The organism is Macrococcus capreoli (assembly GCF_025628935.1).
GTDB lineage: Bacteria > Bacillota > Bacilli > Staphylococcales > Staphylococcaceae > Macrococcoides > Macrococcoides capreoli.
In genome coordinates this window covers 1-57671 of the sequence record NZ_JAOTIS010000004.1, presented here as the reverse complement: position 1 = coordinate 57671, position 57671 = coordinate 1, and the positions used below count along the sequence as shown (strand labels likewise).

The 57671-nt window shown below is 34.3% G+C and carries 57 protein-coding genes, 3 pseudogenes and 3 riboswitches (1 of these 63 running past the window's edge); of the genes and pseudogenes, 13 read left to right on the top strand and 47 right to left on the bottom strand.

Going from position 1 to position 57671, the window contains the following annotated elements; translation table 11 throughout:
- From OCL94_RS04150 to OCL94_RS04115, 8 genes are all read right to left on the bottom strand, one after another.
- A protein-coding gene (locus OCL94_RS04150; protein ID WP_262994894.1) for an acyltransferase family protein crosses the window boundary here: on the bottom strand, window positions 1-443 show its 5' end (the start). The gene continues 1318 nt to the left of window position 1, outside the view; the window shows 443 of its 1761 coding nt (coding positions 1-443); the start codon lies at window positions 441-443; the stop codon falls past the left edge of the window.
- Window positions 444-854: 411 nt separating this feature from the next.
- Complete coding sequence (locus tag OCL94_RS04145; protein ID WP_262994893.1) at window positions 855-1490, bottom strand: FMN-dependent NADH-azoreductase; 636 nt, start codon at window positions 1488-1490, stop codon at window positions 855-857.
- Window positions 1491-1658: 168 nt separating this feature from the next.
- Window positions 1659-2030: an iron chaperone gene (locus tag OCL94_RS04140; protein ID WP_262994891.1), complete on the bottom strand. Its 372-nt coding sequence runs from the start codon at window positions 2028-2030 to the stop codon at window positions 1659-1661.
- 20 nt (window positions 2031-2050) lie between these two features.
- Window positions 2051-2722: an ABC transporter ATP-binding protein gene (locus tag OCL94_RS04135; protein ID WP_262994889.1), complete on the bottom strand. Its 672-nt coding sequence runs from the start codon at window positions 2720-2722 to the stop codon at window positions 2051-2053.
- A complete protein-coding gene (locus OCL94_RS04130) occupies window positions 2719-3648 on the bottom strand; it encodes an ABC transporter permease (RefSeq protein ID WP_262994887.1) in 930 nt (309 codons plus the stop codon). Before OCL94_RS04130 ends, OCL94_RS04135 begins: the two co-directional genes overlap by 4 nt.
- Window positions 3645-4808 carry an ABC transporter permease gene (locus OCL94_RS04125; RefSeq protein ID WP_262994885.1) on the bottom strand — a complete coding sequence of 388 codons (1164 nt, stop codon included), beginning with the start codon at window positions 4806-4808 and terminating at the stop codon, window positions 3645-3647. Before OCL94_RS04125 ends, OCL94_RS04130 begins: the two co-directional genes overlap by 4 nt.
- 52 nt (window positions 4809-4860) lie before the next feature.
- On the bottom strand, window positions 4861-6339 hold the full coding sequence (locus tag OCL94_RS04120; protein WP_262994883.1) for a flagellar basal body-associated FliL family protein: 1479 nt from the start codon (window positions 6337-6339) through the stop codon (window positions 4861-4863).
- A gap of 194 nt (window positions 6340-6533) precedes the next feature.
- A complete protein-coding gene (locus OCL94_RS04115) occupies window positions 6534-7853 on the bottom strand; it encodes an MFS transporter (protein ID WP_262994882.1) in 1320 nt (439 codons plus the stop codon).
- A gap of 210 nt (window positions 7854-8063) precedes the next feature.
- Between OCL94_RS04115 and OCL94_RS04110 the strand changes: the two genes are divergently transcribed.
- A complete protein-coding gene (locus OCL94_RS04110; RefSeq protein ID WP_262994880.1) occupies window positions 8064-8459 on the top strand; it encodes a DoxX family protein in 396 nt (131 codons plus the stop codon).
- Window positions 8460-8641: 182 nt separating this feature from the next.
- Here the strand turns inward: OCL94_RS04110 and OCL94_RS04105 are convergent, their stop codons facing one another.
- From OCL94_RS04105 to OCL94_RS04070, 8 genes are all read right to left on the bottom strand, one after another.
- On the bottom strand, window positions 8642-9238 hold the full coding sequence (locus OCL94_RS04105) for a YdeI/OmpD-associated family protein (RefSeq protein ID WP_262994878.1): 597 nt from the start codon (window positions 9236-9238) through the stop codon (window positions 8642-8644).
- Between the two features lie 33 nt (window positions 9239-9271).
- On the bottom strand, window positions 9272-10036 hold the full coding sequence (gene modA / locus OCL94_RS04100; RefSeq protein WP_262994876.1) for a molybdate ABC transporter substrate-binding protein: 765 nt from the start codon (window positions 10034-10036) through the stop codon (window positions 9272-9274).
- 101 nt (window positions 10037-10137) lie between these two features.
- Window positions 10138-11661 carry an alkyl hydroperoxide reductase subunit F gene (gene ahpF, locus OCL94_RS04095; protein ID WP_262994874.1) on the bottom strand — a complete coding sequence of 508 codons (1524 nt, stop codon included), beginning with the start codon at window positions 11659-11661 and terminating at the stop codon, window positions 10138-10140.
- Between the two features lie 116 nt (window positions 11662-11777).
- The gene (gene ahpC / locus OCL94_RS04090; protein ID WP_262994872.1) at window positions 11778-12347 is read right to left on the bottom strand and encodes an alkyl hydroperoxide reductase subunit C; all 570 of its coding nucleotides are present in this window, start codon (window positions 12345-12347) and stop codon (window positions 11778-11780) included.
- A 141-nt stretch (window positions 12348-12488) separates the two neighbouring features.
- Window positions 12489-13823, bottom strand: coding sequence for a sodium-dependent transporter (locus OCL94_RS04085; protein ID WP_262994870.1), 1335 nt, complete (start codon window positions 13821-13823; stop codon window positions 12489-12491).
- A gap of 283 nt (window positions 13824-14106) precedes the next feature.
- Window positions 14107-14898, bottom strand: a complete 792-nt coding sequence (locus tag OCL94_RS04080; protein ID WP_262994868.1) for an energy-coupling factor transporter transmembrane component T family protein — start codon at window positions 14896-14898, stop codon at window positions 14107-14109.
- Window positions 14891-16294, bottom strand: coding sequence for an ABC transporter ATP-binding protein (locus OCL94_RS04075; RefSeq protein WP_262994866.1), 1404 nt, complete (start codon window positions 16292-16294; stop codon window positions 14891-14893). Before OCL94_RS04075 ends, OCL94_RS04080 begins: the two co-directional genes overlap by 8 nt.
- A 2-nt stretch (window positions 16295-16296) precedes the next feature.
- Complete coding sequence (locus OCL94_RS04070) at window positions 16297-16887, bottom strand: ECF transporter S component (protein WP_262994864.1); 591 nt, start codon at window positions 16885-16887, stop codon at window positions 16297-16299.
- Between the two features lie 69 nt (window positions 16888-16956).
- A riboswitch (TPP riboswitch) is annotated at window positions 16957-17061 on the bottom strand.
- Between the two features lie 162 nt (window positions 17062-17223).
- On the opposite strand from OCL94_RS04070, the gene OCL94_RS04065 reads away from it, so the two are divergent.
- The 3 genes from OCL94_RS04065 (at window position 17224) to OCL94_RS04055 (ending at window position 19285) form a co-directional block, all read left to right on the top strand.
- Complete coding sequence (locus OCL94_RS04065; RefSeq protein WP_262994862.1) at window positions 17224-17742, top strand: GNAT family N-acetyltransferase; 519 nt, start codon at window positions 17224-17226, stop codon at window positions 17740-17742.
- Between the two features lie 118 nt (window positions 17743-17860).
- The gene (locus tag OCL94_RS04060; protein WP_262994860.1) at window positions 17861-18697 is read left to right on the top strand and encodes a formate/nitrite transporter family protein; all 837 of its coding nucleotides are present in this window, start codon (window positions 17861-17863) and stop codon (window positions 18695-18697) included.
- A gap of 15 nt (window positions 18698-18712) precedes the next feature.
- Window positions 18713-19285, top strand: coding sequence for a metal ABC transporter solute-binding protein, Zn/Mn family (locus OCL94_RS04055; RefSeq protein WP_317618540.1), 573 nt, complete (start codon window positions 18713-18715; stop codon window positions 19283-19285).
- Window positions 19286-19308: 23 nt separating this feature from the next.
- Here the strand turns inward: OCL94_RS04055 and OCL94_RS04050 are convergent, their stop codons facing one another.
- Window positions 19309-19779 carry a GNAT family N-acetyltransferase gene (locus OCL94_RS04050; RefSeq protein WP_262994857.1) on the bottom strand — a complete coding sequence of 157 codons (471 nt, stop codon included), beginning with the start codon at window positions 19777-19779 and terminating at the stop codon, window positions 19309-19311.
- 131 nt (window positions 19780-19910) lie between these two features.
- A riboswitch (SAM riboswitch) is annotated at window positions 19911-20006 on the top strand.
- A gap of 82 nt (window positions 20007-20088) precedes the next feature.
- Here OCL94_RS04050 and OCL94_RS04045 point away from each other — a divergent pair.
- Window positions 20089-20949, top strand: coding sequence for a homoserine O-succinyltransferase (locus OCL94_RS04045; RefSeq protein ID WP_262994855.1), 861 nt, complete (start codon window positions 20089-20091; stop codon window positions 20947-20949).
- Window positions 20950-21008: 59 nt separating this feature from the next.
- On the opposite strand, the gene OCL94_RS04040 is transcribed toward OCL94_RS04045, so the two are convergent.
- Window positions 21009-22358 (bottom strand): sensor histidine kinase, encoded by a 1350-nt coding sequence (locus tag OCL94_RS04040; RefSeq protein WP_262994853.1) that lies wholly within the window; start codon window positions 22356-22358, stop codon window positions 21009-21011.
- Window positions 22351-23022 carry a response regulator transcription factor gene (locus tag OCL94_RS04035; RefSeq protein ID WP_262994851.1) on the bottom strand — a complete coding sequence of 224 codons (672 nt, stop codon included), beginning with the start codon at window positions 23020-23022 and terminating at the stop codon, window positions 22351-22353. The genes OCL94_RS04040 and OCL94_RS04035 overlap by 8 nt, the downstream gene beginning before the upstream one ends.
- Before the next feature lie 78 nt (window positions 23023-23100).
- On the opposite strand from OCL94_RS04035, the gene OCL94_RS04030 reads away from it, so the two are divergent.
- Window positions 23101-24129: an ABC transporter permease gene (locus OCL94_RS04030; protein ID WP_262994849.1), complete on the top strand. Its 1029-nt coding sequence runs from the start codon at window positions 23101-23103 to the stop codon at window positions 24127-24129.
- A gap of 1 nt (window position 24130) precedes the next feature.
- Window positions 24131-24802 carry an ABC transporter ATP-binding protein gene (locus OCL94_RS04025; protein ID WP_262994846.1) on the top strand — a complete coding sequence of 224 codons (672 nt, stop codon included), beginning with the start codon at window positions 24131-24133 and terminating at the stop codon, window positions 24800-24802.
- A gap of 63 nt (window positions 24803-24865) precedes the next feature.
- Here OCL94_RS04025 and OCL94_RS04020 read toward each other — a convergent pair whose 3' ends face one another.
- Together OCL94_RS04020 and OCL94_RS04015 are read right to left on the bottom strand one after the other, a co-directional pair.
- A complete protein-coding gene (locus OCL94_RS04020; protein WP_262994844.1) occupies window positions 24866-26008 on the bottom strand; it encodes an MFS transporter in 1143 nt (380 codons plus the stop codon).
- Between the two features lie 113 nt (window positions 26009-26121).
- Window positions 26122-26829 (bottom strand): DNA alkylation repair protein, encoded by a 708-nt coding sequence (locus OCL94_RS04015; protein ID WP_262995113.1) that lies wholly within the window; start codon window positions 26827-26829, stop codon window positions 26122-26124.
- Window positions 26830-27046: 217 nt separating this feature from the next.
- On the opposite strand from OCL94_RS04015, the gene OCL94_RS04010 reads away from it, so the two are divergent.
- From OCL94_RS04010 to OCL94_RS13280, 3 genes and pseudogenes are all read left to right on the top strand, one after another.
- Entirely contained in the window at window positions 27047-27940 is an 894-nt protein-coding gene (locus OCL94_RS04010; protein ID WP_262994842.1) for a TIGR01777 family oxidoreductase, read from the top strand.
- A complete protein-coding gene (locus tag OCL94_RS04005) occupies window positions 27930-28304 on the top strand; it encodes a YbgA family protein (protein WP_262994840.1) in 375 nt (124 codons plus the stop codon). The genes OCL94_RS04010 and OCL94_RS04005 overlap by 11 nt, the downstream gene beginning before the upstream one ends.
- A gap of 62 nt (window positions 28305-28366) precedes the next feature.
- Window positions 28367-28489 (top strand): annotated as a pseudogene (locus tag OCL94_RS13280) (hypothetical protein); the annotation flags it as partial.
- Window positions 28490-28519: 30 nt separating this feature from the next.
- Here OCL94_RS13280 and OCL94_RS04000 read toward each other — a convergent pair.
- From OCL94_RS04000 to OCL94_RS03925, 15 genes and pseudogenes are all read right to left on the bottom strand, one after another.
- On the bottom strand, window positions 28520-29212 hold the full coding sequence (locus OCL94_RS04000; protein ID WP_262994838.1) for an ABC transporter permease: 693 nt from the start codon (window positions 29210-29212) through the stop codon (window positions 28520-28522).
- 1 nt (window position 29213) lies between these two features.
- A complete protein-coding gene (locus OCL94_RS03995) occupies window positions 29214-30053 on the bottom strand; it encodes an ABC transporter ATP-binding protein (RefSeq protein ID WP_262994836.1) in 840 nt (279 codons plus the stop codon).
- 82 nt (window positions 30054-30135) lie between these two features.
- A complete protein-coding gene (locus OCL94_RS03990) occupies window positions 30136-31170 on the bottom strand; it encodes a LytTR family DNA-binding domain-containing protein (protein ID WP_262994834.1) in 1035 nt (344 codons plus the stop codon).
- Between the two features lie 165 nt (window positions 31171-31335).
- Window positions 31336-32229 (bottom strand): L-serine ammonia-lyase, iron-sulfur-dependent, subunit alpha, encoded by an 894-nt coding sequence (gene sdaAA, locus OCL94_RS03985; RefSeq protein WP_262994832.1) that lies wholly within the window; start codon window positions 32227-32229, stop codon window positions 31336-31338.
- A 24-nt stretch (window positions 32230-32253) separates the two neighbouring features.
- Window positions 32254-32931 carry an L-serine ammonia-lyase, iron-sulfur-dependent subunit beta gene (gene sdaAB, locus OCL94_RS03980; protein ID WP_262994830.1) on the bottom strand — a complete coding sequence of 226 codons (678 nt, stop codon included), beginning with the start codon at window positions 32929-32931 and terminating at the stop codon, window positions 32254-32256.
- Between the two features lie 492 nt (window positions 32932-33423).
- Window positions 33424-34803 carry an amino acid permease gene (locus OCL94_RS03975; protein WP_262994828.1) on the bottom strand — a complete coding sequence of 460 codons (1380 nt, stop codon included), beginning with the start codon at window positions 34801-34803 and terminating at the stop codon, window positions 33424-33426.
- A 200-nt stretch (window positions 34804-35003) separates the two neighbouring features.
- Entirely contained in the window at window positions 35004-35297 is a 294-nt protein-coding gene (locus OCL94_RS03970) for a HesB/YadR/YfhF family protein (protein WP_262994826.1), read from the bottom strand.
- Between the two features lie 80 nt (window positions 35298-35377).
- Window positions 35378-36995, bottom strand: a pseudogene (locus tag OCL94_RS13275) (peptide ABC transporter substrate-binding protein).
- Window positions 36996-37014: 19 nt separating this feature from the next.
- Window positions 37015-37899 (bottom strand): ABC transporter ATP-binding protein, encoded by an 885-nt coding sequence (locus OCL94_RS03955; protein ID WP_262994822.1) that lies wholly within the window; start codon window positions 37897-37899, stop codon window positions 37015-37017.
- A complete protein-coding gene (locus OCL94_RS03950) occupies window positions 37886-38197 on the bottom strand; it encodes an oligopeptide/dipeptide ABC transporter ATP-binding protein (protein WP_262995109.1) in 312 nt (103 codons plus the stop codon). The genes OCL94_RS03955 and OCL94_RS03950 overlap by 14 nt, the downstream gene beginning before the upstream one ends.
- A 39-nt stretch (window positions 38198-38236) precedes the next feature.
- Window positions 38237-38821: pseudogene (locus OCL94_RS03945) on the bottom strand (ABC transporter ATP-binding protein); the annotation flags it as partial.
- A 57-nt stretch (window positions 38822-38878) separates the two neighbouring features.
- Window positions 38879-39817, bottom strand: a complete 939-nt coding sequence (locus OCL94_RS03940) for an ABC transporter permease (protein ID WP_262994820.1) — start codon at window positions 39815-39817, stop codon at window positions 38879-38881.
- A complete protein-coding gene (locus tag OCL94_RS03935; RefSeq protein WP_317618539.1) occupies window positions 39818-40741 on the bottom strand; it encodes an ABC transporter permease in 924 nt (307 codons plus the stop codon). It lies immediately after the preceding gene.
- Window positions 40742-40875: 134 nt separating this feature from the next.
- Window positions 40876-40979, bottom strand: a riboswitch (SAM riboswitch).
- Between the two features lie 158 nt (window positions 40980-41137).
- Window positions 41138-42214, bottom strand: coding sequence for a butyrate kinase (gene buk / locus OCL94_RS03930; RefSeq protein ID WP_262994816.1), 1077 nt, complete (start codon window positions 42212-42214; stop codon window positions 41138-41140).
- A complete protein-coding gene (locus tag OCL94_RS03925) occupies window positions 42214-43041 on the bottom strand; it encodes a phosphate acyltransferase (protein WP_262994814.1) in 828 nt (275 codons plus the stop codon). Before OCL94_RS03925 ends, buk begins: the two co-directional genes overlap by 1 nt.
- A 349-nt stretch (window positions 43042-43390) precedes the next feature.
- On the opposite strand from OCL94_RS03925, the gene OCL94_RS03920 reads away from it, so the two are divergent.
- Complete coding sequence (locus OCL94_RS03920; protein ID WP_262994812.1) at window positions 43391-44692, top strand: PepSY-associated TM helix domain-containing protein; 1302 nt, start codon at window positions 43391-43393, stop codon at window positions 44690-44692.
- Between the two features lie 49 nt (window positions 44693-44741).
- On the opposite strand, the gene OCL94_RS03915 is transcribed toward OCL94_RS03920, so the two are convergent.
- From OCL94_RS03915 to OCL94_RS03905, 3 genes are all read right to left on the bottom strand, one after another.
- Entirely contained in the window at window positions 44742-45095 is a 354-nt protein-coding gene (locus OCL94_RS03915) for a DoxX family protein (protein ID WP_262994810.1), read from the bottom strand.
- Between the two features lie 13 nt (window positions 45096-45108).
- Window positions 45109-45597, bottom strand: coding sequence for a cupin domain-containing protein (locus OCL94_RS03910; RefSeq protein WP_262994808.1), 489 nt, complete (start codon window positions 45595-45597; stop codon window positions 45109-45111).
- A 255-nt stretch (window positions 45598-45852) separates the two neighbouring features.
- A complete protein-coding gene (locus OCL94_RS03905) occupies window positions 45853-47586 on the bottom strand; it encodes a pyruvate oxidase (protein WP_262994806.1) in 1734 nt (577 codons plus the stop codon).
- A gap of 187 nt (window positions 47587-47773) precedes the next feature.
- On the opposite strand from OCL94_RS03905, the gene OCL94_RS03900 reads away from it, so the two are divergent.
- The gene (locus tag OCL94_RS03900) at window positions 47774-48727 is read left to right on the top strand and encodes an NAD(P)-dependent oxidoreductase (protein WP_262994804.1); all 954 of its coding nucleotides are present in this window, start codon (window positions 47774-47776) and stop codon (window positions 48725-48727) included.
- A gap of 60 nt (window positions 48728-48787) precedes the next feature.
- Here OCL94_RS03900 and OCL94_RS03895 read toward each other — a convergent pair whose 3' ends face one another.
- The 3 genes from OCL94_RS03895 to OCL94_RS03885 form a co-directional block, all read right to left on the bottom strand.
- Entirely contained in the window at window positions 48788-49291 is a 504-nt protein-coding gene (locus tag OCL94_RS03895; protein WP_262994802.1) for an LURP-one-related/scramblase family protein, read from the bottom strand.
- An 87-nt stretch (window positions 49292-49378) separates the two neighbouring features.
- Window positions 49379-49948: an alpha/beta hydrolase gene (locus tag OCL94_RS03890; RefSeq protein WP_262994800.1), complete on the bottom strand. Its 570-nt coding sequence runs from the start codon at window positions 49946-49948 to the stop codon at window positions 49379-49381.
- 18 nt (window positions 49949-49966) lie between these two features.
- Complete coding sequence (locus tag OCL94_RS03885; protein ID WP_411268476.1) at window positions 49967-50926, bottom strand: ring-cleaving dioxygenase; 960 nt, start codon at window positions 50924-50926, stop codon at window positions 49967-49969.
- Window positions 50927-51104: 178 nt separating this feature from the next.
- Here OCL94_RS03885 and OCL94_RS03880 point away from each other — a divergent pair, with 178 nt between their 5' ends.
- Complete coding sequence (locus OCL94_RS03880; protein ID WP_262994795.1) at window positions 51105-52058, top strand: VOC family protein; 954 nt, start codon at window positions 51105-51107, stop codon at window positions 52056-52058.
- Between the two features lie 44 nt (window positions 52059-52102).
- Here OCL94_RS03880 and abc-f read toward each other — a convergent pair whose 3' ends face one another.
- The 5 genes from abc-f to OCL94_RS03855 form a co-directional block, all read right to left on the bottom strand.
- Window positions 52103-53704 (bottom strand): ribosomal protection-like ABC-F family protein, encoded by a 1602-nt coding sequence (gene abc-f / locus OCL94_RS03875; RefSeq protein ID WP_262994793.1) that lies wholly within the window; start codon window positions 53702-53704, stop codon window positions 52103-52105.
- A gap of 185 nt (window positions 53705-53889) precedes the next feature.
- On the bottom strand, window positions 53890-55236 hold the full coding sequence (gene brnQ / locus OCL94_RS03870) for a branched-chain amino acid transport system II carrier protein (RefSeq protein ID WP_262995108.1): 1347 nt from the start codon (window positions 55234-55236) through the stop codon (window positions 53890-53892).
- A gap of 192 nt (window positions 55237-55428) precedes the next feature.
- Window positions 55429-55980 carry a hypothetical protein gene (locus OCL94_RS03865; RefSeq protein WP_262994791.1) on the bottom strand — a complete coding sequence of 184 codons (552 nt, stop codon included), beginning with the start codon at window positions 55978-55980 and terminating at the stop codon, window positions 55429-55431.
- Window positions 55981-55988: 8 nt separating this feature from the next.
- Window positions 55989-56363, bottom strand: coding sequence for a hypothetical protein (locus OCL94_RS03860; RefSeq protein ID WP_262994789.1), 375 nt, complete (start codon window positions 56361-56363; stop codon window positions 55989-55991).
- Between the two features lie 39 nt (window positions 56364-56402).
- Entirely contained in the window at window positions 56403-57530 is a 1128-nt protein-coding gene (locus tag OCL94_RS03855; protein ID WP_262994787.1) for a class A beta-lactamase-related serine hydrolase, read from the bottom strand.
- Window positions 57531-57671: the final 141 nt, after the last annotated feature.

Genomic DNA, 57671 nt, shown 5'->3' with positions numbered 1-57671 from the left:
AACAAATAAAATTGCTCTTCAATTGCCAATGACCATAAATGCTTTAATGGTCGTGGCTCTAAACTTTGAAAATAGTCTAAACCATCAAATATATACCACCAGTTTGAAACATAAACCAATGCAGCATACATATCCTTTTTTACTTGGTAAAGTAATTCACGATCAAAGAAAATAATGTACTGAACAACAATAAACATCATAAAAAGTACAGGTGGTAATAAACGTTTAACACGTTTATACCAGAAATGAAATAAATTAATTGAACCGTTTGCTTCATATTCTTTTATCAACAATGTTGTAATTAAATACCCTGAAATAATAAAGAATGTATCTACACCTAAAAATCCACCTGGTAACCATTTTGGATTAAGGTGAAATATAATAATCGCTATGACTGCGATAGCTCTCATTCCATCTAACCCAGGAAAATATTGCCTTTTCATTAATATGCCCACCTTTTTTAACATAAACGTAACATAATTGTAATACTTTATTAATGATACAATCTTATCAAAAATATTACAACCCAATTATCGAATTTATAAATTGATGAATGTAATATCATTAGTTAGAATATCATTTTTACATTAAAAATCACAACTTATATCAGGCTTCTTCCTGATATAAGTTGTGATTCAAATTGCTCATATAGACATATTTAATTATTTGTTGTCTTTATCTTCTTTAACTTCTTTAACTGTACCTTTAATCGTTGTTTTCGTTTGATCTTTTACAGTACCTGAAATTGTACCTTTGTTCTCTTCAGCCATTTGAATAGCCTCCTTTTTATTTCTATACATCATATTATAACGTATATCAATAAAATTTGATAACGATAACTATTCTATCGTTACTTAAAACGTTAATGCTAACTTTTCTGCTTTTTCAATCGCTGCCGCTTTAATTGCGTCTGCTTGATCTGGTAATGCATTGTGTCCTTCAATAATTAATTCTTCAATACTTGGAATACCCATGAATCCAAGTATTGTTTGTAAATAACGGTTACCCATTTCATAATTTGCTGCTGGTCCTTCTGTATAGAATCCACCACGCGCTTGAACTAATAATGCTTTTTTATCTGTTAATAAACCAACTGGTCCATTTTCAGTATATTTAAATGATTTGCCTGCAATTGCAACTGTATCAATATAAGCTTTCACGACTGCCGGGAATGATAAATTCCACATTGGCGCAACAAATACATACTTATCAGCTGCTGCAAATTCATCACTTAATTCTTCAATACGCGCTACTTTTTGTTGTTCTGTTTCAGATAATGTTTCGAATGCTTCTCCTGAGCGCAATTTCCCCCAACCTGAGAATACTTCTTTATCTAATAAAGGAATAAATGTATCATATAAATCGATATGTTTCACATCATGTTCTGGATGTGCTGCTTTATAACTTTCAATAAATGCTTTTCCTGTTGCCATTGAGAATGAAATTGTTTCATCGTTCGGATGTGCTGTAATGTATAATACTTTAGTCATGTGTAATATCTCCTCTAAATTTAATTAAGTTTATTTTTTATACTCGATATAATTATTATAGTTCTATTTGTATAATAGTCAACTAAAATGTTTTATTTTTTATAACTAAAAAATAAAACGAGGAGGAATAAAAGATCCCCCTCTTAGCAACAGTTTAAATAGACAATACTACTTTCTCCAGAATGTATTGATATCTCGCTTATCTTCTATATTATACGTAATCATTTCATGCAATAATTCATATGGTATTTCCTGATGCCACTTCACTTTAAATAATCCTGCTGTTTGATCATACCCCGCTTCAGCGATTTTCTCTTTAAATAATGCCATTGTTTTATTTTCAGGTGCAATTGAGATATGCGCTTTTGCAGTACTAATTCCGAGAATAAATGTACCATGATCAGTATACATCGGCGTATTCCATTTAAATGCTCTTTCCAATTGCGGATATTGCGTTTCAATCCACTCAAATAAATCCTGTACTTTTCCTAAATGATTTACATCGTCAATTTTATCGAAAAACAAATCAAATTGATGCATCAGCTTCCTCCATCATCTGCTTAATTGCGTTGTAGTATATCTTCAAATGGCCAACCTTTTTCTATTAACACTTCTTTATAAAATGGGTCTTTGCCAATCAACTTTATTGTATCACCAATCGCTTCAACTTCATCTAAATGATGTGTTGTTAATATAATCAATTTATTCTGCTTTAATTCATTTATTAAACGGTGGATGTCGTATCTTGATTTCAAATCAATACCAACAGTCGGTTCATCCAGAATAATAATTTCAGGATTCCCTAGTAAACCGATTAACATATTTACTTTACGTTTCGTACCACCTGATAGCGATGCTACTCTCGCTTTATCTTCAAATAAGTTGAGCGACTTTTTATAGCTGTTGATGCGTTCAGTATCAATCGGATTTTTATAGAGTCCTCTAAAGAAATCAATATTTTCAGATACTGACATATGCTCGAATAATGCGATATCCTGTGGAATATATCCCAGCCTTTCCTTTAATGCTTTAGACGACAGTGACTCACCGAAATATCGAATTGCTCCTCCGTCCTGACGTTCTAGTTTCGCAATCATACGTAATAACGTCGATTTTCCTGCGCCATTTTCACCTAGCAATATCGTTACCGCATTCGCTTTAAATGTAGTATTCAGTTGATTGAATATTACTTTTTTACCATATCTTTTATTTAAATTTTCAACTTCAATCATAATAGTCCTCCCGTAACGATAGACATATACAATGCGATAAGTGCAATTGTAAAGGTCACAGTCATAAACAATCGATGACTTATTGTTCGTACGTTAAATAACAATACACTGAGCACCACTTCATAAATGAGTGTACACACGAAGCAAATTGTATAAAACTTTATACTCAAATGTTGTTGCATTAAATGTGCCATGATATAGAGTGTGAGCATAATGAAACACGTATGCACAGTAATATAAACGAAATGCATATATGTACGCATACGATTAAACATAAATAATCGATCTAGTGCCGCATCCTGCTTTAATCTTTGATGTAATATTATTTGTATTGCCGATACAAACAATATCATACTATAAATCATGCTTAAACTCATCGATGTGTCCTGATGCGTTCCTATCGCATATTGCTTTAATTTGCTCGTCGGTGTCAGCTCCTCATACTTTTGTTTAACTTGTTCTCTCTCTACTTTTTCGTGTTGGTTAATATGCTTTGTCACGATATAAGGAATTTGTTGTTCATATAACGTCTTACTCGTAATTTCCTGGGCAATAGCACCAACGAAATCATCTCGATAATAGAGTTGTATCGCATCTCTCATTGATTGATGTGCTAACTTATCTTCAAATCCTTTTGGAATAGAGAAAGTTAATACTGAAATGTTTGCTTTTATTTGATCCTCAATAAATGCATCTTCTTTATCCAGTTGTTGTACTGACACAAATTTATTTTGTGCTAACGCCTTAACTAGCTGCTTTGATGCATGAGATTCATCTAAATCCTGCACTGCTATTGGCATCTTAAAGACTGCATTCATCTTTTGTTCAATCCCATATAACGCTAGGAAAGTGAGCATCAATGTAAACATTAGGGCTACATAGGCTTTCCATTGTTTAAATACGACAAGGTATAGTATTGATTTCATCTTCTATACCTCCAGATTAAAGTAATGATTAATAACATAGTTAATGAAGCAACTGTTATATAAAAAGGCATTTCTGTCTTAATTAAATAATTATTCAATAATAATTCTACTAAATGATTAAATATATGATTGAATGGCTGATGATACAATAAACCACCCCATGCATCTTTAAAATAAACAGAAGGAATCGTAGCACCAGAAAATACAATGATTAATAAAGTAAGTATCATGTTCAACAATATATTCATCACTTTAGGCATGAATTCACATATTAATAAGCATATAAAAATAAGTAATAAGTAATAACCGATATTGAATATAAGCGGCACTGTATTATAACTTTCAAAATCTACGGCCATCCAATGATTTAATGCCCATAATCCTAATCCTGCAATAATACATGTATAGCATAAACTAATCACACCTCGAACGAGTGTCAGCTTTTCATAAGAATAATGAAACATGGCTAAACGCTCTTTTAATGCTTGTTCCTGATTCATCTTTAATATGCTAAATAAGGCTAAGAAGAATAAGTACAAACTAATAAAGTAAGCAGACAAGGTATAATACTGATAGCTGTCGTATAGCTTAACCGTATGCTCATCAAATGCACCTTTGCGATCTAAACCTGTAAATAGCATATCCGTCATCATAGTGAGCATTTCATCTTTCGTCGTTTCCGGATAAAGTGTTTTATACGCTTTTGCACCACCCATTGATAACATTAAACGACTGTAAACTGAATCAGTAAGTTGATAAATAATAATACTTTCCAGTGATTGTTGATCGTATGTGTAAACTGAAATCGGTAAGTTACCTTGCTGATAAAATACTTGAGTCATTCCTTTATCAAAGACAAAATAGCCATCGAGTTGATGTTGTTTTAGTTTCTGTCTCGCTGTGTTCTCGTCATAGTGCTTCAATTCAATATCTTTCCCCATGCTCTGACCATCACCGATTGCCTTCAATATCAATTGTGTTTCTTTTGACTGATCTAAATCTACTAATCCTATCGAGAACTTATCTTGTTTATTGTCATGCATATGCGTTAAAAATAACAACACACCGATGACTGAAATAAATAATAGCAATATATATACTAGCAAATACCACTTTTTCAATAGAAAAGAGTGATAAATGCTGAATAATTGACGCTTCACATTTATCACTCCCCGTTGTTTTCTTACATATATGCGCTCAATAAATATGAGGCTATTCTAAATCTTTGCTGACATCTTCAAATATTTTTCCAGCTTTTTCTGATATTTCTTTTTGTAAATCTTCAATTTCACTGTCAGACATCGTACTTAAATCTTTAGCACCTTCTGTTTTTACTTTAACATCCTGCTTAAGTTTCGTCACAGCGTCAATCATTAATTTGATTGGCTCGTTATCAACTTCCGTTGAAATTTCCATCTTTTGTTTTTGTTCATTGTTTCCGATATCTGTAACCATATCATTCGTATAATTTAATAAAGCTTCTTGTCCTACTAATTTAGTTAAATCAACTGTTCCTTTATCCGTACGTTTATCGCCATCAACTTTAGATTCATTGACAAATTTGATTTCTTTTTCGCCGTTGTCATTTACAGTAATTTTGTAGTCATCTTTATAGTTGTTATCTTTTTTATCTGATGAACCTGCAATAGCAAAAATATTTGGCTCTGTATCCGTAGAAGCTTTAATGTCTACTTTAACATTGTCATCAATTTTTGTTAATGCATCCAGTTTTACTTCACCTTTATCTTTTGAAAGGACTAAGTTACGTTTTAAGATCTTTTTACCATCAACGTAAATTGTAGAAACCACTTTAGGAAAGTCTGTTTCTTTTTGATCCTTCAGTTCTTTTAACGCTTTATCGATTTCTTTATCAAAGTCAGTACCTTTTGCTTGTTGTGTAATTAAGTCTTTTAGTTCTTTATCGCTCTTTGCTTGTTCAAGTACTGCAACAAGTATTTCTTTAACTTCTTTTGGCTGTAAAGTCATTGTTAATTTATCAAGATTTTTTTCTTCATCAAAGATTTTAACTTTTTCAGTATCTTTTTTAAACTGGTCATCTTTTAATTTTTCAGTAAGCGTTTCTGTATAACGATCAACAATTTTATTAATATCTTCTTGAGACACCTGTGCATTACCAAGAATATTATTTAAGTTTAATGAATCATTTGTCATCGTATCATCGGTCGGTGAACCTGTAATTTTATCAATTGTTTCAACGATTTTATTATTTGGAATACTTAATACGTTATTGAGTACTGGTGCAGAGATATACTGGTTCTTTTCATCTGCCTGCCAAGCAAATTCACCTAATTTGTTATCTGCAATAGTTGGTGTAATGCTTAAGTTAGACATTTTCTTTTTACTATCATGCGCCATGTTTAATACTAAATTAGAAGAATCGATTACTGATTTTGGTACACCTAATTGAGAAACTAATGTTTCTGGTACATCTGCTCCTAATTTTAAATTAACAGCGTAATTTTCATCCTTCATCTTCTCTTGAAATTTCGTTTCGTTCTCAAAACGCGTGCTTACATAATCCTGAACTGACTTAAATGACTCCTGCTCACTTAATAAGTAGGCGTTCTTTGGTGTATTCGTTAAGAAAAAGTAAGCTGCTGCTGCCCCACCACCAATTAATAAAACGAGTGCTGCAATAATTCCTATGAGCAATCCCTTCGATTTTTTCATATTTTATTCCTCCACGTTTTTGATTTTTATCTTCACTATTAATGATAACAAAACAATAATAATTACGAAATAGTTTTCACAAAAATAGCCATAATTATTATTATTTATGAAAATTAGTTTACTCAGCTTTGAAATTTTGTGAAAATTGTATGCAAAATCACTACTTTCACAATTATATTTTTTCATTCATCAACCTATTTATTACTCAAATTTTCACTGAGACGTATCACTTTGAAGTGCAATAAATAAGCGCCTAACGCCATTATAAATAATGATAATATTGCAATACGGCTTGCTAATGGTCCATATTCTTTTAATAGAAGTGTAATCGTGCCATAAATAAACGGACCAAATACTGCTGATAATTTGCCACTCATTGAGAATAACCCAAAGAACTGCCCTTCATGTTCAGCTGGAGATAATTCAATAATTAACGTTCTGGATATTACCCAAATCGATCCCATTGCTATCCCAAACAATATAGCACAAATATAAAAGGCCGCTTTCGGTAATGGAATGCTCGCAATGATTAAAGCTACCATGAGCACTAGCGCTACGTAATGTAAAGCTTTTAATGAACCGATATGTTTAGCGATATAACCAAAGATGAATGCACCAATGACACTAAACACTGTCGCAATCATGAATATTTTAATAAATTCAGTAGAAGTAAATCCAACGACAGTCGTTGCATACGGCTGCATCATACTGATCGCTGTTGCCAGCGCGTCATTTAAAAAGAAATACACAATTAAAAAGACATAAATAGCAGGTTCATTACGTGCCATTTTAAACGTATCCAGCACTTCTTTATATCCAGATGTTAGGCTGGATTGATAGTTCTGTTGATGTTGTTTCATTTGATTCTTATTCTTTTGCCCATCACTACCAAATATAAAGATAGGAATACTAAATATTAAAAATAAAATTGCTGTTGGTATGAACGTGTTCCCCGCATCTTTAGTTCCTACTAGCGCCATCACTGTAAGGACACCAAATAACGTCCCTAAATAACCAAGTGCAACACCAAAACCTGAAAGTACAGAGTGATCTTCTTTCGGCGCTAAACTACTCATCATCGCATCATAAAACACAAGACTTGAGTTATACATGAACTTCGCAATGGTAAATAAAATAATAATTAATAAAAAAGATACCGGAATACCCCATAACTGCTGTTTCATATCAGCATGATAAATATAGCCCATTAAAAATGTACAAAGAAAAACTACTAGAGTAAATATAATTACCCATTTCTTTTTCTTTTGTGTTCTATCAATATATACGCCGTATATTGGACTAAGCACGATTAATAACAATGCAGCAACACTTGCTGAATATGCTATCCATGTAGACGATACTTGTTCTGTTACCGGATTCGTTCCGAATTGTTCTGTAACGAATTGTGGGAAGAATAAAGTTACGATGTTCGCACTAAATATCGTATTACTAAAGTCATAGAGCGCCCAGCTAAAAATCGGTAATGATAATAATAGTCTCAAATCTTTTTTCATGATGGTCTCCTTAAAAAGTGATAATACATATAGTGTAACGATAGATTGTTCTCATAATATAAATTTTCTGTTTCATTATTGTAAAGCAGGCTAATGTACCCCAAAAGTGATTAATTTTAATTTAAGTATAAAAAATATATTTAATATAATTGACGGCGATTGATATATTATTTATACTAAACACATCTTAAATTTAAAGGAGTTATAAAAATGAATTTCAATCAATTAGGTACGCTATTATTAAGAATCACAGTAGGTCTTACTTTCTTCTTACATGGCTTAGCAAAATTTCAAGGTGGTATAGAAAACACTGTTGGATTTTTTGAATCACTCGGTTTTCCAGGTGTTTTAGCATATGTTGTTGCAATTATCGAGCTTGTTGGGGGTATCATGATGATATTAGGCATTAAAACAAAAATCATTGGATGGTTATTCGTTGCAGTGCTTGCTGTTGCAATAATAAAAGTTAAGCTCGCTGCTGGTTTCATGGGTAACGATAAGACGACTGGATATGAGTTTGATATTTTATTACTCGCTGCATCGTTATTCTTCGCTTTAGGTAATGATTCTATATATAGTATCGAACAAAAATTTATGAATAAATAAATATCTGAAAATAGGTGAATTTTCTGTAAATTGACCCTATAACATTTTAACACGACTTTCTCTTTATTATCATCTAAGAGCTATTCAAACGATTTTTGCAAAATAAAAAACGAGTTATACATCCATTATGTTATAAGAATGTATAACTCGTCTATTCATATAATCGGCGATATCCTTCACTACTATCTTTCAAGAATCCCTTTACCTTCATAAATTTTCTCAGCATATTTTTCTATACGATTACGACGTGTTTCGCTACGCTTCGCTTTATTGATTTCAATTACATAAGCGCGTTGACGTCCTGGCGTTAAATTATAAAAAGCTTCTCTCAATCTATCATTCTCTTTAAACGCTTCTTCTAACTCCACTGGAATTTCAAGTGGTCCATGTTCTTTTTTAGGTGGTTTTTTACCTGACTTTTCTACACGTATCGCTTCTTCTATGTAATAGCGAATCATTTCTTTCTTCTCTTCAATTTCTTCTACTGATGTGAAACGCAGCTGACGATCGACTTGCACATGTTCTGTTTGCTGTATCAACATATTGTATTTATCTTCAAGCATTACACCTTTATGAAATAATAAAGCGACATAATCTTTAAACCCATGCATTAACACTACATTTTTTCCTTTTAGTGTGTAGCACGGATGCATCCATTTATAATCTTCCTCTAAGTCAAATGATGTAATAATTGCTCTAAATAATTGATAGGCTTCTTTCCACTTCGAATCTTTTTGAAAGTATTGCTCCAGCTTTTGCTCAGTCGTTAATTCTGTCATTTGTTCTCCTCCATTTCGTCACATCAATGACTACTATGCATTGATATCAAATCCATATTTTTTATATATTTTTTTACATGCATCATTTTGTAAGTAATGATATAACGCATCTGTTTCTTTCTTATGCTTTGTACCTTTTATTTTTGCAATCGGATAAGTAATTGGATCATGTAACGCATCGTTTAGTGGAAGTTGATGTTGCACTTTGCTTGTTGCTTTAAGATCTGACGCATACACAAAGCCTGCTTCTGTATTCCCTGTCTCTACATACGTCAGTACTTGACGTACATCTTTCGTCAATACCATTTTCGGCTTTAAAGTTTCTTGTAAATTTAATTTTTTTAACGTCTGCGCTGCATATTTACCCGCTGGTACTACTTCAGGATTGCCAATAGCTATTTTTCTAATTGTGTTATCTTTTAGTGTTTCAGGGGATACGATAGCATCATTTGAAATGAGTACTAAATGATTTTTTAATAGTATGGTCGTGTCACTTTGATTAATGTCTTGATGTTTAATTAAATCGTCAACTTTATCCTGCGCTGCAGAAATGAATAAATCAACCGGTGCTCCTGATTTAATTTGTTGGGCAAGTGCACCTGACGCACCATAATTAAATTTGATATCAATATTTTTGTTTTTATTTTCATATGCTTTTTCTATTTCAGTTAACGCATTTTTTAGACTGGCTGCAGCTGAAACTGTAATGGTTATTTTTTCTTTTGCTGTTTGATTTTGTGATGTACCACATCCACTTAATAACATACACATCGATAGTAGGACCCATATCTTTTTCATAGAATTTCCCCCTTAATATGTATATATATTATCATAAAAAAAAGACTCGTTATGCATAATAACATAACAAGTCTAGATCATATTGATTTAAAGTAATAATTTTAGTTTCTAATTAAATAATCAAATGCACTCAATGCTGCTGTTGCACCAGACCCCATTGAAATAATGATTTGTTTATATGTTTGATCTGTACAGTCTCCTGCAGCAAAGATACCTGGTACATTTGTTGCACCGTTCTTATCGACAATAATTTCTCCTCGATTATTACGTGCAACGACATCACCAACAAATTCTGTGCTTGGTACTAAACCAATTTGTACAAATACACCTTCTAATTCAATCGTGTGTTCTTCATTTGTATTACGATCTACATAAGTTAAAGCTTTTAATGTTTCTTCACCTGTTAATTCTTTTGTTGCAGCAGATTTAATCACCTTTGTGTTACTTAACGATGCTAAACGATCTTGTAACACTTTATCTGCGCGTAATTCTTCACCAAATTCAAGTAACGTCACATGTTCAACAATACCTGCTAAATCAATTGCCGCTTCAACACCAGAGTTTCCTCCCCCAACAACTGCAACGCGTTTCCCTTCAAATAAAGGACCATCACAGTGCGGGCAATATGCTACACCTTTTGTTTGATATTCAGCTTCACCAGGGACATTCATGTTACGCCATTTCGCACCAGTTCCGATGATCAATGTTTTAGATGTTAATTTACCACCGTTTTCTAGCGTTACATGGACTAAATCATCTATTTTTTCTAATGATTCAACACGTACAGCACTCATCACATCGATATCATAACTGTTGATATGATCTTTCAAGTTTTGAGAGAATTCAGGACCTGTCGTTTCTTTTACCGTAATGAAGTTTTCGATACCTGCTGTATCATTCACTTGACCACCAATACGTTCAGCTACAATTCCTGTACGTAACCCTTTACGAGCTGCATAAATTGCTGCACTACCACTTGCTGGCCCTCCACCGATTACAAGTACATCGAATGTTTCTTTCGCATCGAACTCAGCAGCGTCAGCACCGCCACCTAATTTCGCAATGATTTCTTCTACTGTTGCTTTACCGCTACCAAATTCTGTACCGTCTAAGAACATAGTAGGAACAGCCATAATATCTTTAGATTCTTCTCTAAATGCTGCGCCATCAATCATTGTATGCGTAATATTTGGATTTAAGACTGCCATCATGTTTAATGCTTGTACAACATCTGGACATTTCGTACAAGTTAAGCTGATGAATGTTTCAAAGTTGAATGGTCCTTCTAACTTTTGAATTTGATCAATAACAGATTGTTCTACTTTCGGCGCACGACCACTCACTTGTAATAACGCTAATACGAGAGATGTAAATTCGTGACCTAAAGGCACACCCGCAAATGTGATACGCGCCGCCTCATTAGGACGAGCTAACGTAAAGCTCGGTGTACGTTTTAAAGTGCCTTCTGTTAATGTAATGCGTGCAGACATCGATTCAATCTGGTTTAATAATTCCATCATATCCTTGCTTGTCTTGTCTTCTCCAGCGCTTGCCGTGATAACGACATCGCCTTCCATTAACTCTAAATACTGAGCTAATTGTTGTTTCAATGTTTCATTTAACATTACATATTCTCCTTTAATTATCATTTTTCTGTTCTAATTATAATAGAGACCACAACGTAAAAGTACGTTGTGGCAGCCATTAAATATTAAATTAAACAATTACTTTAATTGATATATTAGATTTTACCTACTAAGTCTAATCCAGGCGTTAAAGTTTCGCCGCTTTCTTTCCATTTCGCAGGACAAACTTCACCATCATGAGATGCTACATATTGTGCAGCTTTAACTTTATCAACTAATACTGAAGCATCGCGACCGATACCATCATTATTGATTTCCATCGTTTGAACAACACCATCTGGATCGATTAAGAATGTCGCACGTTGTGCAAGACCTGCTGCTTCATCTAATACATCAAAGTTGTTCGCGATAACGTGAGATGGGTCACCAATCATTGTATATTGAATTTTACCAATCGCTTCTGAATGATCATGCCAAGCTTTATGTGTAAAGTGTGTGTCACATGATACAGAATATACATTAACACCTAAGCTTTGTAATGTTTCATATTGTTCTTGTAAATCTTCTAATTCAGTTGGACAAACGAAAGTGAAATCTGCTGGGTAGAAACATACGATGTTCCAGCTACCTTTCATTGATTCATTAGATACTTGAACAAATTTGTCCTCTTTAGGATCATAAGCGTTCGCTGTGAATGGTAAGATTTCTTTGTTAATTAAAGACATGTGTAAATTCCTCCTGAGAATAGTAATAAATTTTCTTTTCTAGATTAGAATAATTCTAATCTCTACATTGTTTATTATTACATGTGGAACTTTTTAAGTCAACTCACAACACTTGAAATCACTAATAAATCCTATCATGATTTATTTCATTATCATCGTAATAAATACAGTGATAATTACAATTGGAATGATGTATTTTAATAAAAATGACCATACTTTAAATAATCCTCTATATTTCTCGTCCATTAATTCTTCTCTCGCAACAGCTTTGTCTAGTCGATAACCCGTAAACAGCGCGAAACATAAAGCGCCAATCGGCAACATAATATTTGATACTAAATAATCCATGTTATCAAAGAATGTTCCAGCACCAAATTTCACTTCACTTAATACACCACTTGATAAAGCAGAAGGTATACATAAAATAAACAATAATATTGAAATTAAATATACACCTTGTTTTCTTTTACTTTCATTTTGCTTAATGTAGTTTGATACATTAATTTCAATTAAAGAAATAGACGATGTAATTGTCGCAAAAAAGAATAAGGATAAGAATATTAAATAAAATACACTGCCCATCGGTAACTGATCAAATACGTATGGTAACACGATAAACAACAATCCAGGGCCTTGTGCGTTATCGATGCCTAGCGATGCCGTCGCAGGAAATATAGCAAGTCCTGAAAGTATCGTCACTAATATATTCAATGCGACAACTGAAACACCTGACTGCACTAAATCTGTCTTTTTATCTAAATATGATGCATAGGTTAACATCCCTCCAAAACCGACGGATAATGAGAAGAATGATTGACCTAGCGCAAAGAGTACACCTTCTGAATTCATCGAGCCGAAGTCAGGCTTTAAGAAATAAATTACACCTGTCATCGCATGCGGTAATGTTAAAGAGCGAATGATTATCACAACAAATGCAACAAAGAGGAGCGGCATCATAATTTTAGAAGCTTTCTCTATACCACCTTGAATTCCTTTAGAAACAATATACGCTGTTAAAAAAATAAATAATGCAGCACCAAAAATAGCATACAATGGATTGCTAATAAGAGTACCAAACAATGCTTCATAGTGCTTCGTATGTTGTTTCGTTACAATCACATATATCGTTCTTATCATATACAGGAGAATCCAACCACCAATCACACTATAAAAACTTAACAATAAAAAGACGCCTACATTGCCTAAATGACCTATTAAATTAAAATATTTATTACCTGTCAACTTGCCAAATACTTCAGTACTATACGTTTTGCCGTGTCTACCAATAACAAATTCTGCAAGTAATAGTGGTAAACCGATAAACATTGTAAATATAATGAATAGAAATAAAAATGCAGCACCACCATTGTCGGCCATGACGTATGGGAATTTCCACATCGCACCTAACCCTATTGCCGAACCGGCACTTGCCAATATAAATCCAATTTTTGAACCCCAAGCTGATCTTTGTTCCATGTGAATTCCCTCATTTCTTAAGTTTATTTAAACAAAAAAAGAGGCCAGTGCATACGCACTGGCCATAAAAATAGACCGTCTGCATATGCAATCGGCCTCAAGTAACGCAAATGAAGCCGTCATAGATACTTATATCTATGACGAGCATAAATATAAGTTATGACAGCTGCCACCACATATTTAGTTTTGCACTTGTATGTACAAAAGACTTCATTTCCGTTACCTCACTTGTTTAATATTACTGATAATTCTAACATCGAATAGATTAATCGTCAAACACCTTTTATCTCGCATCTGTAATATGCGTAATCGGTAAATACATCGCACATATCAATGACAGCACGATAATACTAATCATAATCAATACTAACAGTATATCTCGATAACTAAAGGGAACGTGGTAATAATATGTTCTTTTCCCGTCATGAAAGCCCTTCTTTTCCATCGCAACTGCTAAACGATGCGCACGTCTAATATTTTGACTCATTAATGGTATTAATATATGTTTGAGTCGTTTAAGCCCACGATATTGTCTCGCATCAATTACGTGATATCGCATTTTTAGCGCATTTTTTAATTGAAAGTAAGACTCAAACATTAACGGTACCATTCGAATGGTCGCCATGAAAGCATATGCATATTTCGGTTTAATTTTGAAATGCTGCATTAAGCTATAAAATATTTTTACGACTTCACTTGTAAAGGCAATCGTCAGACCGAGGCAACCCAACGTCAACGTTCTTAACGAAAGATGTAAACCACGAAACAGACTCTCCTTAGAAATATGGATCATCCCCCATTCAAACAACATCGTCTTCCCCTCACCGTAAAAGACCATAAACAACGACGAAGTAATACTAAACAGAATCATGACACTAACAAACGCAGCAATTAATTTGAAGCGAACACCACTTAAACCGAACATAAAGATAAACATGAATAACGTTAAATATAACATCCAGTCAAAATTATGAATAAAGATAACAACCGCGAACAGTAGCACTCCTAATATCAATTTCGTGATAATATTCGCTTTATCCAGAAAGGTAGAATAAATTTTAAACTGTTCATACATGTTCACTTCTCCTCACTTCAACAAGATGACCATCTTGAATATTCAAAACGCGTGACGGGTATCGCATAATCAACTGCTCATCATGTGTCACCATAATTATGGACTGTCCTGATGCAACACGTGCTTTAAATAACGTAATCAACTCAAAAGTATTCTTACTATCTAAACCGAAAGTAGGCTCATCCAGTAATATAATATCTGCTTTCGTACTTAAAGCGGTCGCAACACTCAAACGACGTTTCTGGCCCATTGATAATTCATACGGATGACGATGACGTAAATGGTATAACTGTAACGTAGTTAATAATGCAATTGTTTCAGTTTCTGCAGTCGCTTCATCTAAAAATTGATAATTAAAATATATTTCATCATAAACAGTACTTTGAATAAATTGTAACTCTGGATTTTGATATACAAGATAGAGATGTTGAGCAGCGTCTTTAACTGTCTTAAGCACATTCCCGTTAAATGTAATTTCACCGTTATACGGAATGATTTGCATTATTGTATCGAATAATGTTGTCTTACCGGCACCATTATTCCCTGTTATGGCAACCCACTCATGATTTTTCACTTCTAAATGTTCGATTTGATAGAGTACACGCGCTTTACGTTTAACTTCCACTTGTGATAACGCCAACTTAAATACTTGCTTATATGGGTGATAGTGAAGTGGTTCGGGTGCCATTTGATACGCATTAGGATGCCACACACCATAGTCATTCAACAATTGTTCGTGTTCTTTTAATATGACTTCTGGTGAATCACTCGCGACAATTTCACCGGACTGATTCATCAATATAATTCGGTCGACATGTTCCCATATATACGATACTTTATGTTCGACGATTAACACGGTTTGATCTTGCCAAAGCTCAATCATTAATGACCACAAATTTTGAGTCGTCTCGTGATCAAGCATCGCTGTCGGTTCATCCAGGAATAAAGTATTAGCGTTTTGTAATAATGAACCAGCAATCGCAAGTTTTTGTTTCATCCCACCACTTAACTGGTTAATCATTTGGTGTTCATCTACATTTAAACCGACTTGTGTCAGAGCAGCACGAATTTTGCCATCCATCTCGGCACGTGGTACATTTTGATTTTCTAATATAAACGCTAATTCTTCATATACTTTCGGCATACAAAACTGGCTATCGGGATCTTGAAATATCACACTTGAATCATCATGAATTTGAAGTGTGTCATATTTCATCGGCAGTTCAACAAGTTGTGGTACGATACCACTTAATACATTCAATAATGTACTTTTACCTGAACCTGACGGACCAAGTAATAACACCTTTTCTTTATCTTGAATTTCCAGGTTTAATCCATCAAATATTTTGTCGTCTTCTCCGGGATATTTAAGACGTAAATTCGAAACTTTCAACATCGCTATAAACTATCGTAATCTGCCTGGCTTGTTGATCTAAATAGCTTTGTAACGCCTGTCTGATCAAGTGCCTTAACGATATAATAAGACAGTAACCCGGAAATGAGTACACCACTGATAAGACGGAAGATGATGTATAATAATACATTCCATCCTGCAACTTCTGACATATAGCCGTAGTAATATTCAATAGGTAAACTGATTATTGCAGCTGCCACACCGGCCAGAATACTTACCATTACTGTTCTCGAACGATATTTAAATAGCATAAACACAAGTTCGCATGCCAATCCTTGTAAAAATGCAAAGACGAAAGTTGGAATATCAAATTTACCCATGACAATTGTTTCACCTGCGCCTGCAGCAAATTCAGCCAGTAGTGCAATACCTGCTTTTGGTACAATTAAATAAGCAACCACTGCCGCCATGAACCAAACGCCGTATACAAGTTGTTCGAGATGTAAACCAAGTGGTTTTATAGCTTCATATGGCAACCACACGAAGTTATAAACGATTGCAAATAGTACTGCGACGAGTACTGTAACTAAAATATCCGATAACTTTAAACCATTACGACTTACTGAATCATTCATTTCCATTCCTCCATAAAAATACGCACCCTTCAATAAAGAAGACTGCGCAAGGAAAAATAGACATAACACCGTTATGACTATACACTTCCCTACGCTAGTATCATCTAGATCAGGTTCAAAGGGTCTAAAGCTACAGCTTTATCTCAGTTTTTACAAACTCCCCTAGTGCGTTTATTCAAATTTGTTATTTTTACACTACCTTTGAAAATATATTTTGTCAATAAGAAAAATTATTTACTACTAATTGTTATCCATCATAAACAAGTTAATAGTTGCGAATTACACCAATAACGTAGATAATATGTATAACAATAAACGAATAAAGCAGGAGATTATTTGAACTACATTAAGATAGAACGCGTAGATCCAGAGGATTTGCCATTACTTATACAAATTAGCAAGAAGACTTTCGATGATACTTTTAGACCGAACAATAAAGATGAAGTGATTGATAATTATTTAAACACCTCATTTACAAAAGAAATGATGTTGAACCAATTGAAAAATCCTCATTCTGAGTTTTATTTTGCGGTTGTAAATAACAAAGTGGCCGGCTATTTAAAGATAAATATTAAAGATGCTCAAACTGAAAATATGGGTGCAGATTCACTTGAAATTGAACGCATATATGTTGATCGTAATTACCATAAACAAGGTATTGGAAAATTGTTGTATGACAAAGCAATCGAACGTGCCCATTATTATCGTGTCCATAAAGTTTGGTTAGGGGTATGGGAACATAACCATAATGCCTTAGCATTTTATACTAAATTAGGTTTTAAACATACCGATTCACATGTATTCCAAATGGGTGATGAAGCTCAAACAGATTTTATCATGGAATACCCACTTTAGCATTTGTTAACATTTTCACAAATACCTCTATACACGCAAACCTTCAAAAGATATAATAGTCATGTATTTATATTGTTCTTAAAATTATTGTAAGAATAACACTATAGGAGGATTTACAATGACAATTGAAATTCCAGTAAAAACGATTGAAGACACGTATGCGTCTAAAAGCAACATTGAAAACATATTAAATCAAGTTGCAGCGAAAGAAGTGATGGCGGATCAAACACCGAGTCACTACATGTTAAAAGCAATTATGTCAGGATTTTTACTTGCTATCATGGCGGTATTACAACTTGCAGCAAAAACGCAATTCGCTCCAGCTGGCAATCCAGGTTTAATCAACTTAATCGGTGCGATTGCTTTCAGTATTGCACTCGTTATGATTGTATTAACAAACTCTGAGTTATTAACAAGTAACTTTATGTTCTTTACAGTTGCGTATTACTACAAAACAATTACGTTAAGCAAGATTATGAAAGTATTTACGCTATGTTTCCTGGGAAATATTATTGGTGGCTTTATTCTTTTCGGTATGATGACAGGAACGAAAGTAATGACACCAGAAATGGTAGCTGCATTAACAAAAACGGTAAATGCAAAAACAATCGATGCAAGCTGGCATGCAATATTAATTAAAGGTATATTCGCGAACTTCTTTATTAATATTGGTATTTATATTGCGATACAATGTAAAGAAGCTTTAGCAAAAGTATTCTTTATTGGCGTCGGTGTTGTCATCTTCGTATTTATGGCATACGAACACGTTGTATATAATGCTGGTTTATTCGCAGGAATGATGTTCTATAACATCGATGCATTATCATGGATTGACGTATTGAAAAATATTGTCTTTGCTTATATAGGTAACTATATCGGTGGTGGTATCTTTATCGGCTTAGTTTATGCATACGTAAACGGCAAAAGAGATGACGTTGTAAAATTAACAAAATAATAATGTTGAAATGATATGACTGAGCCGCAAATGATCTTTGCAGCTCAGTCATCCTTGTTTTCGTGCTCGAGTGAGCTGCAAACCTACCTTCCGGCTCAGTCACTCCTAATTGTTCACAACATCTCAAATGCCATACAGCAAGCGGATAAATCACACGCTAAACAATATCAAAAAAATACGCTTTCCTATACAGACCAACTTAGAGCTTTGAATGAAAAATATAAAGATAAGTTTAAAGATATCGAGCAATCAAAGCGACATTTAATTACGAGTGAAGGTGCTTTTAAATACTTTGCACGTGATTACGATATTCATCATGCATATATTTGGGAAATCAATACGGATAAACAAGGGACACCAGAACAAATGAAGCAGGCAGTAGATTATGTAAAGAAAAACAATGTTAAATCATTATTCGTTGAAACGAGTATTGATCAAAGAAGTATGAAATCATTAAGCGAAACTACACACGTCCCTATTCACGGTGATGTGTATACAGACTCGATTGGTAAGAAGGGCACAGATGGAGACAGCTATTATAAAATGATGGAACACAATATTAAAGTCATACATGATGGTATGAAATAAAAAAAGGATCGCAGATTTATATTCTAATCTGCGATCTTTTTTGTCATACAATATGCTGGATAGCGTTCACCTTCAATACGTTTACCTTGAATAAATCCTTGCTTTATATACATCTCTCTAGCACTATCATTCGGCACATCAACAAGTAACGTAATATATTCAATATGCGGAAAATATGTCTTTAAAAAATTCGGTAATGCAGTCAAAGCTTGTGTCGCATAACCTTTGCGTAAATATCTACAATCTGTTGAAAAAGATCTCACATAAATACTATTTGGCACATCAAATTCATGTTCAAATTCACTATGTTCATGTAGCACGAAAAATACAACCGGATTGCCTTCTTCATTTATACCGAATATAGCTGTGCGGTTTTGATCCACTTTTGCTATTTTAATATTTTCATCAGGACTTTTAACAAACTTCAGCTGGGATTCAGTTAACTCAAATTGAGTTAATAAACCTGGCGCTTGTGAATATTGTACGAGTTTCATTGCCTATCTCCCCTAATTTAATATAACTTATTATAAACTAAATATTGTCCCTAATAAATTAATACACCAAATTTATTTGACAATTCAAAAATCTTGTTTTAGAATATTCCATAATAATTACAACTCAATATCACTTATCCAGAGCGGTGGAGGGACTGGCCCTACGAAACCCAGCAACCTATTCAGTTAGGTGCTAATTCCAGCAGGTATCACCTGAAAGATGAGCATATGTGTCTACTTCTTTGAGGTAGGCTTATTTTTTTGCTCCTCTCAATTATTTTCAACACAAAATATTAGGAGGATTTATTTATGACAAACCACAATACTTTTGAAACAATACAGTCCACTACATTACCTTTCAAAGATGACCATCCACCTCGAATTTTAATCGTTAATCTCATGCCTAATCAATTTGAGACAGAATTACAGTTCAAACGTCAATTGAATGAAGCTACAATTGATTTCTTATATTTAAAAACGCATCAAACCAGCCCATCCAAAAGGCAATATGTCACACGACACTATATTTCTTTTGATGAAGCAAAACTTAATCAATATGATGGGTTAATCGTTACAGGCGCTCCAGTAGAACATTTGCCTTTCAATGCTGTTTATTATTACGATGAATTAAAATCCATACTCGAATGGTCAAAGCGACAGCATCATAAGCGCTTATTCATTTGCTGGGGGGCACAGTTCGCGCTGCATATAGAATATCAGCTTGAGAAGCAGCCTTTTAACAATCGTCAAAAATTATTTGGTGTATATGAATATGATGTATTAGAAAAACATTATTTAACGCAAGGCTTTCATACGTATCACGTGCCGCAATCTCGATATACATATGTTGATATACAGCATATTAAACAGAAAACAGATTTATCGATACTAAGCTCACATCCTATTTATGGCGTGGATTTGTTAGTTTCTAAAGATAATCAAGATGTATATATTAACGGCCATTTAGAGTATGCATCAAATACGTTACATACAGAATATATTCGCGATTGCCAAAAAGGCATCAACATTCATTTACCTGAACATTACTATACACACAATAACTCAAATAACTTAGTTATCCCAAGATGGCAAAACTTTGCGTCTCATTTCTTTAAACGTTGGATTTCATCTTTGCAACAACGAAACGTTGAGCAAATATACTATAAATAAAACTTGTATAAATTTGTGTGAGCAACACAATATCTGTGCTGCTCACCTCAATTATTTTTTCAAAGCGTTATACTAATCGTCGTTCCTTCTCCTAATGCACTCTCTATCGCAATATCAAATTGATGTACATCAAGAATCACTTTAACAATCGCCATTCCTAATCCATTTGATGTGACATTATCTTCATGGACATTCGATTTATAAAATCGTTCAAAAACCATCTGCTTTGTTTCCTCAGACATTCCGTAACCTTGATCCTGGATTACAAAAATTTTCTTTTGTTCTTCTTCTTTCAAATCAATATGAATATCACTATCATTTGGGCTATATTTAATTGCATTTGACAACAAGTTCGTGATCATTTGATAACATAAGTCACGTTCACCTTTCACCATGACATCTTCTAATTTCGTCGTTAAGAAGATATCTTTTTGATTAATGGCGTACATATTATCTCTAACCACTTCCTGAATCAGAAGTTTAAAGTTAAATTCCTGTTTCGTTAACGATATTTTATTCTGTTCAATTGACGCGAGTAATAGCAATTGTTTCGTCAAACCACTAAGACGTGTTGATTGATGTTCAATTTGATTGAGTAAACTTAAATCTTTCGTTTCTTTCAATTGCTTAATTTGTCCTAATAAATTCGTGATTGGCGATTGAATTTCATGACTGACATTCGCCACGAAACGTTTATTAACCTCTTCATGTTGCTTAATCTTATTACTCATATTATTCATTTCCTGGGCAAGCACCCCAATCTCATCATAACGCTTTACATCCGTCTGATAACCGCTTTGTTCTCCTATACGTTGTGCCGCTTCTTTCAGTTTAATAACTGGATGAACGATGTATTTAGAGGAAATAAACACAAACAAGATTGAGAACAATATCGTTAATAATAACAATACTGCTAAAAATGAACGAAACTCGCGCATACTCTCCCCGACATCCGGACGAATAAATACTTTGTAATCCTGATGATTTATTCGCATTACAGTACCTACTGTATTACGAGATTCATTATCAAAGAAACCCGTGATGAATAAATTGAAAGGTCGTTCTTTAATGCCGTGATATACTTCTGATTGATTCATATTTACTGCATTTAACTTAAGGTTGTCCACTCTAAAATTCGTACCGTAGCTTCGTTTCTGATGCTGCGGATCAAATACTATCACCTGAAAGTTTAAATGGGCTAACTGGTTAAAGAAATCATCCGGCGAAATATTGGGATGTTTTTCTATATAATCTTTCTGTGAGATTAATACTTTCGTAAGTCGTTCATCATTTTGCGCTTTTAATGTTGTATGATAATAAATATTTGAAATCACAAATGCAATGACTGCACTCACGAACATCACATGTAACGTTGCAACGATAAACCTTGAAGATAACTGTTTAAACATGTTGCACCTTGTATCCGACACCACGAACAGTCACAATTTCAATTTGTGCATCATATGTTTCCAATCGCTTTCTAATGCGTTTAATATGCACATCTACAGTACGTTCATCTCCTTCGAAATCAAGCCCCCAAATCGTATCAATGAGTTGCGCACGCGTTGCAATATTAGGATAATGTTTGATTAAGAAATATAACAGTTCGAACTCTTTACGAGGTAAATATAACGTGTCTTGACCAATATTCACCTCATATGTTTGTTGATTAAGCTCTAAATTACCAAATTGTATTGCTGAAATATCTTTGTTATAACGTTTTAAGATTGCATTTGTTCTAAATAATAATTCCTCAAATACAAAAGGCTTCGTTAAGTAATCATCACTACCCGCTTCGAAAGCAACACGTTTATCTCCTAAAGCATCGCGCGCCGTCAGCATAATCACTGGTATTTCATAACTCTCTTTAATCGTTTCACATAACTCAAAGCCATTCATACCCGGCATCATTATATCTACAACACATAAATCAATATTATTTTCTTCAAGTAAATACAACGCATGTTCACCATTTTTCGCTGCCAGCACATCGAAATGATGTTTTTGAAAGCCACTGACCACTTCATTTCTAATACTTTGTTCGTCATCCACGATTAGAATTTTATTTTTCATATTTTTCTCCTTAGTTCATATTCTGTTCATATTACAGTTCTAATATTGAGCTATCAACAAAACAGAAGGGTGATTAAAATGAATTTAGCACTAAAAGAAATGACTTACTACAAATTGAAATATGCATTGGTTGCAGCCATCATATTTCTTCTCGCATTTCTCGTATTATTTGTATCAAGTTTAGCACAAGGTTTAGGAAAAGATAATATTTCATTCATCGAACATATGAACGGCAAGTATTTCGTCGTTTCAGAAGATGCCGATAACAACTTACTCAATGCACCACTTCATCCAGATGACGTGAAAGTATTAAAGAACAATCAAATTCCACTCGTTCAAATGCAGCCGATTAAAGTGCAAAATAACGATAAGTTCTTACTGACAACAATATCAAACATTCATGCCTTACCGAAAAACGGTGAGATAGCTTTAGATTTGCATATGAGTAAAAACTATAAAGTGAATGATCAATTAAATGTAGTAGACAATAAAGAAGCATTAAAGATTGCACAATTTGATAAGTATCAAATGTATTCTCATATGTCAGTCGGACTTGTAAATCAAGATACTTATCAAAAGATAGTGCCTCAAAACGCGATTAATACAGCAATTCTAACTGAAGATATGTTAAAAGATGAAGTTAAAGTCAAAGATTTAAAAGCACAGTTAAAGCATTCAAAAATCATTACACCTGAAGATGCCATGAAAGCGATTCCGAGTTACGAAGCTGAACAAATGCCACTGAATTTAATGGTATTCTTCTTATTCTTAATTTCAGCGATTGTGATCACAGTGTTCTTCTATATCATCACGATTCAGAAGACAACGGAATACGGTATATTAAAAGCGATTGGTACAAGTCATAAAAAACTGATTGTTAAGTTAATCCAGGAAGTATTCATAATTGTAATGCTGAGTGTTGGGTTAGCGATTGCTGTCATTATGGCAATCAACAATTTCTTACCACCGACAATGCCGTTCTATTTAAATACAAACCTTATCTTTATATTAGCAGGACTATTCTTATTTGTAGCCTTTATCGGCGTGCTATTATCTATTATTAAAGTACTTAAAATTGATCCTATTGAAGCAATTGGAGGAGAATAACATGATACAAGTTACAGATTTAACAAAAACATTCAAACAAGGTGATACGGAAGTTACAGTATTAAATAACATCAATTTAGAAGTTAAACCTGGAGAAGTCGTATGTCTATACGGTCCTTCAGGGTCAGGAAAAAGTACGCTTCTTACAATTATTGGAGCATTATTGAAGCCAACAAGTGGTGATGTACGTATTAATAACCAATCCATTACTGCTTTAAATCAGCAACAACTGACGCAACTCCGTCTAAGTGAAATCGGCTTTATCTTTCAAGCCTCTCACTTAGTACCATTCTTAAAAGTAAAAGAACAATTAATGCATGTTGCTTTAGAAAATCAAATGGACAAAAAACAAGCTTCAGAGCGTGCTGAAACATTATTAAGTACATTCGGCCTATCTCATAGAACAAAACAATATCCGAAAAGTTTATCAGGTGGCGAAAAACAACGTGTAGCAATTGCACGTGCTTTTATGAATAAACCATCATTAATATTAGCAGATGAACCGACAGCTAGTCTTGACTTCGAACGTGCAGTTCAAGTCATTGAGGCGATTCAGGAGCGTGTCAAAGCGCAGCAAAGTGCATGTATCATCATTACACATGATGACCGTATCTTTAAATATGCAGATCACTTATATCGTTTAGAAGGTGGAAAAATGGTAAAAGAAAGATAGAAAAAACGAGTCGAAAAATAAAACTTCGACTCGTTTTTTCAGTTATCATCCAATTAACGCATACTATTGATGCGAAACCTTAAAAGAATATACTATTGAACATAACGCACCTACAATAAACACGCTACCGACACACATTAAAATTTCATAAGGTAAATGTTGCGCAATGATAAATCCTCCGATTGCTGCACCTAATGCCATTCCAAATTGAGTAGACGATGTACTAAACGTTTGATTGAAGCCTGCATTATGATTCGAAATTTGAATTAAACGCATTTGAGTCGGTGCATTCATTGACCATCCGACAAGTCCAAATAATATTACATTAATGCTTAACGTCCAAAAGTTAAATTGAGTAACTGTAAACATTAACATAACAACAATATAAATACTGAGTAAAGTAATCAACGACTGTTTGACGCCAAGCTTCTCTACAAGAATGCTACCTAAACCACTACCGATAATACCACTTACGCCAAACAGTAAATATAGGAAACTGATTGTACTCGCATTCATCCCAAGTGTACTGAGATAAGGTGTTAAATACATATAAAATGTACTTTGACCAACGAAGAATAAGAACGATTGCATATGAGTGAATAATATTCTATGATCTTTTAACGCCCCCCACTGACTAAAGAATGAAACTGACGTCTTTCCAGGAAGGTTCGGAAAATAAACAACAATAAAAATTAATATAATAACTGATAACACAGCTGCAAACAGAAAAATCATTTGCCATCCGAAATGTTCTGTAATTAATATACCGAGTGGTATACCTAGGACAAGCGAGCTACTTATACTCATCATAATGACACTGATCGCTTTCGTCTGGAAGCTTTTCGATACAACTTCCACACACATCGATAACCCCAATCCTATTAGCATCGATACACATACTGCGAGAATAATTCTTGAAGCAAGAAGCATGATGAAATTCACACTTAAAGCACTCATTAAGTTTCCTAAAATAAACAATACAATAAAACCCATTAATAATGGTTTCCTATTCATACTAGCAGTAGCTGACATAATAATTGGTCCTGCTATGGCAAAACATAATGCAAAGATTGTGATAAGATTACCGGCAACAGGAATAGAAACATCATAGTCACGTGCAATATAAGGTAATATGCCTGATACAACTAGTTCTGTAAGACCTGCGATGAAGGTTAACATCGCGAGTAATAATAAATTTTTATTCATCAATACCTCCAAAAAAATAGCACCTTCCGAATGGAAGGCGCTGCAAGTTTGCAAACAAAATTAATTGTCACCTATTACGTATAATTATATCGAATTATCATCAATTGTAAACATTAACAACGAACATATTTACGTTTGAAACCAATTCTATCTTTCTCGATTGCTTTTTCAATTGTTTCTAACGGTTTGACTTCAACAGGTGGTTTATTCTCACGATTAAACGGGACTGCACCAACAGATTTCGCAACGGCTGTTGCCTTGTCGTGTAAGTCGACGTAAGAAATAGCAACGCATTGTATGAAATTACCGATGCCTACTTTTGTTCTATCTGGTACTGTGTGAATTTCTTGTTCAGCGCGATCTAACATAGCACTTAATTTATCCGTATCGAAAGCGTCATCTTTCTTGTGGCCTAATAACCAGCTATAACAATTCCAGCCTGCACTCATCTTAAGATCTTCTCCAGAATCAATCCATTTATCTGCTACTTGTTGTGCGATATCCGCTTCAGATAACGTTACCGCAACAACGTAATCAGATAACATATAGAAGTATGCGCCGTCAATCCAACGTTCATAATCCGCTTCTGTCATTGCGTTCGGATCTGCGATTACACCTGCAAAGTACATCGCATCATAATTCCCTGTCGCATACAATTGATCTGCTAATGCCTGATTCTTCTTAATCACTTTACGCATTGGTTTCATCGCACCCGTTGCTACACCAAATAAAGGTTCTTTTGCTCCATTGCCCATATACATCTTTTTCATACGCTCTTTGCCTAATGATTCAAGTTCAACCATTACCTCTTCGAATGTCATTGTCATTTCTTCAATCCCCTTATATCTCAGTAGTGTCATACTTATTACACTTATTATACTAGTTACGAATGAGAGAAACTAATCATTAGTACATGGATAAACGTATATCCTTATATTAAAACTTTAAAATATAAAATCCAGATTAATCAAATTAAATGAATAAAGACAATCAAACCTTTATAATAGAATGAAATTCCAATTAACATGGAGGTTGTTTATGAAGATTCTAATTACAGGTGGTACAGGACTTGTAGGAACAGCTTTAACTCAAAAGATTCAAGCAACATATGTTAATGCCCAGATTTACATTACAACGAGAAATGAAAAACAAAATATAGATAATATCAACTACATCAACTGGTCTGAAGATGACTGGTACAAATCAATTCCTCAATTAGATTTAGTTATCAATTTAGCTGGAGCATCACTGAATAACAGATGGACAGCACAACATAAAGACACAATTATACAAAGCCGTATCAATAGTACTGAAAAACTCATTCCTTTATTCAAATTACAAACTAAGAAACCATTTTTTATTTCAGCAAGTGCAGTAGGTTACTATCCACCATCTCAGTCATTAACATATGACGAAAATGATACATTTCAACCTTTCGACTTCCTATCAAAGACCGTATATTTATGGGAGAATGCAGCAAATAAAATTACGCAACTTGGAGTGCCAACTGCAATTTGTAGGTTCGGGGTGATATTTTCAAATCAAGGTGGTGCATTACCTTTAATGATAAAACCTTATCAGTTGATGGTTGGCGGGAAAATTGGACATGGCAATCAACCTTATAGCTGGATTCATATTCATGATTTAGTCGAAAGCATCTTATACTTACATCAACATAAAGCAACTGGAGTGTTTAATTTAACAGCTCCCCATCCTGTGACACAAAATCAACTTGGAAAAACAATTGCTGCTGTTATTAACAGACCACACTGGACTATAACGCCTGCCAAAGTAATGGTTTTAATATTAGGTGACCAATCCATTATGGTAACGCATGGGCAACGCGTATTACCTACAAACTTATTACAACAGAATTACACTTTTAAGCACCCTACAATTAAATCGGCACTGGAAGCGCTATATGGTCAATAAAAAGGGAAAGAAAGCTGTTGAATCATTATGGAAAAAAGAAAAATATAAAGTAATGTATTATAATCAGAACCAGTATAATACTATACGACAACTCATGCGTGAATCACTGGATGATTTGTCAACATTAGAAGCAATCATTAATGAGACATATCAAATGACACCTACAAAAGGCTCTAAAATAAATAGTTATCAGCATATGTGGGGATACTTTAAGAAAATTGCTACAACAGAAGAAAAAGAAACATATCAAAAATATATCAGTACATTTGAACATCATGAACAAGATTTACACGAACTTCTCAAAGCACTTTCATTAAAATACGATATGACATACTTAAAAAACAGCAGCATCTTATTTGATTAATGCAGATGCTACTGTTTTCATTAATTGATATTAAATTGTACCTTTAAACGTTCGACGTCCGTGAAGTTTTTGAATATGATGATAATCATATTGAACAAGCCATCAACATCCCTTTATCTGTGTTAGGAGAAAATACTGACCAATTCAATCGGAATCAACACAAGATGATTATTGATATGATATAGAAAACGAGAGCCGACATCGACTCTCGTTTTTTAGTCTATAGCGTTTTTCTTGAAAAGGAATGCTGTGACTATTATACATGCAATTAGCCATACCCCAATAATCATTAAATGTTTGAAATCCCCTGTTTCAGCTAATCTTAAATGCTGCACCATCGGCGTATACTCATTAGCTTTCATAAGTACAGAATCTTTATCAAACCCCATGTTGATATAATTCGGTGACATCGCAAAGATAAATAAGATAGGTAATGAATATAAACTCGTTTGTGAAACTGTTTTAATAATTAATCCCACCATAACACCTAAAAACAAGAAAAATATCGTTAGTAATATAATACTCAATGCCGTTTTCCAATCAGATACCGGATTATACTTTAACAATGAACAACTTGCTATTACAGAAATGATTAACATCAAGAGCACAACTAAACTTTTTCCGAATATAATATCTAACATTGAAGCAGGTGAATTCATTAAACCACGCAATGTATGCTTTTCATTTTCTTCTGCCATCATCGTCATCATACCTATTGTAACTACCCCAACAAAACACATACCTAATATTGTCGCACCTATACTCGGTTTAAATTGTTCAGGCATAGGTGAAGCAGTGAATAACACAGCCATTAATATCGGCAAAATCGGCATCGTCAGTAACATCATATTTCTCATAAATTCTTTAAAATCTTTTTCAGCAATTGCCATTACTCTATTCATATTCATCTTAAACAAGCTCCTTTCCAGTCATTTTTATAAAAACTTCACCAAGTGTTGGTTCATTCGTATAGATGCGCTTTACTTGCTTTGTATTAAGTAGCTCAGTAATTTGCTCGACATCTTCTTTATACACTCTTTTCTTAGATAAATCATTCATTTCTACGGTAATCGTTTGATCTGAATGTTGATAGCGTAAATTATCCGGTGTATCGAGTGCAATAAGTTTTCCATTATTGATGAGCGCAATACGATCACATAAACTTTCTGCTTCATCCATATCATGTGTTGTTAAGAAGATTGTTGTCCCATTTTCTTTTAATTTTAATAAACCTTTATGAATATGTCTTGTCGTATTAGGATCGAGCGCGGATGTTGGTTCATCTAAGAATATCAGCTTTGGTTGATGTAATAACGCTTTCGCCAACAGTATTCTTTGACGCATTCCTTTTGATAACTTCTTAACGACTGTTTTCTTTTCATTTTCTAATTGTACAAATGCAAGCACTTCATTGATTCTATTTAATGGTTGTTTATAAAGTCCTGCAAACATCTTTAAATTATCAAATACAGTTAGCCTTTCATAAAGTGCGCTGTTATCTGAAAGAATACCTATTTGCTCTCTGTACTCTGCTGTTTGAAGTGCTTTATCTTTATATTGAAAGACTTGAATGTTTCCGTCTGATATAGATGTTTCTCCTGTCAGCATTTTAATCGTTGTTGTTTTTCCAGAACCACTTGGGCCGAGCAACCCAAATATCTCACCTTGGTTAATGTTTAAAGATAAATGATCAACTGCTTTTTTACTGTCGTACATCTTCACTACATCATTTATTTGTATTAATGTCATAAAAATAAGCCTCCAATCAATTTGTTATCCAAATTGTATTAGAGACTAATAATCCTCACTATAAAATGTACGTTAAATGTACTTAATTTTCCGTGAACTGTACCATTTGATTGTTGAAAAACCCCTGCATTTCTTTCACTTTCGTTCGTGATAAAGGGACAAACGTATTTTCTAACCCATCAAATTTAATTGAATATGAATTTTTAGACCACGTAATCATTTCAGTCACTTTTTGAAGATTAATAATGTAAGATCGATGACATCGATAGAAACCATAAACTTTTAATTTTTCTTCCAACTCACTTAAAGTATAATCCGCTTTAAATGATGCATTGTTTAAATAAATATTAACTTTACCATCTGCTCCTTCAATATAATCGATATCTTCCGGATTAATGAATAACGTCTTATCTTCTGACTTTACTGATATTCTAAATACATTATTTCTCGTGAGCTGTCGATTTATTTCTCGGGAAATATTATTATGATTTTCATTTAATAAACTGACATTTGGTTCACCGCTGGTTAAATCATTCATTGTATTCGTTGCGTCAGTATTGATAGCTTGCGTAACTGATAATGTTTCATCAGGCGCTTCAGCATGTATTTCAAGTAGCTTCATCTGTTCTTTCTTAACTTGATACACTTCATTAGAAAGCAATAGTGCATGATCGATATAAGATAATAGTTGCAATACTTTATGGTGTTCGTTAAATAAAGGGATTACATTTAGAATGCAGTCAATGGTTTCAACCTTTAAATTATGTAATATATTTTTAAATACAACGATGTCTTTATCTTGTAAGTATGCTACTGCAACTTTGAGTAACACATATTGATCATAATCTAATTTCTTAATTTTAATATGTTGTGCGTCTAACAAACCAAATTGCTTTAATATACGATGAATATCTTCCATATGATTAAACCATTTCATATAAAACTTTAACTGTTCTTTAACGGATAAACGTTCATGAAACGGCGTAGAGAAGTCTTCTATCCAAGCATCTTTATGCGCAAAATACGAAATGATGTCATGCTGTTGATTCGTATTCGCGACGACACAGCAATGAGAAGATAACTTCAGTGCATTTAAACTGTCAACTAAATTTGTCACATCCACACCACCCATATTTAATGTCATAATATATTCATATTACCATAGAATAATAAACAATATACAACCGAAAAAGCCTGCTCAATGATTGCAATTGGCAGGCTATTTTCACTATAAAGCAATTTAAAACTTAATATGGAAATGTAATATTTAATTTCAATTTAACTATATATTCGCTGTTGGACGTGGTCCGAAGATTCTAGCTTTCATTTCCTGTCCTGCAGGTGTACCTGCTAAACCACCGATACCTGTTTCACGTAATGCGCTTGGTAACCCACGACCCACATGATCCATCGCTTCAATAACCTGATCCGCTGGAATCTTACATTCAATGCCCGCTAGCGCTAAGTCAGCAGCGATTAAAGCATTTCCAGCACCGATTGTATTTCTCATGACACATGGAATTTCTACTAATCCCGCTACTGGATCACATACAAGACCTAATAAATTACCTAACGCATGCGCAATTGCATGAGATGACTGTTGAGGTGTACCGCCTTTAATCGCAACAGCCGCAGCCGCAGCAATCGCAGAAGCACTACCAACTTCAGCCTGACATCCACCTACCGCACCTGCTACAGATGCATTATTTGCAATGACCATTCCTAATAACGCTGTTGTAAATAGAAATTCTATTTCCTGTTCTTCAGTTAAATTCAATTTATCTTCTAAAGAGAATAATACCCCTGGAATCGTTCCTGATGATCCTGCTGTCGGTGTAGCACAAATAAGCCCCATCGCTGCATTCACTTCATTCGTTGCAATCGCATATTGCAACGCTTTAGAAACGTCCGGTCCTGTTAAAGGTTCATTGTTCTCACGATACTTTCTCATTCTTACTGCATCCTGACCTGTTAAACCCGTAACAGACTTAACACCCTCACCTGTAGAACCTAATATAACAGCGTCTTTCATTACTTTTAAGTTTTTACGCATCTTATCTATAACCGCTTCACGCGTCATATTAGATGACGCAATTTCCATTTCTATCATTAATTCCGCAATGGATTTCCCTGTTTCTGTTGCAGTATCTACAACTTCTTTGATTGAATTATACACGTTATCCCCTCCTATTTCTTGTCTTTAAATAATATTTGTAATATCGATTGATTTATATTCTTCTCTGATTGATGCTAATAACTCTGGCGTAATCGGACTTAACAAATGTAATGCTACAATTGTTTTTCCGTCTTTTTGAGATTTAATCTCTTCGTTCACTTTTAAACCACGTTCAATTAATGTCGCAATACATTGGTTAAATTCTCTGATTGATTCTTCTCCATATAACACTAATATCGGTAACGTATGATTCATTAATGCACATGCACCATTTACATGAATACTTCTTAATTTAATCGTACCGCCACCAATAGAGTTACCACATACTTCTACGTGTTTGCCATCTTTATCGAGTCTAACCACTGCAGTATTTGGGTGTTCTCCAACGTTATCGCCATTTTCTTCAATAAATTCAATTGGAATACCTTTTCCTTCTGCAATTTGAATAGACGTTTTAACACGTGGATCCTCTGTTGAAAAGTCTAAAATACCTGCAATAATTGCTAAATCTGTACCATGACCTGCATGTGTTTCAGCAAAAGATTCATAATATGAAATTGAAATTTTGTCAGGTTCTGCACCTAATACTTGTCTTGCAGCTGAACCGATTCTAACTGCTCCAGCCGTATGTGAGCTGGATGGACCAATCATGATAGGTCCAATTATGTCAAATGCACTTTTGTAGTCTGCTGTTCTTGCCACTTTAATTCCCCCAATGCTTATATTTTCTCTTAATTGAATGTTTGTCGTCTTCGTCCCGTTTGTTTAGCGTTACCCTACTTATTAGTTTAACCGTGTTTTGAATGATTAAACGTTGTTGTATTACAGTTTAGAAAGTACACGTTTTTTATACATGAATATGAAGCACTATATAATAAATTTTTATATAAAACCATTAATAACAATTGTTAAACAACAACCCGTGTGTAGACTGAAAAACAAATATATCTACACTCGTTTTTGTTATATCAATATAATTTAAAACTGTATATTCGGTAAACACATACTACTTTCTTATGTTATTTTAACGTAAATACAGCTTTTAATAAAGGGTTTTCAAAACATTTAAATAAGTTTATACGTTAACATGTTTAAATTTTTTTCTGATAATTTTAAAGAATGCCAATAGATGATAAATTTACGCAAAAAAAAAAAAAATAACCAGAGTTCCCTCTGGCTATTTTAGCTTGCAATTTATTTTTTTAAATCAAGTTTGTTGTATCCTCTAACAAAGTACATAATACCCATAAATGCTAAGAAGACGATACCAATAATCACTGAAACACGTGTCTCAGCATTAATTAACATTCCGATTAATACCATTACTAAGAAACCGATTGTAATATAGTTTGTAAATGGTGCATAAGGCATTTTAAATGGATGGCTTTCTAATAAATCCGGTCTTTGTTTTCTAAATTGTAAGTGACTGAATAAAATCATGAACCAAGGAATCATACCTGGCAAGATTGACGCACTATACACATATACGAAGATATTTTCTGAACCATCAATAAACATTGGTAATACAACGTTTAAAATAACACCGATAAAGATACCAATAGAAATAGCTAATACAGCAAATACAGGCACACCATTTTTCATAACTTTTGCAAATGCTTTTGGCATTTTACCTTCATTTGCTAATGTATAAATCATACGACTTGAACTAAAAATACCTGAGTTACATCCTGACATTGCTGCTGTAACAACTACGAAGTTAATTAATCCAGCGGCTGCTGTAATACCAACTTTTGCAAATGTTGCAACGAATGGGCTACCTACGTTACCTAATTGGTCCCATGGGTAAACTGTTACGATAACAAAGATTGCGCCAATGTAGAAAATTAATATACGCCAAATGATACCATTCACTGCTTTAACGACGTTCTTCTGTGGATCTTTCGTTTCACCAGCTGTAATACCGATTAATTCAACACCTTGATATGAACCGACTACCATTGATAATGCAAAGAAGAAACCTACAATACCATTCGGGAAAAATCCGCCGTGTTTCGTTAAATTACTGAACCCAACCGGATGTCCATTATTCCCAAATCCAAATAAGATAATACCTGCTCCTGCTACGATCATTAATACGATTGTAACGATTTTAATCATTGCAAACCAGAATTCAAATTCACCAAATGCTTTTACAGAAATCATATTCGCTGCTGCTAATGTGAAAATTACGATTACCCCTGGAATCCATCCTGGTAATTCCGGCCACCAATATTGCATATACTGACCAACTGCGATTACTTCACTCATCCCAACGACTACCCACTGGAATATGTTAGCCCATGCTGTAATGTAGCCAAATACTGGATGTAAATATGTTGAAGCATATTCAGCGAATGACCCAGTTGTCGGGAATAAGTACACTAATTCTCCCATTGCACGCATTACTAAGAATAAGAATAACCCTGCTACTAAATACGCTAAGATTGCTGATGGCCCTGTCCATTTAATCGTACTCGAAGCACCCATAAATAAACCTACACCAATTGTACCGCCCAGTGCGATCATCTGGACTTGTCTTGAACTAAGACCCCTTTTTAAATGATTGTCTTCCATTTTTCTATCCCCTTTTATTTTAAAATGTTATATACATTCTTTACTATTCTGAAATTATACTATAATTTCAGAAAATTAAAAGCATTATTTTTAAAGTTTAGAGGAACGCAAATAGGGCGCAAGGGAAAACCCTTACACCCACGTGCTTTAACGCTTTAAACTTTTTAAAAGAAATTATTTTTAAATAAAGTATACATCGATTATTTTTTATAATCGTATGCCACTTCTTGTAATTTTTCATCGTATTCAATATATAAATCATAATCTTTAAAGAACCATTCATCTGTCTCATTAACGTAGAAAATAATACCATCTACTTCTAATTTCGCAATAGCTTTCTCATGATCCGGGTCAACAGTAAAAGCTAACGAATGACTTTCCTGAATCTTGCTTGCACCGTAAATCTTAGCGAAGAATTTTACACTATCACCTGATTTCAACTCAACTTCATCTTTAAACCATTGCAATGCTTTATCTGAAATATAAATATTCATATAAACCTCCATCATATTAGACTTGATATCGAAATTATAGCATCTGTCCTCTATGAAAGTCCTTATTCAAGATTATGCAGTTACTTAACAACTTTTTCTGCAAACACAAATTCAGGTCGTGATAATGCATCTGTCTTGATACCTTTGACATTTGATTTAATTAATGAGTTTGTATAGCCAAAGTTAATTGGGATAATCGGTAATTCGTCCATCAGAATTGCTTCCGCTTCAGCTAGTAATTGATATCTCTTCTTATCATCTTGTTCTTTTAGTGACGCTTCTAACAATTCATCATATTTTTTATTCTTCCAGTTCGTAAAGTTACTAGAACTCTTACTTTCGTATAATGCTAACATTGGATATGGATCTAAGAAATCACCATTCCAACCCATACGTGCAATTTGGAAATCTTTCTGTTTAAATGTATCGATATATGTCTTCCATTCTTGCGTTTCAATTGCAATGTCTACATCTAAATTTTGCTTTAACATTTCTTGTACCACTTCAGCAGACTTTTTGTTAATACCTTCTCCGTTTGTCTTTAATGTAATTTTAGGGAGTTTATCTAATCCTTCTTCTTTTAACCCTTCTCTTAATAATGCTTTCGCTTTTTTGGCATCAAATTTGTAATATTGCTGTGTATATTCTGTATAATCTTTACCAGTACTATCTTTAGCGCCTGGCGATACATATCCATAAGCTGGTTTCTGACCACCTTTTAATACATTCTCAACAAATGATTTTCTGTCGATAGCATAGCTTAAAGCTTGTCTAATTTTTTTTATTATTTACTGGTTTTTCATTTATGTTAAATGAATATGTTCCGACTGAGAAATTTTCATAACTTTTTAACTCTTTACTACCTTTCACTTGTTTTAACACATCTGCGCCAACCCCTGGTAATAAATCAAGCTCACCATTTTTATACAATTGATATTCTGTATTCGTATCTGCTACCATTTTAAAATGAACGCTAGGTAACTTTACTTTATCCGCTAAATGACTCTTGTCGTTCTTCTTAAGATTAATATGATCATTATGTTTCCATTCTTCCACTACAAATGGTCCATTGGTTACAAGTGTACTTGCTTCTGCTGACCATTTTTTATTTTTTTCTACTACGTTTTTATTTACTGGGTAATAAGCAGCACCTGTAATAATTTTAGGGAAGAAATCGATTGGGTTCTTTAATCCTACTTGTAATGTCTTATCATCAACTGCTTTAATTTTTACATCCTCTACCTTACCTTTATTCGTATTATATGCTTCAGCACCTTCAATAAAGTATAAAGCGGATGGACTATAAGCTGCTGTTTTAGGATCTAATACACGTTTCCATGAATACTCAAAGTCTTTCGCAGTAAGTGCATCGCCATTTGACCATTTCAATCCATCTTTAAGTTTAAAAGTATATGTTTTCTTATCATCTGAAATTCTCACACTTTCAGCCGCATCTAGTTCAGGCTTTCCATTTTCCCCTTTACGATACAAACCACTATAAATGCTATCGATAACCCACCATGATGTTGTATCAGAAGCAAAAGCTGGATCTAGCGTATAAGGTTCCCCACTTAAATTTAAGTTCAACGATTTACTTTGTGAAAGTTTTGATGATTTGTCACCAGAACCTGATTTATTTCCACCACAAGCAGTTAATACTAATGTAAATACTAATAATAAAGTTAATAATCTTTTCATCTTGTTTCCTCCAATATATTTAATGTATTGCGATATAATGATTATCCTTTACTTCCGCGTATCCTGTCACTTCACCGTATGTTGGTCTTTCACGACTCACTTCCTGTGTAAGGCCTTTCCGTTCACCAGGGTGGTCAACTGGACTGGATTGTATTAAACGGTTTGTATACGGATGTTGTGGATTGTGAAGTACAGCAGTACTATCTCCGTATTCAAGTATTGCACCATCATATAATACGATTGTGCGATCACAAATATATTTCACAACGTTTAAGTCGTGACCTATAAATATGATTGTTAAATTCTTTTTGATTTTTAATGACTTTAATAAATTAATTATTTGTGCTTGAATCGATACATCTAATGCGGATATCGGTTCATCTGCAACAATGATTCTCGGCTTTACTGCAAGACATCTTGCAATTCCGACACGTTGCTTTTGTCCACCTGATAATTCAACCGGATATCGTTCTTTAAAATTTTCAGGTAAGCCGACATCATTCAATAAACTTGTGACGTAGGCATCCAGATTATCGACTTTCATATCAAATCCTTTAATACCTTCCAGGATGATGTCTTTAACGGTTTTCCTTGGATTTAAAGAAGAATCCGGGTCTTGAAAGATCATTTGAACAGCTTGTCGATACCTTTTAAGTGCGCTTTTATTGAATGTACGAATGCTTTCACCTTCAAATAAAATATCTCCATTTTGAAAATCCTCTAATTTAGTAATGAGCTTCGCTATCGTTGATTTACCGCTTCCGCTTTCACCGACAATGCCTAATATTTCATTTTCATAGAGTGAAAAGTTGATGTCTTTCAACACTTTAGGCGCTGTTTTATGTTTATTTTGATATAGCTTATCTACATGTTGAAATTCAAGTATCGTTTTAACCATGGACATCACCTTTCTCCCTTTCAGGGGCATGCAGCCAGCAAGCTACTTTTTGTGATTGAATGCGATATTCAGGTGGAAATTGCGTATTACAAATCTTCATAGCAAAGTCACATCGATTTACAAATGGACATCCTCCCTCTTTTTCTTCTGGTGTTGGAGGAGTGCCTTCAATATTGTACAATCTTTCATCTTTATTCGTATCTTTTTTTATTAAAGATGCAAGTAACCCTTTCGTATACGGATGTTGTGGATGATTGAAGATGTCGTGCACTGTTCCAATTTCAACAAGCTTTCCTGCATACATAATGCCCACTCTATCTGCAATCTCAGCAACAACACCTAAGTCGTGTGTAATAATGAGTACTGAACCATTACGCTTCGTTTTATGATTGTGGAGTAAATGCAATATTTGTTTCTGTGTTGTTACATCTAAAGCAGTCGTCGGTTCATCGGCAATAATCAGCTCTGGATTTTGTGCCATCGCCATTGCAATAAGCACGCGTTGTCTCATCCCTCCACTTAATTCATGAGGATATTGCTTTAACCTTGTTTCAGGTAATGTGATATCAACATCTTTTAGCAGTTGAATAGCACGTTCTTTCGCTGCTGTTAATGTAGCCTTCTCTTTAATCGTAAATATTTCAGTTAATTGTTTACCTATCGTTAAAGTTGGATTTAAAGATGTCATAGGATCTTAAAACACCATACCGATATGATTGCCACGAATTTTCTCCCAATCTTTTCTTTTACTTTGTTTTAAATTCCATGACGACATTTGAATATTTTCAGCTGTCATATTTAATCCGGGTGATAACATGCCGGTAACTGCCTGCACGGTAATACTTTTTCCGCTGCCACTTTCACCGACAAGTGCAAATATCTCCCCTTCATTCACATCGAATGAAATGTTGTCGATGATATTGAGCATTTTCTTACGTTTCTTTCGAGTAACACTGAGTCGCTCTACTGTCAATAATGCAGCCATTTACTTATCCCCCTTCACTTGTAAAGTGTCCTGTAAACCATCACCAATCACATTGAAGCAGAACATAATCAAAGCAATGAATAACGACGGAAAGAATAATCTCCACCATTCGCCACTCAAAATAACGCCAAGAGCATCATTTGCCATCGTTCCTAAGCTTGCTGATGGTGCTTGTATACCCAGTCCAAGGAAGCTTAAGAATGATTCAGCAAAAATGGCTGACGGAATTGTAAAAGTTAAATTCACAATAATCACACCCATGATATTCGGCAAAATATGCTGCTGGATAATCTTTAAATGAGACGTTCCTAACAACTCCGCTGCTTTTATATATTGCTCTTGTTTCAGTTGAAGTACTTGACCACGTACGATACGAGCCATACTCACCCATCCTGTTAAACTGAGCGCTATAATCATTGTCAGTAATCCTGGTTTCAATAACACAAGTAATAAAATAACGATTAATAAATACGGAATACCATAAAGGACATCGACAATTCGCATTAATATATTATCAATTGTGTCACCTAACTTACTACGACCCGCTGCATACCCAGCAATCGCCCCAACAAAGATGCCAATGATAATATCAACGAGTGCTGCAATGACACCGATAACGAGTGATATTCTTACACCTAACCAAATGCGTGTAAATACATCGCGACCAAGATCATCGGTACCAAACCAGTGTGTTCCATCTGGCGCTAAATTTGCACTAATCAAACTCTGTTTACTTCCACTTTGCCCAGAGATTACCGGACCCAAGATAGCGAGACTTATAATAGTGATTAATACGATAATACCTAGCAATGCAAGTTTATGCCCCAGGAAATCTTGTATCAATTGTTTTTGACGATTGATTGTTTTATGCGCAACAAACTCTTGATTTGCAAATTGTAACGGCTGAAATGCATCGTCATTTAATCTATTAGTATCCATTTACTGCTCCTTTCTCAGTTTAATTCTTGGGTCTATCAATCGATAACAAATATCTACTAGAAATATCATGATTAATAAGACGAAACTGTAGAATATTGTTGTCCCCATAATAACGGGATAGTCTCTGTTAAATATACTTTCGACAAAGTATTTACCGATGCCTGGAATTGCAAATACTTTCTCAATGACGAAAGTACCTGTTACAACTGATGCAAATAGCGGCCCAAGGAAAGTAACAACCGGTAAAAGTGTATTCTTAATCGCGTGCGTCCTAATAATGTATGTATACGGAAGGCCTTTTGCTTTAGCAGTTCTGATGTAATTCGAATTCAATACCTCAATCATATTACTTCTAACATACCTTGTAATGATAGCTAGTGGCCCTGTTGCTAATGCAATACTAGGTAGAATAGAGTGTTGCCATGAATCGAAATTTGCAATCGGAAACCATTGCAGTTCGACACCAAAATATTTAATTAATAACGGTGCCATGATAAAGCTTGGCACGGATATACCTAGTATCGCTAATATCAAGGCGATAAAATCTACTGTTCTATGTTTATAAATGGCGGCAATTGTTCCTAAGAAAATACCACCGATTAATGCAATAATGATCGACTGAAAGCCAAGTAATGCAGATGGATAAAAACCTGCAGCAATCATGTCATTCACGTCTTGATTATCATTTCGAATAGACGGACCTAAATCAAAAACAGCAATATTCTTCAAATAAATAAAGTATTGCTCCAATACAGGTTGATCCAAATGATATCTTGCTTTCATATTATTTAATTGTTCTTCTGATATAGCTTTCGAATCATTTGAAAACGGATCACCAGGAATAGCATGCATAATAATAAAGGTGATTGTAACGATTAACCATAATGTGATAACGAGTCTTAATGCTTTTTGTAAAACTACCATTTGTCCCTCCTGTAACATTCTAAATTCAACGCTTTTTTTATTAACTAGCTTTCTAACACTAACTATTCTGCAATTAAATAAATAAAAAAATTCCTGTAGACAAGAGCAAGTCTACAGGAATTCACCTTAAGTTTGTCTCATCTTTACAACGTATGTTGCAGGAATTGGCACAGTTTCCCTAAAGGGTTCTGTTGCCGAGGTTTCATTGGGCCTGTCCCTCCACCTCTCTGGATAAGAAAATATTTATTTAATTGATTAATATTATGATAAATTGTTAATAGTTTGTCAACAACATTTCCAAAATTTATATATATTATTATATTTGTATATATATTATTTAAATATAACTCAATAATTATTTATCGATAATTTTTATAGTTCACAAAACATAAAATGTTACATATATATTTTGGCTTGTTCTTCGGCTTTCAATACGCGCATGACACCTTCGTATAATGCTTGTAATTCTTCTTCTCCTGCCATTACTTTAACTTCGGCGATCCAATCCACATGCGATTTAATAAAATCTGTTACATATTTCGAATGGCTTACTCCACCCGTTAATATAATATAATCCACATTACCTTTTAGCACGGCCGCCATTTCTGCAATGCTTTTTGAGATTTGATAGCACATACCATCGAAATACTTTTTCGATTCTGCTTCTCCATTTAAAGCTTTCTGTTCAATCGTCTTAATATCTATTTCACCTAAATACGACTTCATACCACCTTCTCCGGCAAGTATAGATTTCACTTGTGCAATATTTAACTGCTCGTTAATAATCAACTTCGCAAAATCAATTAACGGTAATCCACCTGTTCTTTCAGGTGAATACGGACCTTCACCGTCAAATGCATTAACACAATCAATAACGCGTCCTGCCTTATGTGCACCAATAGAAATACCACCCCCGATATGTGTCACAATGACATTCGACGCACAATAATCTTTACCTTCTGCCTGCAATACTTTTCTAGCAACTGCTTTTTGGTTCAATGCATGAAATACACTTCGGCGCTCAATACCTTGATATCCACTAATTCTCGCAATATCCGAAAACTCATCTACAACCACAGGATCTACAGTATACGCTTTAACACCATATTCCTTAGCAATATCATTTGCAATAATTGCGCCTAAATTAGAAGCGTGCATACCATACTTTCCTGAACGTAAATCATTTATCATTGCATCATTAACAATATACGTACCGCCGATTATAGATTTCATTAATCCACCACGAGCCACGACAGCTGCTAAATCACCAGGATAAATTTGATTAAATGCCAGAAAGTCTCTTAATCGTGTTGCTCTTAATTCAATTTGATCCATTACTGTGTCATATTGTGCAATTTCATCTACAGTGTACCTAAAGATACTTTCATCTACACATTGATTACTACAATATAAAGCCACTTTACTAGACGTTGATCCTGGATTAATAACTAATATATATTTACCATCCATCATTAACCCCTCACTTGTTGTAATGCAAATTCTAATGCATACAATTTACTTTCAGTAGAATCACTTCTGGACGTTAACACAATCGGTACTTTTGCACCGACAATTGTTCCACCAATAACCGCTTTGCCAATGACTGCAAATGATTTATACAATACATTGCCAACATCAATTGAAGGAACAACCAATACATCCGCTTCACCTGCAACAGCACTAATATACCCTTTGTGGTTCACTGCCTCTTTTGAAATAGCTAAATCTAATGAAATCGGACCCACTACAATTGCATCATTATTCCCTTCATACAGTTTAGCTACATCATGCGCTAATACTGATGAAGGCATTTTAGGATTATACGATTCTGCTGAGCTGAGCAATGCTACTTTAGGACATTCAATACCGATACGATGACAAACATCGATTGCATTGTTCGTAATTTGTTTCAATTGCTCAGTATTTGGATTTATATTCATTGCTGCATCTGTCAGTAATAACGGCTTATTTCCCGGTAAATTAACCAATGCGACGTGAGATAATACAGATTGTCCACGTAGATTATGTTCTTTTTGAAGCACCTCTTTTAATACGGTGCGCGTTTCAACAATGCCTTTCATTAATACTTGCGCTTCACCTCTCGCTGCCATTGTTACAGCTTGCTTTACACTATGTTCATCAGTTTCACATTGTTCGTATATCCATACATCAGAATTACCGATATTTTCTTTCGTATCAAAGACAAAGAAAGATACGACATCTTTATATAATTGTTTCGCTTTAGTAACGACTTCGAGTATTTCAGGACGAGATCCACCTGGAATTGCAATTTTAATCATTTTAATACCTCTCTAAATTATAACCTAGTACTAAGACTAGATAATATTTTTTATTGATAGTATTTTCTCATATTCCAATTTAGATGTAAAGTAAAGGTAAGTATTCATTTAAATGCTTTACGATTATATACTCGAAGATGTTCAGCGATATAACATTTAATATATATAACATTTTCGTTAAATAACAGGAATGCCATTCCAAATTTAGATTCATATATTACTCAATATAACCATATATATACACAAAATTTTCATATTTCTGACCTATATTTTTCACAAATTATCCACTAATTCACAAATTTTCTATGCTATCATTTATTACATCTTGCGAATTAATGGGGGAAAGTTTGTGAAAAAGTATTTTAATAATGTATTTTGGAGATGGCATTTTTACGCCGCGATATTCATTACACCATTACTCATCACTTTAAGCATTTCAGGTATTATGTATTTATTCTATCCTGAAGTTGAAAACAAAATGAATCACGATTTATTATTCGAGCAAACAAACAAGCCTGAACAATCTTTAAATAACGGTATTGATGATATTCTAAAAAAACATCCAGGTTACCATGTTATGAAGATTAGTTTCTTAAAAGGCGATTACAACACGCGCGTTTCAATTATGGGACCTAACGATGCGTCAAAAGTCGTTTATTTAGATCATCATAATCAAGTGAAAGGCGAAATTGAACCTTCAAAGTTATTTTCAAATTTCTCACGTGAACTACATTCTAATCTTTTAACTGGCAATACGTTTATCAACTATTTAGTTGAGCTTGCTGCTTGCTGGACAATCTTTTTAATTATTACCGGTCTATTTATGACATTCTTCCGTAAATACATAACGAACAGTGCATCAAAGATTAAACGTAAGAATCAAGCGAAATTTCACGCTGTACTTGGAACACTATTAAGTATTCCACTACTTCTCATCGTGTTAACAGGATTACCTTGGTCAGGATTTATGGGTGATAAGATTTATAACTTCGCTGTGAATAATGCTTTAGTTGGTTATCCTGAATCAGTCAAAACACCGCCTGTGTCAAACAATGAAATTGCGTGGGCAACGCGTGGTGAACATACTGATTCTAAATCACATGAAGGCAATCGTTTACCGATTACAAAGATTAATGAAATTGCGAAAGAAGAAGGATTTAAGAAGCCATATAGTATTACAGTACCAATGGATGACAAAGGGACATATGTATTATCGAAAGCAGCTGGTACTGGAGTAACTGGATTAGATGCAAATCCGCTTGAAGAACGTACGATTCATTTAGATCAGTATTCAGGTATGAAGCTCGCAATTTATGACTTTAATGATTATGGACCATTAGCGAAATTCATCGCAGTGGGTATTCCTTTACATGAAGGGAATCTATTTGGATTAGCGAATAAGATTGTTAACTTATTATTCCTTGTCGGATTATTAGTCTTAACTTTCTTTGGTATTAAAATTTACTTCATGCGTAAACAAAAAGGGAAACTATCAACTCCAAAAGCACAACCTTATATGAAATATACTTGGTTCTTTGCAGCGCTCTTAATTATGATGGGTATATTAATGCCGTTATTTGGTGTATCACTCATTATCATTGCACTGATTGAGATTATACTTCTGCTTACGAAAAAGAAATATGCAATTTAAAAAAGCTAAAGGATGAGCATTTTCATCCTTTAGCTTTTTCAGTTATCTGTTATAATGACTTAATCATTTTCATTAAAACAAACTGTAATGGTAATCTGCCATAGAGCACTGACTTACGTAACTGTTTATCCCCTAACGGCAGTTCTTTTCTTGCCATGTAAATATTCGCAGGAAATACACCCAGCAAGAAAAGATTAATTAATTGCTTTACACGATCACTCGGTTTCTTAAATACTAAATATATCCCCATCACTATCTCCATTACCCCGGAAATATAAACAATTTCTTTTTTAAACGGCAAATAATGAGGTACAATCTTTCTGAAATTTGGTTCTCTCGTGAAATGTAACACACCCGCAGTCGCAAATCCTAATCCAAGTAATACACGCGCTATCGTCTTCATAACATTATCTCCTTTATCTTTTTTCAATTGTCGTTAAAGCATATTTATCAATAACTGACACTAAATGTGGGTATTCTTTCTTTAATTCATCTTTTGTAAATAACTCAAAGCCTTCAAACGTAAATCCTGGTGAAACCATACATCCAACAAAACTCCAGGCATTTTCATCTTCAACGCTAGATGCGAAGATTGTATTCTTTGGTACTAGAAATTGAGGGACTTCACCATTCTCTACATCTAATCCTAGTTTGACAGCTTCATATTGACCATTCGGATGAATCATATGTACTGTGAGTGAGTCGCCACCTTGATAGTACCATAACTCATCTGAATCAATTCTATGAAAGTGCGAAATATTCCCCGCTTCCAGTAAGAAATAAATGCTCGTATATAACAAACGTCCATTGTGTGTTGTTTCAGATGATTTATATGTTTCATAGTAATACCCACCTTCAGGGTGTGGCTGTAAATTGAGCTTTCTAATAATCTGTTCTTTATTCATTTATTATCTCCTTAACTAATAATTTTATACCACATCTCGGTGCTATTTTATCATGCTCCCATCTTTCATATAATAACATTTGATACGCTTCATAGGCAGATGCACCATATATTTTATCTGTACCATAAACATATAAGGGCGGTATACTTTCCTTTGGTCATTTTATTAATCTCCTCAAATAGACGTTACAACAATCAAAAATGAGACAACCAACTTGTGTTGATTGTCTCTATTTTACAACTTTTATTTTCTCTATTAGAAGAAACGTCTCATAATTGTTTTTAATGGTGGCATTTTTTCTAATTTATTCTCTTCCAATAATGAGCGTAATTCAAATTTCGCATAGCCTAATGCTTCATCCCAGACGATTTGTCCAGGGAGTGGTGCAGCATCTGGATCTACATACGCATTGATAATCACAGGTTTCTTAACATCTTTTGCATGTCTGAATGCACCGGCAAGTTCTTCAGGCTTAGTAACAGTGATACCTACTCCACCACAACTTTCGGCGAACTTAGCAAAGTCAATATCACCAAAGTCAATCGCATATTCTAATTCACCGGCAGCTTGTTGTTCGTATTTAATAAACGATAATTGTTTATTATTTAATACCACAACAATCATCGGAAGATTATGATACACAGCCGTTGAGAAATCCTGCATTACCATCGCCATCGCACCATCTCCAGTAATTGCAATCGCTTCACGATCTGGATAAGCGATTTTACTAGCAATTGCGCCAGGTAATGCACAACCCATTGTTCCTAACCAAGGAGAAGTTAAGAAACGGTTATTATGATCTAATCTTAAATAACGTGTACCCCAAACAGTTGAAGTTCCTACGTCAATAGAGAATACAGCATCATCATCAGCAATCTTCTCAATTTCAGCCATGATACGCTCTGGACGTAATGGTATACTGTTATTTTCTCTATCTTCATCTAACCAACTATTCCACTGTTCCATATTTTCTTTACATGCTTCAAGGAATGGACGCTCCTTGACAGCAGGCAATTGCTCATTTAATCCAGTTAAGATTTCTTTCGCATCACCGATTAACGGAACTGTTACTTTATGTCGTGATCCAATATTGTCAGGATTATTATCTATCTGAATGCATGGCACATCTTCATCAGGTAAGTAATCAACATAAGGGAAGTTTGTCCCTATCATGATTAATAAATCTGCTTCTTTACTTGCTTCAAATGCTGCTTTCGTACCAATTTTACCTAAGTTACCTAACATATTAGGATGCGTATCAGGAATTAATCCTTTAGCCGGTAAAGTAACAATTGAGGGTAATTTCGCATGTTCAATAAACTTCACAAGAATATCTTTAGCATTCTTCACACCCGTACCAGCAAGCACAACCGGTTTCTCACTTTGTTCAATTAACTTAATTGCTTCAACTATTTGAGCGTTGTCAATTGCTGTTGTGTGAGCTGGTGACACAACTGGCTCAGTCGTTGTATTATCTTCAATTTTGGTTTTTAATAAATTACCTGGAATAGAAAGCACAGCAACACCTTTTTTGTCGTATGCTGTTTGAATAGCTTCATTAACGACTTCATATACGTTTTCAGCTTGATCTAATTGCTTATTATAGACTGCTACATCTTCAAACATTGCTGTTAAGTTTAATTCCTGAAAGTATTTCGTACCTAAAACATTGGTGTTGGCCTGACCCACGAGCACGAGTTGCGGAACATTATCCATTTTGGCATCATACATACCATTTAATAAATGAATAGCACCAGGACCACCGATTGCGATTGAAACTGCAATCTTACCGGTTAATTTTGTATAATTTGTTGCAGCGAGCGAAGCCACTTCTTCATGACGTACATTATAGAATTTAATTTCTTCTTCAGCTGTTTTTAATGCATCAATTACTGTATCTATTGTATCTCCGGGGATTCCATAGACATGGTCAATCTCCCAATTTCTAAGCGCTTTTACTAGTGCGTGACTTGCTTTAATTTTAGACATTATTTTTCACTGTCCCTTCAAATAATTATTTCATAATTTCATACATTACTCTCTACCCTGAGAATAAAATCATAATCAATTTCAAATAATACTAATACATTTAGATTACACAATCTGTGCGAATCGAAAAGATTATTGATAAAATGGATATGATAAAAATATTAACTAACATGCAGGAGGTATTAATATGAAGGTACTTGTGGCTGGAGAAATACCAGAAAAAGGACTCGCTTTTTTAAAAGAAAAATTTGAAATTGTCGACGTATTCGAAGGAGAAACATTAATCACTAAAGATGAATTGATTCAACGTATCCAAGATAAAGATGCATTAATCAGCTTACTATCTACAAATGTTGATAAAGAAGTCATCGATGCTGCACCCAACTTAAAGATTATTGCTAACTATGGTGCTGGATTCAATAATATTGACAGTGAATATGCCCGCTCAAAAAATATCGATGTGACAAACACACCGAAAGCATCAACAAACGCTACGGCTGATCTTACATTTGCAATACTACTAGCAGCAGCGCGTCGCGTCGTTGAAGGTGATAAAGTATGTCGTACAACTGGCTTCAATGGCTGGGCACCATTATTCTTCCGTGGCCGTGAAGTATCAGGAAAGACAATCGGTATTATCGGTTTAGGAGAAATCGGTCAAGCAGTTGCGAGACGTGCGAAAGGCTTCGATATGAATATTCTATATACAGGTCCTAATCGTCATGAAGACCGTGAAGCTGACACTGGTGCAAAGTATGTAACACTTGAGGCATTACTACAACAGGCAGACTTTATCACAATTAACGCGAGCTACAATCCATCAATGAAACATATGATTGATAAAGCGCAAATTGAAATGATGAAACCAACAGCTTACCTTGTTAATGCATCACGTGGGCCGGTCGTGCATGAAGCAGCACTGGCAGATGCACTGGAAGCGAAAGTCATTGAAGGTGCAGCTTTAGATGTATTTGAGTTTGAACCTGAAATTAATGAGAAGCTTAAAAAATTAGACAATGTCGTGATTACACCGCATATCGGGAATGCAACCTTTGAAGCGCGTGATATGATGGCGGATATCGTAACACAAAATGTGTTTAAAAAGTTAAATAACGAAGCACCGGATTATATAGTGAATTAGCTTTAACAATCAAAAGAGGAAACCTCCATCAAGCAGGTTTCCTCTTTTGCATTATATTCATTAAAAGTTTGCCGACGCCGCAGCTGTACTGCTAGTTTGCATATCCGTATGAATCGCCATCACTACAGCAATCACATGTGCAACATTAGCACGGTCATCAATAATATCAATACCGAATGTATCTGTCCATGAGAAGAATTTTTTACTGATTTCAGCAACAAGTCTGCCATTACCGTCTTCAATTACATACTCGTAATTTAGAAAATTACCACGTACAATCCAGTCCTCACCTTGAATGATGAACGTCGGTCTAAATGACAACATTTTCTTACGAATCGTCATCGTTTCATAACCATTTACCAGTACATCCATTGTTGTAGAAAACGCTGCTACACGTTGTTTAATAAATGCTAATTCATTGCCATTTCCATCAAGAATTCTCAGCTTTCTTCTACCTAATAAATCAAACTGTCCTTTAGCTGTGTAAACTACTTCATCACGTTCATTCATAATTGAAAAATCTTGCGTCCAGGATAAAATCTTTTTCTTTGCATAAAGTCTCATTACTTTACAGCTCCCATTCCAAATATTTACTTACATTATAAACCTTTTTAGAACAGGATAACAAATTACAACAATAAAGTGATTTGACTACAACACTCTTTTTAATTCATCCAATTCTTTCTGAGTAATCTCATGCCCACCATCAAACAGCATAAAATTCACATCATCAAATGCTGATTTAAACTGTAGTTCTAATTGCTTTGCTTGGCCTGGTGGGACCATATAATCATTTGCACCTGCAGTGATATACACTTTCGTATCACGTTTCGCGTTTGTTACATCATATTTCAAATCTGACGGATGCATTAATACTGCCGCATCCATTTCAAAGCCATTCTCTAAGAATCCAACGATAAAGTTCGCGCCATTTGAATAACCTAGGAAAGTGATCTTGTCATAATTTAAATCCAATCCGTTGAGTACTTCTGTCACACGTCCTACTGCATCATTATATGCATTACGATCCATCTCACCATTGACTAAAGGTGGGAAGAAACGGCGACTCATCGAGCTACCACTATCTCCTTCAAAGCTTAATACATCAGCACCAGGAAATAATGCTCCTGCTAATCCTAATAATTGATATTCATTGCCACCTGTCCCGTGGAACAATACGACTAATTCGTTTGCGTCATTCTTTTGATAAAAGTAGTTCATGATAGACCTCCATTCGTTTTATTTACTTCTTACTGTATCGATATGTCTTACAACAGATTCAATATGCTCACGTTGTCCTTCTAAGAATGGTGGTAATGATAATTTCTCACCTAAAGTTTCATAAGGTTCATCCCCCATAAATCCAGGGCCGTCTGTCGCGATTTCAAATAGAATCGGCATTGCAAGTCTAGCATATAATGATTTGAAGAAGAAACGATCGACAAATCCTGAGTTTGGTAAGTTATAAGATTCTAAACGTTCAATCCACGCTCTCAGTTCTGCTTCATCAGGCACTCGGAAAGCCACATGGTGAATCGTACCGAATCCTTGATATGCTGTTGTACTGTTTGTGTCGTCCACGATAATCACTGACGCACCGTTACCACCTTCACCTGTTTCAAATAAATGATAGTTCCCTTCAGCTTGCGTTTCTTTAAATAAGTAAACCGTTTCAAACGCTGATTTAAACGCTGTAAATTGATTAACTGTAATAAACACTGGTCCTAATCCGTAAATTCCGTATTCTTCAGGTACAGGACCATTCTTCCACGCTACACCTGGTGCTACACCATGATCGTTCTCATCTGAAATAATTTGATATAATTGTCCATCAAAGTCTTCGAAAGGTAAGATTTTTCTACCAAACATCTCTTGAATACCGTCATGTTTCACGTTAAACGTTTCAAATCTTTCTAAGAAATATTCAACTGCTTTATCATTTGGCACTCTAAATGATGTTCTTGCAATTTCATTTGTACCATGTTGACCTTTCGAAACACCTTTAAAGTCGAAGAACGTCATATCCGTTCCAGCGTTACCTTCGTCATCTGCAAAGAATAAATGATATGTGTTGATATCATCTTGATTGACTGTTTTCTTTACAAGTCTCATCCCTAACACTTCATTAAAGAAGTCATAGATTTTCTCCGCGCTACTTGTGATTGCTGTTACGTGATGGATACCTGTTAATTGTTTAATTTCGTTCATAATGATTCACTCCTCTTCTTTAATAATTATCCGATACTCAATATCTTTTCATCATCGATATAATTATTATACTTGGTACAATTAATATACTCTTTAATTTTATATTTTGCAACACTTTATGTTTAACGTCATAATAAGCTTAATAAACTAAAAGAAAAAGGTGAGCGCAATGACGATTATCCACCATGTATCGATTGTTAATCGTAACGGTAAAAATGCATTTGAATTCTATCGAAATATTCTCGGATTAGACTTACTCATGAAAACAGTAAATCAAGATGATAACAGAATGTATCATTTATTCTTTGGAGATAAGACAGGGAGGCCTGGAACGGAAGTAACTATCTTTGAAATTACAGAAGGCATTGATAAACAGTTTGGTACAAACGATATTGATCGATTAGTATTTAAAGTACAATCTACAGACACTCTCAAATACTTTATGCAACGCTTTGATGAATTTGGTGTATGCCATTATGGATTGGAACACTATGCAGGTAGAGACATCGTTAGATTCGAAGGACCTGATGATACAAATCTAGGACTTGTTGTGATGCATGAGGATGAAGATTTAAGTAGCTATGCGATACCCGTTCATACAGATATCCCAGAAGCACATCGTATTATCGCATTAGATTCAGTCCATGTAAGAACACGATTCAGCGAAGCGACTGTAAAAGAAATTAACCGCTACTTTGACTTTGAAATCGCTGGTAAGACGCAACTCTTTGATACAAAGCTTCAAGTAACGATTATGTCTAATCAGAATAATAAAGATCATCATGAAATCCACGTCATTCATGACAATACATCACAAGATAGTATCTCAGGAATCGGATCAATTCATCACGTTGCAATGTCAGCTAAAAGCTTAAATGCATTGCAACAACTTGAAGAAGATTTGAATAATAGAAATATCTTAAATTCCCGTATTAAGAATCGTGAATTCTTCCAGTCTTTATATTATAGAGACCCGAATAATATATTAATTGAAGTTGCGACGATGGAAGGTGCGAAACCCGAACAACCGAACAAAGAAAGCAAAGACTTTAATGCGATACCCCTTGTGTTACCTGAATACTTAGAACCAAAACGAGCTGAGATTGAAGCGCGTTTATCATAAAAAATGAGGTTGCGATATGTTGTAGATATCGCAACCTCATATTATTACTCCAACTCATCTATACTTTGTAACTGTTGTTTCAAAGTTTCGGTATCTATCGTTTGCTCAACTGTCGTCTTAGAATCTATTAATTGTTTATCTTGAATGGTCAACGTACGTGTTTTAATCATGTCACTAAAATATTTATCGTGGCTGACAAATAATACTGTCCCTTTATATTGTTGAATTAAATTACTAATAACGTCCTGCATTTCAATATCAAAGTAGTTCGTCGGTTCATCTAAGATAAGTAAATGTGCTTTTGAAAAATAGAGTTTCACAAAAGATAGTCGGCATTTCTCTCCCATCGATAAATCCTGAACATAATCATCCATTCGTGATGCATCAAATCGAAATGCTGCGAGTATTGTGCGTGCTTGCGTCACATCAATATCCAGTGTCGTAATTTCTTCAAGCACTGTGTTGGTTAATGTTAAGTTCTCAAGCTTTTGAGAGAAGTATCCTATTTCAAGTGTTGACGGCATTTTTATTTCTCCGTGTTGGAGCGGTATTTCCCCTAGTATTAATTTGAGTAACGTTGATTTACCAGAACCATTCTTCCCATGAATTTGAACGACTTCACCTTGTTCTAATGAAAATGAAACGTATTTAAACAATGTTTCTTGAAATGTATGACTGACATCAATGCACTGCAATATATATTTGTTATTAATTTCGCTTGTCTCTATATCATATTCAGTACGCACAGCTTTCTCTACTTTTCCTTGAAAGTTCGCCATCTCATGATTCATTCTGGATTCTCGTGCCTTCATGCGCTTCGCCATTTTAGCCAGTTTCTTTTGTTCAGAAGGATCACGTACTCCTGCTTTATGATTCATTTCATGATGCCATTCTTTCATCTCTTGAATCATTTGCTTCATACGTTTCTTTTCTTTCTGTTCTTTCTCAACAAGCGCCGTATTTGTCTTCTCTTCTAAATCAATTTGTGCTTTATAGTCATCGTATTTCATGTGAAACTTTCTCAGTCCATCACGTGTTAATTCTAATATATAATCAGCTGTTTCATTAATAAAAGCTCTATCATGACTCGCATAAAGAATCGTGAAATCGTTATGTTGCATCCACTTCATGAGCCATTGTTTCGTTTCATCATCAATATGATTCGTTGGTTCATCAAAGATAAACTTCGTCTTGCCTGATAATATTAAACGTATTAAAGAAATCTTTGTCTGTTCTCCTCCTGATAAAGTCACTATATTTCTGTCCGCATCACTTTCTGAAAGATTGAACTTCTGTATCATCGTAATAATTTCAGACTCAAATGTAAATCCGTCTTTGTCTAAGTACTCACTCATTGCATCCATATCAGTATATAACTTCTGCTTTAAGCCATATAAATCCCCTCTACCTTGCATAATATAATCGAGTACTGTCATAACTGTATGATCTTTAATATTAGTTACACTGATTTGTTGTTCCAGTAGTCCAATTTCATTATCTTGCTGCATGAGTTTGTTTAGTATTGTCGTCTTACCTATCCCATTATTTCCTAGTAATACAACATGACGCCCTTGTTCTATTTCAAAGTGTAAATCTTCAAATAATAACTTCTCTCCTGCATAAATATCTGTTCTGTTTAATCTCATAGACTCACCCCATAAAAAAATGTATCCCACACAACGTTTGGGATACACAAAATAAGCCTATATACGATAGGCATACAATATGTAGACAGACTCATCCCGATAACTCAAACGTTGTGCAATTTAGTTTGCGCGTTTTCATTATCGAATGATCATCTCTAAATATTGATGCCTCCTTTAATATTTGTTTATATTCTAACAGGTTTCTTTAATTTGTACAAAACAAATCCAATCACAAACCCAATCAATGCCGGCAATACCCAAGCCATACCAATATCAGAGAATGGTAAATACTTTTCCCCGAATGAAGCGAGACCTTTTCCAAATCCTGATTGTGAAAGGAATGCCGGGCTTGCTTTCACACCATCGATAAGTGCAGCAATCATCGTTACAAATGTTGTCCATTGGTATACTGTTTTAGAATTGTTGAACAGACCACTTACTAGCGTTAATAAAATTAATGTTATTGCCAAAGGATATAAGAACATTAATACAGGAATTGAGTATTCAATAATCTTTGTTAATCCGACGTTTGCTAACGTAAATGAAACGATACTTACGATTGTCGCAATCATTAAATAACTACGCTTCGGAAATAACTCATTAAACGTTTCAGAGAATGCTGTAATTAAACCAATCGCCGTCTTTAAACATGCAACGATAATGATGAGTGATAATAAGATAATACCGTAATTCCCCAGGTAATATTGCGCGACTTGTGCAAGTGCAATACCCCCATTCTCACTCACTTTAAATTGACCTAAACTCATTGTCCCCATAACAGCAAGCAATGTATAGATCAATGCCATCAATAACACACTAATAAATCCAGATTTAATTGTCTCTTTCGCAATTTGATTCGGACTCGTAATGCCCATCTTCTTGATTGTCGTTACAATGATAATACCGAAAGCTAATGATGCCAATGCATCTAACGTATTATAGCCATCGATGAAACCTTTGAGCAAAGCACCTTTCTGATAATCTGGCTGTATAGGTGCGTCTAACCCACCCATTGGTTTAATAAATGCTAATAAGAATAATACACCTAATAAGAATAAAAATAACGGATTCAAAAACTTTCCAATATAATCTAAAATCTTTGACGGCTTTCTTGCAAAGAACCACGCCACCACAAAGAATAATAAACTAAAAATAAATAAATATAACCTTACACTTTCTTTAGCGATAAACGGTGTAAACGCAATTTCAAATGATGTCGTTGCAAGTCTCGGTAATGCAAATAACGGACCGATCACTAAATATAATGCAATCGTGAAAAAGTATGCATAAGACTTATTTACACGTGAAGCCACTTCGAATAAACCATTTGTTTTGGAAATACCGATAGCGATGATGCCTAAGAACGGTAATCCAATTGCTGTGATTAAAAACCCTAAATTTGTAATAAAGACATTTGACCCACTTGTTTGTCCGAAGTGAATTGGAAAAATTAAGTTTCCAGCTCCAAAGAACAATCCGAATAACATAGAACCGATAAATAAATTTTCTTTCAGTGAGAGTTTTTTCTCCATCTCCATCGTATTTCCTCCTTCATTTTTAATTGTTTGAAATTTCAATAAACTTATGAGATTTTTACATTATAGCATTGATATAACGGGCTGTGTACAAAAAATATAAAGTTTAAGAGATATTTTTCATTCTCTTAAACTTTATACATTAATGGGTATATTTATAATATAAAATCATAATATTATGCATACCATTTACTTAGCTTTCACAGAAACGACTCCGTTCTTAATATGAACAGTATCTCCTTTATTTACAGCGTCATACACTTCTTTTGATACAACATATAATCTTCTAACGCCGTTATGCTGTACTTCAATCGTATAGGCTTGTTCACGCAACAATTGCTGCTTAATAATGTTCTTCTGGTGATAAACGCTATGGGCATTACCATAGTAAACACCATAAAAGATTTGATTATTTACATACTGATTATGGGCTGTGCGATATTTCACCGGGTCTTTAAAGTTAATTCGCATCGGTCTGGCTAATGTGGCTGCTTTAGATGCATTCATACTCTGGCTTCTTATAGACGTACTATTTAAGCGAGATGTTGTATTCATTCGGCTGACTGCATTAATTCTGGAAGCATTCACTGATGCATGGGTAGACCTTGAACTTGATGAATGGCTACTACTATGACTACTATGTGAAGCATGCGAACCACCTCTAGAGCCACCCGCTTCAGCGGGTTGTGTAACAATCAACATCAAGAGCAGCATACATATGATAGATTTAATACTTTTCATATGCACACCTACTTCACAACAGATTTATTGTCGACTTTAGCATCAAATTCACCTTCATTATCAAAGATGATATAAGGGTGTCTAAAGATATGAACTTCTTTTTCTTTAATCAAAGCATATGGTTTAGCTTTTTCATCTTTAAGAATATGCTCAGTAACATTCTCAGTATCGTAACGTTTCGATTCTAATTTATTCCCATTTTTATAGCCCACTTCCATAGACATACTCTCATCATCACCATTATTTAATACTTCTGCGTATACTAAATCATATTTTTTCACACCTTCTTCATTCTCTTTAGGTGCTGTTTGTTCTTTGGTATTATCATCACAACCTGTAAGTGCTAATATCAACATGCTTAAGATTACAATTATTCGCTTCAAAATGATACACTCCTTTAATTATGAATAATTACAACGTCCTTATTCTGAATGATATTCAAATAACGATTCACGATATGCTTTATCTTCCAGCACTTTATTACGGAATAATTTAAACGCACGTTGTGCTTTATACATTTCCCACGGATTTAAATCATTTAAATAAAATGCTAATGCTTGTGTATGACCATTTTTCTTAGTCGTATAGTACACACCATTTAACAGTTTAAGCGTACTACCGCCCTTATATCCATAGTGTTGATATAAAGATTGAATATGCTGGTCACTTGTTTGTTCTAATAATGTTCTTAATATCTTTGTCTGCTCAACACCAAATTTACCACTATTAATATCGTTCATTAGTAACGCGTATGTTTTAGCAGATGCATGTGTTAAGTGATCAGACCAATAGACTTGTCTTGGTTGATCAAAGTCTTTCAATACTTTTTCCTTTGAAATCTTCCCGGTAATAAATAAATCTTTAGCACGTATGACGTGACGATATACATCGTCCTCGTCTATTCGTTGTTGTAACGCATCACTATTTAACTGACTCGCCATAACCATACCACCAATTAAAGGCTTTATTCTTTCATGGTTACCCATTTTGAGCGCATTAATTTTGTTATTAATAGCGTCTATGTTTAACCGATCAATTAAATAGTCTGTATTCGCATTAGCACTATATCGAATCATACCTTTCGCAACATCATTTAACGTGAGATGTTGCGTACCGTAAACTGATTCGAATGTTCTCTGCATCTCACTTTCACCTTCGACATCCGGTAAATCATATCGCAATACCTCTTTGTATACCACATGCTCATTCGGATTAATTTGATGATGAACGACTTGATCAGCATATTCTACTGCGATAAATACTTTCATTACACTCGCAATTGGTAATGCTTTATCACCATTAATAGCTTGTTGTATGTGACCATCTTCCATATACACAATACTTCGATTATCACCATGGATTAAATGTTTAATATCGTCCGGGGAAGGTGTTAATACTTCATATGCTAATAAGAATATGACCATCATCAACGTGCAATGCATTAATACGTGTTTTCGCTTAATGATATAGTGAATTAATACAAGTAGTGTACTTACAACTACAGTAAAAATAATCATTAACGTAAATGGATGTTGGTCTTGTAGTTGCAAAAGTGCCTACCTCTTTCATGCAATATTTGTTTACTCATAATAATAACAACTTTCTTCATACTCTTTCTCACAACAATCACATCATTATCATATAGAACTATTGTGATACATGTAAAGAAAAGTAATAACAATATGTTATTA

What these genes read in the sequence shown, in the direction of transcription:
- OCL94_RS04145 (WP_262994893.1), bottom strand. Translation starts at nt 1,490, where the DNA reads ATGACTAAAGTATTATACATTACAGCACATCCGAACGATGAAACAATT.
- OCL94_RS04140 (WP_262994891.1), bottom strand. Translation starts at nt 2,030, where the DNA reads ATGCATCAATTTGATTTGTTTTTCGATAAAATTGACGATGTAAATCAT.
- OCL94_RS04135 (WP_262994889.1), bottom strand. Translation starts at nt 2,722, where the DNA reads ATGATTGAAGTTGAAAATTTAAATAAAAGATATGGTAAAAAAGTAATA.
- OCL94_RS04130 (WP_262994887.1), bottom strand. Translation starts at nt 3,648, where the DNA reads ATGAAATCAATACTATACCTTGTCGTATTTAAACAATGGAAAGCCTAT.
- OCL94_RS04120 (WP_262994883.1), bottom strand. Translation starts at nt 6,339, where the DNA reads ATGAAAAAATCGAAGGGATTGCTCATAGGAATTATTGCAGCACTCGTT.
- OCL94_RS04115 (WP_262994882.1), bottom strand. Translation starts at nt 7,853, where the DNA reads ATGAAAAAAGATTTGAGACTATTATTATCATTACCGATTTTTAGCTGG.
- OCL94_RS04110 (WP_262994880.1), top strand. Translation starts at nt 8,064, where the DNA reads ATGAATTTCAATCAATTAGGTACGCTATTATTAAGAATCACAGTAGGT.
- OCL94_RS04105 (WP_262994878.1), bottom strand. Translation starts at nt 9,238, where the DNA reads ATGACAGAATTAACGACTGAGCAAAAGCTGGAGCAATACTTTCAAAAA.
- modA (WP_262994876.1), bottom strand. Translation starts at nt 10,036, where the DNA reads ATGAAAAAGATATGGGTCCTACTATCGATGTGTATGTTATTAAGTGGA.
- ahpF (WP_262994874.1), bottom strand. Translation starts at nt 11,661, where the DNA reads ATGTTAAATGAAACATTGAAACAACAATTAGCTCAGTATTTAGAGTTA.
- ahpC (WP_262994872.1), bottom strand. Translation starts at nt 12,347, where the DNA reads ATGTCTTTAATTAACAAAGAAATCTTACCATTCACAGCGAACGCTTAT.
- OCL94_RS04085 (WP_262994870.1), bottom strand. Translation starts at nt 13,823, where the DNA reads ATGGAACAAAGATCAGCTTGGGGTTCAAAAATTGGATTTATATTGGCA.
- OCL94_RS04080 (WP_262994868.1), bottom strand. Translation starts at nt 14,898, where the DNA reads ATGTATGAACAGTTTAAAATTTATTCTACCTTTCTGGATAAAGCGAAT.
- OCL94_RS04075 (WP_262994866.1), bottom strand. Translation starts at nt 16,294, where the DNA reads ATGTTGAAAGTTTCGAATTTACGTCTTAAATATCCCGGAGAAGACGAC.
- OCL94_RS04070 (WP_262994864.1), bottom strand. Translation starts at nt 16,887, where the DNA reads ATGAATGATTCAGTAAGTCGTAATGGTTTAAAGTTATCGGATATTTTA.
- OCL94_RS04060 (WP_262994860.1), top strand. Translation starts at nt 17,861, where the DNA reads ATGACAATTGAAATTCCAGTAAAAACGATTGAAGACACGTATGCGTCT.
- OCL94_RS04055 (WP_317618540.1), top strand. Translation starts at nt 18,713, where the DNA reads ATGACTGAGCCGCAAATGATCTTTGCAGCTCAGTCATCCTTGTTTTCG.
- OCL94_RS04050 (WP_262994857.1), bottom strand. Translation starts at nt 19,779, where the DNA reads ATGAAACTCGTACAATATTCACAAGCGCCAGGTTTATTAACTCAATTT.
- OCL94_RS04045 (WP_262994855.1), top strand. Translation starts at nt 20,089, where the DNA reads ATGACAAACCACAATACTTTTGAAACAATACAGTCCACTACATTACCT.
- OCL94_RS04040 (WP_262994853.1), bottom strand. Translation starts at nt 22,358, where the DNA reads ATGTTTAAACAGTTATCTTCAAGGTTTATCGTTGCAACGTTACATGTG.
- OCL94_RS04035 (WP_262994851.1), bottom strand. Translation starts at nt 23,022, where the DNA reads ATGAAAAATAAAATTCTAATCGTGGATGACGAACAAAGTATTAGAAAT.
- OCL94_RS04030 (WP_262994849.1), top strand. Translation starts at nt 23,101, where the DNA reads ATGAATTTAGCACTAAAAGAAATGACTTACTACAAATTGAAATATGCA.
- OCL94_RS04025 (WP_262994846.1), top strand. Translation starts at nt 24,131, where the DNA reads ATGATACAAGTTACAGATTTAACAAAAACATTCAAACAAGGTGATACG.
- OCL94_RS04020 (WP_262994844.1), bottom strand. Translation starts at nt 26,008, where the DNA reads ATGAATAAAAATTTATTATTACTCGCGATGTTAACCTTCATCGCAGGT.
- OCL94_RS04015 (WP_262995113.1), bottom strand. Translation starts at nt 26,829, where the DNA reads ATGACATTCGAAGAGGTAATGGTTGAACTTGAATCATTAGGCAAAGAG.
- OCL94_RS04010 (WP_262994842.1), top strand. Translation starts at nt 27,047, where the DNA reads ATGAAGATTCTAATTACAGGTGGTACAGGACTTGTAGGAACAGCTTTA.
- OCL94_RS04005 (WP_262994840.1), top strand. Translation starts at nt 27,930, where the DNA reads ATGGTCAATAAAAAGGGAAAGAAAGCTGTTGAATCATTATGGAAAAAA.
- OCL94_RS04000 (WP_262994838.1), bottom strand. Translation starts at nt 29,212, where the DNA reads ATGAATATGAATAGAGTAATGGCAATTGCTGAAAAAGATTTTAAAGAA.
- OCL94_RS03995 (WP_262994836.1), bottom strand. Translation starts at nt 30,053, where the DNA reads ATGACATTAATACAAATAAATGATGTAGTGAAGATGTACGACAGTAAA.
- OCL94_RS03975 (WP_262994828.1), bottom strand. Translation starts at nt 34,803, where the DNA reads ATGGAAGACAATCATTTAAAAAGGGGTCTTAGTTCAAGACAAGTCCAG.
- OCL94_RS03970 (WP_262994826.1), bottom strand. Translation starts at nt 35,297, where the DNA reads ATGAATATTTATATTTCAGATAAAGCATTGCAATGGTTTAAAGATGAA.
- OCL94_RS03955 (WP_262994822.1), bottom strand. Translation starts at nt 37,899, where the DNA reads ATGTCCATGGTTAAAACGATACTTGAATTTCAACATGTAGATAAGCTA.
- OCL94_RS03950 (WP_262995109.1), bottom strand. Translation starts at nt 38,197, where the DNA reads ATGTATGCAGGAAAGCTTGTTGAAATTGGAACAGTGCACGACATCTTC.
- OCL94_RS03940 (WP_262994820.1), bottom strand. Translation starts at nt 39,817, where the DNA reads ATGGATACTAATAGATTAAATGACGATGCATTTCAGCCGTTACAATTT.
- OCL94_RS03935 (WP_317618539.1), bottom strand. Translation starts at nt 40,741, where the DNA reads ATGGTAGTTTTACAAAAAGCATTAAGACTCGTTATCACATTATGGTTA.
- buk (WP_262994816.1), bottom strand. Translation starts at nt 42,214, where the DNA reads ATGATGGATGGTAAATATATATTAGTTATTAATCCAGGATCAACGTCT.
- OCL94_RS03925 (WP_262994814.1), bottom strand. Translation starts at nt 43,041, where the DNA reads ATGATTAAAATTGCAATTCCAGGTGGATCTCGTCCTGAAATACTCGAA.
- OCL94_RS03915 (WP_262994810.1), bottom strand. Translation starts at nt 45,095, where the DNA reads ATGAAGACGATAGCGCGTGTATTACTTGGATTAGGATTTGCGACTGCG.
- OCL94_RS03910 (WP_262994808.1), bottom strand. Translation starts at nt 45,597, where the DNA reads ATGAATAAAGAACAGATTATTAGAAAGCTCAATTTACAGCCACACCCT.
- OCL94_RS03905 (WP_262994806.1), bottom strand. Translation starts at nt 47,586, where the DNA reads ATGTCTAAAATTAAAGCAAGTCACGCACTAGTAAAAGCGCTTAGAAAT.
- OCL94_RS03900 (WP_262994804.1), top strand. Translation starts at nt 47,774, where the DNA reads ATGAAGGTACTTGTGGCTGGAGAAATACCAGAAAAAGGACTCGCTTTT.
- OCL94_RS03895 (WP_262994802.1), bottom strand. Translation starts at nt 49,291, where the DNA reads ATGAGACTTTATGCAAAGAAAAAGATTTTATCCTGGACGCAAGATTTT.
- OCL94_RS03890 (WP_262994800.1), bottom strand. Translation starts at nt 49,948, where the DNA reads ATGAACTACTTTTATCAAAAGAATGACGCAAACGAATTAGTCGTATTG.
- OCL94_RS03880 (WP_262994795.1), top strand. Translation starts at nt 51,105, where the DNA reads ATGACGATTATCCACCATGTATCGATTGTTAATCGTAACGGTAAAAAT.
- abc-f (WP_262994793.1), bottom strand. Translation starts at nt 53,704, where the DNA reads ATGAGATTAAACAGAACAGATATTTATGCAGGAGAGAAGTTATTATTT.
- brnQ (WP_262995108.1), bottom strand. Translation starts at nt 55,236, where the DNA reads ATGGAGAAAAAACTCTCACTGAAAGAAAATTTATTTATCGGTTCTATG.
- OCL94_RS03865 (WP_262994791.1), bottom strand. Translation starts at nt 55,980, where the DNA reads ATGAAAAGTATTAAATCTATCATATGTATGCTGCTCTTGATGTTGATT.